The sequence below is a fragment of the Streptomyces sp. NPDC004051 genome, from assembly GCF_053604275.1.
In genome coordinates, this window is record NZ_JBSGHG010000025.1 from 1 (window position 1) to 56154 (window position 56154).

At 71.7% G+C, this 56154-nt stretch carries 50 protein-coding genes and 3 tRNA genes (1 of these 53 only partly in view); 21 read left to right on the top strand and 32 right to left on the bottom strand.

All coding sequences use genetic code 11. From position 1 onward, the window contains the following. Positions 1 to 470: 470 nt before the first annotated feature. On the bottom strand, positions 471 to 1490 hold the full coding sequence (locus ACWEQO_RS23505; RefSeq protein WP_452985098.1) for an SEC-C domain-containing protein: 1020 nt from the start codon (positions 1488 to 1490) through the stop codon (positions 471 to 473). A 359-nt stretch (positions 1491 to 1849) separates the two neighbouring features. Between ACWEQO_RS23505 and ACWEQO_RS23510 the strand changes: the two genes are divergently transcribed. The 4 genes from ACWEQO_RS23510 to ACWEQO_RS23525 all read left to right on the top strand — a co-directional run bounded on the left by ACWEQO_RS23510 (position 1850) and on the right by ACWEQO_RS23525 (position 7296). Continuing rightward, entirely contained in the window at positions 1850 to 5065 is a 3216-nt protein-coding gene (locus ACWEQO_RS23510; protein WP_452985099.1) for an alpha-L-rhamnosidase, read from the top strand. Between the two features lie 123 nt (positions 5066 to 5188). Next, positions 5189 to 5539: a DUF6412 domain-containing protein gene (locus tag ACWEQO_RS23515; RefSeq protein ID WP_361449199.1), complete on the top strand. Its 351-nt coding sequence runs from the start codon at positions 5189 to 5191 to the stop codon at positions 5537 to 5539. Between the two features lie 119 nt (positions 5540 to 5658). Next, entirely contained in the window at positions 5659 to 6396 is a 738-nt protein-coding gene (locus ACWEQO_RS23520) for a YidC/Oxa1 family membrane protein insertase (RefSeq protein ID WP_452985100.1), read from the top strand. A gap of 345 nt (positions 6397 to 6741) precedes the next feature. Next, positions 6742 to 7296 (top strand): DUF2231 domain-containing protein, encoded by a 555-nt coding sequence (locus tag ACWEQO_RS23525; RefSeq protein ID WP_452985101.1) that lies wholly within the window; start codon positions 6742 to 6744, stop codon positions 7294 to 7296. 101 nt (positions 7297 to 7397) lie between these two features. Here the strand turns inward: ACWEQO_RS23525 and ACWEQO_RS23530 are convergent, their stop codons facing one another. From ACWEQO_RS23530 to ACWEQO_RS23540, 3 genes are all read right to left on the bottom strand, one after another. After that, positions 7398 to 8369, bottom strand: a complete 972-nt coding sequence (locus ACWEQO_RS23530; protein ID WP_452985102.1) for a rubrerythrin family protein — start codon at positions 8367 to 8369, stop codon at positions 7398 to 7400. Between the two features lie 413 nt (positions 8370 to 8782). Further along, on the bottom strand, positions 8783 to 9277 hold the full coding sequence (locus ACWEQO_RS23535; protein ID WP_452985161.1) for a heme-degrading domain-containing protein: 495 nt from the start codon (positions 9275 to 9277) through the stop codon (positions 8783 to 8785). Positions 9278 to 9315: 38 nt separating this feature from the next. After that, complete coding sequence (locus ACWEQO_RS23540) at positions 9316 to 10395, bottom strand: Gfo/Idh/MocA family oxidoreductase (RefSeq protein ID WP_452985103.1); 1080 nt, start codon at positions 10393 to 10395, stop codon at positions 9316 to 9318. Between the two features lie 88 nt (positions 10396 to 10483). On the opposite strand from ACWEQO_RS23540, the gene ACWEQO_RS23545 reads away from it, so the two are divergent. The 5 genes from ACWEQO_RS23545 (at position 10484) to ACWEQO_RS23565 (ending at position 14738) form a co-directional block, all read left to right on the top strand. Then, positions 10484 to 11656: an ROK family protein gene (locus ACWEQO_RS23545; protein WP_452985162.1), complete on the top strand. Its 1173-nt coding sequence runs from the start codon at positions 10484 to 10486 to the stop codon at positions 11654 to 11656. Between the two features lie 118 nt (positions 11657 to 11774). Further along, positions 11775 to 12485, top strand: a complete 711-nt coding sequence (locus ACWEQO_RS23550; RefSeq protein ID WP_452985104.1) for a hypothetical protein — start codon at positions 11775 to 11777, stop codon at positions 12483 to 12485. A gap of 108 nt (positions 12486 to 12593) precedes the next feature. Beyond that, entirely contained in the window at positions 12594 to 13373 is a 780-nt protein-coding gene (locus tag ACWEQO_RS23555; RefSeq protein WP_361449216.1) for an HAD-IIA family hydrolase, read from the top strand. 115 nt (positions 13374 to 13488) lie between these two features. Next, entirely contained in the window at positions 13489 to 14001 is a 513-nt protein-coding gene (locus ACWEQO_RS23560) for a hypothetical protein (RefSeq protein WP_452985105.1), read from the top strand. A gap of 8 nt (positions 14002 to 14009) precedes the next feature. After that, complete coding sequence (locus ACWEQO_RS23565; protein WP_452985106.1) at positions 14010 to 14738, top strand: class F sortase; 729 nt, start codon at positions 14010 to 14012, stop codon at positions 14736 to 14738. An 83-nt stretch (positions 14739 to 14821) separates the two neighbouring features. On the opposite strand, the gene ACWEQO_RS23570 is transcribed toward ACWEQO_RS23565, so the two are convergent. Continuing rightward, positions 14822 to 15232, bottom strand: coding sequence for an SRPBCC family protein (locus ACWEQO_RS23570; RefSeq protein WP_361449225.1), 411 nt, complete (start codon positions 15230 to 15232; stop codon positions 14822 to 14824). Between the two features lie 37 nt (positions 15233 to 15269). Next, entirely contained in the window at positions 15270 to 16280 is a 1011-nt protein-coding gene (locus ACWEQO_RS23575; RefSeq protein WP_452985107.1) for an aldo/keto reductase, read from the bottom strand. A gap of 147 nt (positions 16281 to 16427) precedes the next feature. On the opposite strand from ACWEQO_RS23575, the gene ACWEQO_RS23580 reads away from it, so the two are divergent. After that, positions 16428 to 17354: a LysR substrate-binding domain-containing protein gene (locus ACWEQO_RS23580; protein ID WP_452985108.1), complete on the top strand. Its 927-nt coding sequence runs from the start codon at positions 16428 to 16430 to the stop codon at positions 17352 to 17354. 156 nt (positions 17355 to 17510) lie between these two features. Continuing rightward, on the top strand, positions 17511 to 18551 hold the full coding sequence (locus ACWEQO_RS23585; protein ID WP_452985109.1) for a glycoside hydrolase family 6 protein: 1041 nt from the start codon (positions 17511 to 17513) through the stop codon (positions 18549 to 18551). 85 nt (positions 18552 to 18636) lie between these two features. Here ACWEQO_RS23585 and ACWEQO_RS23590 read toward each other — a convergent pair whose 3' ends face one another. The 3 genes from ACWEQO_RS23590 to ACWEQO_RS23600 all read right to left on the bottom strand — a co-directional run bounded on the left by ACWEQO_RS23590 (position 18637) and on the right by ACWEQO_RS23600 (position 23204). Then, positions 18637 to 20577, bottom strand: coding sequence for a galactose oxidase-like domain-containing protein (locus ACWEQO_RS23590; protein ID WP_452985110.1), 1941 nt, complete (start codon positions 20575 to 20577; stop codon positions 18637 to 18639). Then, positions 20574 to 22625 (bottom strand): glycosyltransferase family 2 protein, encoded by a 2052-nt coding sequence (locus tag ACWEQO_RS23595; RefSeq protein WP_452985111.1) that lies wholly within the window; start codon positions 22623 to 22625, stop codon positions 20574 to 20576. Before ACWEQO_RS23595 ends, ACWEQO_RS23590 begins: the two co-directional genes overlap by 4 nt. Before the next feature lie 505 nt (positions 22626 to 23130). Then, a tRNA-Lys gene (locus ACWEQO_RS23600) sits at positions 23131 to 23204 on the bottom strand. A 244-nt stretch (positions 23205 to 23448) separates the two neighbouring features. Between ACWEQO_RS23600 and ACWEQO_RS23605 the strand changes: the two genes are divergently transcribed. The 3 genes from ACWEQO_RS23605 (at position 23449) to ACWEQO_RS23615 (ending at position 26866) form a co-directional block, all read left to right on the top strand. Then, entirely contained in the window at positions 23449 to 24759 is a 1311-nt protein-coding gene (locus ACWEQO_RS23605) for a peptidoglycan-binding protein (protein WP_452985112.1), read from the top strand. Between the two features lie 97 nt (positions 24760 to 24856). Further along, complete coding sequence (locus ACWEQO_RS23610; protein ID WP_452985113.1) at positions 24857 to 26095, top strand: SPFH domain-containing protein; 1239 nt, start codon at positions 24857 to 24859, stop codon at positions 26093 to 26095. Positions 26096 to 26260: 165 nt separating this feature from the next. Next, positions 26261 to 26866 (top strand): lytic polysaccharide monooxygenase auxiliary activity family 9 protein, encoded by a 606-nt coding sequence (locus ACWEQO_RS23615; protein ID WP_361449250.1) that lies wholly within the window; start codon positions 26261 to 26263, stop codon positions 26864 to 26866. Positions 26867 to 26932: 66 nt separating this feature from the next. Here the strand turns inward: ACWEQO_RS23615 and ACWEQO_RS23620 are convergent. The 6 genes from ACWEQO_RS23620 to ehuB form a co-directional block, all read right to left on the bottom strand. Next, positions 26933 to 27006, bottom strand: a tRNA-Lys gene (locus ACWEQO_RS23620). Between the two features lie 88 nt (positions 27007 to 27094). Next, positions 27095 to 27859 (bottom strand): IclR family transcriptional regulator, encoded by a 765-nt coding sequence (locus ACWEQO_RS23625; RefSeq protein WP_452985114.1) that lies wholly within the window; start codon positions 27857 to 27859, stop codon positions 27095 to 27097. A 206-nt stretch (positions 27860 to 28065) separates the two neighbouring features. After that, complete coding sequence (ehuA, locus tag ACWEQO_RS23630; RefSeq protein ID WP_452985115.1) at positions 28066 to 28851, bottom strand: ectoine/hydroxyectoine ABC transporter ATP-binding protein EhuA; 786 nt, start codon at positions 28849 to 28851, stop codon at positions 28066 to 28068. After that, a complete protein-coding gene (ehuD, locus tag ACWEQO_RS23635) occupies positions 28841 to 29491 on the bottom strand; it encodes an ectoine/hydroxyectoine ABC transporter permease subunit EhuD (protein ID WP_452985116.1) in 651 nt (216 codons plus the stop codon). The genes ehuA and ehuD overlap by 11 nt, the downstream gene beginning before the upstream one ends. Beyond that, positions 29491 to 30204, bottom strand: a complete 714-nt coding sequence (gene ehuC, locus ACWEQO_RS23640) for an ectoine/hydroxyectoine ABC transporter permease subunit EhuC (RefSeq protein ID WP_452985117.1) — start codon at positions 30202 to 30204, stop codon at positions 29491 to 29493. Before ehuC ends, ehuD begins: the two co-directional genes overlap by 1 nt. Next, positions 30201 to 31127, bottom strand: coding sequence for an ectoine/hydroxyectoine ABC transporter substrate-binding protein EhuB (ehuB, locus tag ACWEQO_RS23645; RefSeq protein WP_452985118.1), 927 nt, complete (start codon positions 31125 to 31127; stop codon positions 30201 to 30203). The genes ehuC and ehuB overlap by 4 nt, the downstream gene beginning before the upstream one ends. A gap of 97 nt (positions 31128 to 31224) precedes the next feature. On the opposite strand from ehuB, the gene ACWEQO_RS23650 reads away from it, so the two are divergent. Beyond that, positions 31225 to 31719, top strand: a complete 495-nt coding sequence (locus ACWEQO_RS23650) for a DUF3830 family protein (protein ID WP_452985119.1) — start codon at positions 31225 to 31227, stop codon at positions 31717 to 31719. On the opposite strand, the gene ACWEQO_RS23655 is transcribed toward ACWEQO_RS23650, so the two are convergent. Further along, complete coding sequence (locus ACWEQO_RS23655) at positions 31700 to 33172, bottom strand: amidase (protein WP_452985120.1); 1473 nt, start codon at positions 33170 to 33172, stop codon at positions 31700 to 31702. The genes ACWEQO_RS23650 and ACWEQO_RS23655 overlap by 20 nt on opposite strands. Before the next feature lie 16 nt (positions 33173 to 33188). After that, on the bottom strand, positions 33189 to 34196 hold the full coding sequence (locus ACWEQO_RS23660) for a D-2-hydroxyacid dehydrogenase (RefSeq protein ID WP_452985121.1): 1008 nt from the start codon (positions 34194 to 34196) through the stop codon (positions 33189 to 33191). Positions 34197 to 34334: 138 nt separating this feature from the next. Here ACWEQO_RS23660 and ACWEQO_RS23665 point away from each other — a divergent pair, with 138 nt between their 5' ends. The 3 genes from ACWEQO_RS23665 (at position 34335) to ACWEQO_RS23675 (ending at position 37273) form a co-directional block, all read left to right on the top strand. Next, entirely contained in the window at positions 34335 to 35303 is a 969-nt protein-coding gene (locus ACWEQO_RS23665; protein WP_452985122.1) for a maleate cis-trans isomerase family protein, read from the top strand. Continuing rightward, a complete protein-coding gene (locus ACWEQO_RS23670; protein ID WP_452985123.1) occupies positions 35300 to 36031 on the top strand; it encodes a maleate cis-trans isomerase family protein in 732 nt (243 codons plus the stop codon). The genes ACWEQO_RS23665 and ACWEQO_RS23670 overlap by 4 nt, the downstream gene beginning before the upstream one ends. 132 nt (positions 36032 to 36163) lie before the next feature. Next, the gene (locus ACWEQO_RS23675; RefSeq protein WP_361449283.1) at positions 36164 to 37273 is read left to right on the top strand and encodes an LLM class flavin-dependent oxidoreductase; all 1110 of its coding nucleotides are present in this window, start codon (positions 36164 to 36166) and stop codon (positions 37271 to 37273) included. Here the strand turns inward: ACWEQO_RS23675 and ACWEQO_RS23680 are convergent. After that, the gene (locus tag ACWEQO_RS23680) at positions 37246 to 39150 is read right to left on the bottom strand and encodes a putative bifunctional diguanylate cyclase/phosphodiesterase (RefSeq protein WP_452985124.1); all 1905 of its coding nucleotides are present in this window, start codon (positions 39148 to 39150) and stop codon (positions 37246 to 37248) included. The genes ACWEQO_RS23675 and ACWEQO_RS23680 overlap by 28 nt on opposite strands. A 336-nt stretch (positions 39151 to 39486) precedes the next feature. On the opposite strand from ACWEQO_RS23680, the gene ACWEQO_RS23685 reads away from it, so the two are divergent. Then, the gene (locus ACWEQO_RS23685; protein WP_452985163.1) at positions 39487 to 40836 is read left to right on the top strand and encodes a M6 family metalloprotease domain-containing protein; all 1350 of its coding nucleotides are present in this window, start codon (positions 39487 to 39489) and stop codon (positions 40834 to 40836) included. Between the two features lie 38 nt (positions 40837 to 40874). On the opposite strand, the gene ACWEQO_RS23690 is transcribed toward ACWEQO_RS23685, so the two are convergent. From ACWEQO_RS23690 to ACWEQO_RS23710, 5 genes are all read right to left on the bottom strand, one after another. Then, positions 40875 to 40948, bottom strand: a tRNA-Lys gene (locus tag ACWEQO_RS23690). Continuing rightward, the gene (locus ACWEQO_RS23695; RefSeq protein ID WP_361449291.1) at positions 40939 to 41556 is read right to left on the bottom strand and encodes a bifunctional DNA primase/polymerase; all 618 of its coding nucleotides are present in this window, start codon (positions 41554 to 41556) and stop codon (positions 40939 to 40941) included. The genes ACWEQO_RS23690 and ACWEQO_RS23695 overlap by 10 nt, the downstream gene beginning before the upstream one ends. A 174-nt stretch (positions 41557 to 41730) precedes the next feature. Beyond that, positions 41731 to 42096 carry a hypothetical protein gene (locus tag ACWEQO_RS23700; RefSeq protein ID WP_279335834.1) on the bottom strand — a complete coding sequence of 122 codons (366 nt, stop codon included), beginning with the start codon at positions 42094 to 42096 and terminating at the stop codon, positions 41731 to 41733. A 436-nt stretch (positions 42097 to 42532) separates the two neighbouring features. Further along, on the bottom strand, positions 42533 to 42736 hold the full coding sequence (locus tag ACWEQO_RS23705; RefSeq protein WP_452985125.1) for a DUF397 domain-containing protein: 204 nt from the start codon (positions 42734 to 42736) through the stop codon (positions 42533 to 42535). An 8-nt stretch (positions 42737 to 42744) separates the two neighbouring features. Beyond that, positions 42745 to 43596, bottom strand: a complete 852-nt coding sequence (locus ACWEQO_RS23710; RefSeq protein ID WP_452985126.1) for a helix-turn-helix domain-containing protein — start codon at positions 43594 to 43596, stop codon at positions 42745 to 42747. A 221-nt stretch (positions 43597 to 43817) separates the two neighbouring features. Between ACWEQO_RS23710 and ACWEQO_RS23715 the strand changes: the two genes are divergently transcribed. Next, positions 43818 to 44252, top strand: a complete 435-nt coding sequence (locus ACWEQO_RS23715; RefSeq protein WP_452985127.1) for an ATP-binding protein — start codon at positions 43818 to 43820, stop codon at positions 44250 to 44252. 67 nt (positions 44253 to 44319) lie between these two features. Here ACWEQO_RS23715 and ACWEQO_RS23720 read toward each other — a convergent pair whose 3' ends face one another. The 6 genes from ACWEQO_RS23720 to ACWEQO_RS23745 all read right to left on the bottom strand — a co-directional run bounded on the left by ACWEQO_RS23720 (position 44320) and on the right by ACWEQO_RS23745 (position 50116). Beyond that, positions 44320 to 45507: a serine hydrolase domain-containing protein gene (locus ACWEQO_RS23720; protein WP_452985128.1), complete on the bottom strand. Its 1188-nt coding sequence runs from the start codon at positions 45505 to 45507 to the stop codon at positions 44320 to 44322. A gap of 239 nt (positions 45508 to 45746) precedes the next feature. After that, positions 45747 to 46316, bottom strand: coding sequence for a 2OG-Fe(II) oxygenase (locus ACWEQO_RS23725; RefSeq protein ID WP_361449309.1), 570 nt, complete (start codon positions 46314 to 46316; stop codon positions 45747 to 45749). After that, entirely contained in the window at positions 46313 to 47692 is a 1380-nt protein-coding gene (gene cysS / locus ACWEQO_RS23730) for a cysteine--tRNA ligase (protein WP_452985129.1), read from the bottom strand. The genes ACWEQO_RS23725 and cysS overlap by 4 nt, the downstream gene beginning before the upstream one ends. 51 nt (positions 47693 to 47743) lie before the next feature. Further along, on the bottom strand, positions 47744 to 48673 hold the full coding sequence (locus tag ACWEQO_RS23735; RefSeq protein WP_452985130.1) for a hypothetical protein: 930 nt from the start codon (positions 48671 to 48673) through the stop codon (positions 47744 to 47746). 14 nt (positions 48674 to 48687) lie between these two features. Beyond that, positions 48688 to 49809 (bottom strand): sugar-transfer associated ATP-grasp domain-containing protein, encoded by a 1122-nt coding sequence (locus ACWEQO_RS23740; protein WP_452985131.1) that lies wholly within the window; start codon positions 49807 to 49809, stop codon positions 48688 to 48690. Between the two features lie 103 nt (positions 49810 to 49912). Continuing rightward, positions 49913 to 50116: a hypothetical protein gene (locus tag ACWEQO_RS23745; protein WP_452985132.1), complete on the bottom strand. Its 204-nt coding sequence runs from the start codon at positions 50114 to 50116 to the stop codon at positions 49913 to 49915. 415 nt (positions 50117 to 50531) lie between these two features. Between ACWEQO_RS23745 and ACWEQO_RS23750 the strand changes: the two genes are divergently transcribed. Next, positions 50532 to 51869: a transcriptional regulator gene (locus tag ACWEQO_RS23750; RefSeq protein WP_452985133.1), complete on the top strand. Its 1338-nt coding sequence runs from the start codon at positions 50532 to 50534 to the stop codon at positions 51867 to 51869. Positions 51870 to 52090: 221 nt separating this feature from the next. On the opposite strand, the gene ACWEQO_RS23755 is transcribed toward ACWEQO_RS23750, so the two are convergent. The 3 genes in view from ACWEQO_RS23755 to ACWEQO_RS23765 are tightly spaced (at most 41 nt apart) and all read right to left on the bottom strand, a layout consistent with a single transcriptional unit that may run on beyond the window. Further along, on the bottom strand, positions 52091 to 53449 hold the full coding sequence (locus ACWEQO_RS23755; protein WP_452985164.1) for an AAA domain-containing protein: 1359 nt from the start codon (positions 53447 to 53449) through the stop codon (positions 52091 to 52093). A gap of 41 nt (positions 53450 to 53490) precedes the next feature. Then, entirely contained in the window at positions 53491 to 55125 is a 1635-nt protein-coding gene (locus ACWEQO_RS23760; protein WP_452985134.1) for a hypothetical protein, read from the bottom strand. Further along, on the bottom strand, positions 55116 to 56154 hold the 3' portion of the coding sequence (locus ACWEQO_RS23765) for a hypothetical protein (protein WP_452985165.1). It continues 107 nt past the right edge of the window; 1039 of the gene's 1146 nt are visible here — the last part of the coding sequence; the start codon falls outside the window, past its right edge; the stop codon is at positions 55116 to 55118. The genes ACWEQO_RS23760 and ACWEQO_RS23765 overlap by 10 nt, the downstream gene beginning before the upstream one ends.

Genomic DNA, 56154 nt, shown 5'->3' on the forward strand with positions numbered 1-56154 from the left:
CTGACCACTGCTCGTCTGAAAGATCCCCTCGCCCCACACCGAGATCATCACGACGCAGAACAAGGGGATCCAGGCACTTTCAAAACACGCCCTAGGACTTCCGACCCACCACTCGCCACTGCGGCAAGAGGCTGGGGCCTCCCCGAGCGCGTCTGTCAGGGACACGGACCGGCAGGGCCCGGGAGCCGCAGGCCACCGGCCCCAGGCCGCATCTCCGCACCGACACTCCCGCATCCAAACCGGGTCGGCCGAAGTCGCCCGACAGGAGCGGCTTCTGTTTCCGCTGCCGATCACAGTGTCGTGTCGTTGTCCGTTCCCTCAGGGATTGGCCCGACGTGGCTCTCGGAACCGTCGTCTCACCGGCTCTCATGCATCCCGCCGAAAGCACCCGGCCCGAGCGGTCCTTCTCGTGACGGTCGTCGGGTTCTCCGTGGGGTGGGGGCAGGGGTGTCATCCCGGGGGTTCGTCGGTCAGGTGCCGTGGCACTGCCCGTACGGGCGGTCCGAGCCGCACCAGCAGGGCGCCGACCGCTGTGGCGGCCAGGGCACGGCCCGGCCGCGGGCGGCCAGGGTGGTGGCGTACTGGGGGAGGAGGTCGGTGTCGTCGGGGGTGGTGGCCTCGGAGGCGGCGAAGGCCTCGTAGGAGGGGACGGTGCCGGTGACGACGCCCAGGTTGAGGGTGCCGGAGGCGGCGAGTTCGCGCAGGGCCGTCTCCGTCGTGGCCAAGTGCTCCTGGTGGGACGGGTACTCGGCGGCGAGGGAGGGGTACGCCTGAAGGAGCTCGGCCAGTTCCGGGGCCGGCCAGTGCAGGATCGCCACCGGGAAGGGGCGGGACAGGGCGGTGCGGTAGGCGCCCAGTTCCGCGCGGAGGCGGGAGATCTCCGCCTCCAGCTCCGCCGGGTTCTCCGAGCCGAGCGACCAGACGCGCTTCGGGTCGTGGAGTTCGTCCAGGGTGACGGGCAGGTTGTGGACGGTGTCGGCGAGGGCGTCCCACGCGTCGTGCGGGACGCCCAGCATGCGGCGGACCCGGTGGCGGCCGAAGAGGAGCGGGTGGGTGGGGGCCGGGGGTTCCGGGACGTCGGTCAGCAGGAGGCGGACCGCCTCCGTCAACGTCTCGTGCGCCGCCTCGAGTTCGTCGTGCGTCTCCAGGGACTCCGCGACGACCACCCAGGGGGCGGGGTCGCGCGGGGCCGCGGTGCGGATGCCGTCGATGATCGCGCGGGCCTCCGCCTCGTGGCCGTACTCCCACAGGTTCGAGGCCTTCAGGGCGCGGACCAGGTGCGGGTTCTCCAGCTCCGTCCGCCCGGTGCCGGAGGCCAGCAGGCGGTCGTAGAGAGCGGCCGCGGCAAAGCGGTCGCCGGAGAGTTCGAGGTGGGCGGCGGCCCGCAGCAGCAGGGCCTCGGCGTCCTCGGGATACAGGCCGGCGGTCCGCTCCAGGCGGGCCGCTTCGGCGGTGTGGTCGACGTTTTCGGCGGGCGTGTCGGGGCGCATGGGTGACACCGTACTGCCGACGGGTGACGGAGAAGAGACCGCCGCAGGTCGGCGCTCTGCCCCGGGGGTGGACCGGGGCTCCCGTTCGCATGGCTCGGTGTGGAGGAGTGCGGGGCCGGTGTTCGTTCCGTTCCGGGAGGTCACGCCGTCATTTTTTTGATCATCTTGAAAGGGTTCAATTCTCCTCTCCCTGGCCGGACGGAGCCTCCTTTGCCGCTTCCATCGTTTACTCGACGGGTATCGGGAAAGGCCGTGCAAGCTTATTGACGGGTGTCTCGCGTCTCCTCTACGTTCGCGTGAATCGATTCATCATCGATTGATCCTCTACGACTCACCCTCTCTCCCTCTATGGAGCCGCTGTGATCAGTAGAAGGAACATCCTCGCGGGCGCCGCAGCTACGGCGGGCGCCGTGGCCGCGGGAGCGGTGCCGGCGGTGGCCGCGCCCTCCGCTCCGGGCAAGGGGAGAAGCGTGTTACGCGTGGCGTCCCCGACCGTCGAGTACGTGCGCCGGCCCCTGGGGCTGGACGTGGCCCGGCCGCGCCTGAGCTGGCCGTTGACCGCGGCCGCCCCGGGGCAGCGGCAGAGCGCCTACCAGGTGCGCGTCGCGTCGAGCGCCGCCCGCCTGTCCCGCCCGGACGTGTGGGACAGCGGCAGGGTCGCCTCGGCCGAGTCCGTTCTTGTCCCCTACGACGGACCCCGGCTCGAACCGCGTACGCGCTACCACTGGTCGGTGCGCGTCTGGGACGCCGACGGAGCCGTCTCGCCGTGGAGCGCGCCGGCCTGGTGGGAGACCGGCCTGATGGACGAGGCCGAGTGGTCCGCGCGGTGGATATCCGCTCCGGCCTCCCTCACGGAAGCGCCCTCCCTGGAGGGCAGTTCGTGGATCTGGTTCCCCGAGGGCGAACCGACGCAGAGCGTTCCGGCTCAGACCCGGTGGTTCCGTCTCTCCGTCGACCTCCCGGACGCCGTCACCGCGGCCACGCTGGTGCTCAGCGCGGACGACCTCTACGTCGCCTCCGTCAACGGCACCGAGGTGGCGAGCACCGCCACGGACCAGGACGAGTCGAGATGGCGCCGCCCGGACGTCATCGACGTCCTCGCGCACATACGCCCCGGCACGAACGTCCTGGCCGTCTCCGCGACCAACCGCACGGTCGGTCCCGCCGGCCTCATCGGCGTGCTCGCCCTCACCACGGCCTCCGGCGAGCGCAGGATCCTCACCGACGGCGCGTGGAAGACCACCGACCGGGAACCGGCCGACGGCTGGCGCGGGCAGGACTTCGACGACACCGGGTGGCGGGCCGCCCGGGTGGCCGCCGCCTGGGGCGCCGGACCGTGGGGCGAGGTCGAACCGGTGCTGTTCGCGGCCCACCAGCTCCGCCACGAGTTCCGGCTCCCGCGCAAGAAGGTCGCACGCGCCCGCCTGTACGCCACGGCCCTCGGCGTGTACGAGGCCCACCTCAACGGCAAGCGGGTGGGGCGCGACGAACTGGCCCCCGGCTGGACCGACTACACCAAGCGCGTGCAGTACCAGACCCACGACGTCACCGACGCGCTCCGCCCGGGAGCCAACGCCCTCGGCGTCCACCTCGCCCCCGGCTGGTACGCGGGCAACATCTGCTGGTTCGGACCGCACCAGTACGGGAAACACCCGGCGCTGCTGGCGCAGTTGGAGGTCGAGTACGCCGACGGGACGAGCGAGCGCATCAGCACCGGACCGGACTGGCGTGCCGCCCCGGGACCGATCGTCTCCGCCGACCTGCTGGCGGGCGAGACCTACGACGCCCGCAAGGAGACGGCCGGGTGGACCTCGCCCGGATTCGACGCCGGGACGTGGCTCCCGGTGCGTGACGCCGGGGCCGACGCCGACGTCACCGTCCCGCCGCGGATCGTCGCCCAGGTGGACGGCCCCGTACGCGTCGAGCAGGAACTCCGCACCCGGAAGGTCACCGAACCCGAGCCGGGCGTCTTCGTCTTCGACCTGGGCCAGAACATGGTCGGATCGGTGCGGCTGCGCGTGTCGGGCGAGGCGGGGACCGCGGTGCGGCTGCGGCACGGCGAGGTCCTCAACCCCGACGGCACCCTCTACACCGCCAACCTGCGCTCGGCCGCGGCGACGGACACGTACATCCTCAAGGGGACCGGCACGGAGGTCTACGAGCCGCGCTTCACCTTCCACGGCTTCCGTTACGTCGAGGTGACCGGATTCCCCGGCAGGCCGTCGGCGTCGGCCGTCACCGGGCGGGTCATGCACACCTCCGCGCCCTTCACGCTCACCTTCGAGACCGACGTGCCGATGCTCGACCGGCTGCACCGCAACATCACCTGGGGGCAGCGCGGCAACTTCCTCTCCGTCCCCACCGACACACCGGCCCGTGACGAACGACTGGGCTGGACCGGCGACATCAACGTCTTCGCGCCCACCGCCACCTACACGATGGAGTCCGCCCGCTTCCTCACCAAGTGGCTGGTCGACCTGCGCGACGCGCAGGCGTCCGACGGCGCGTTCACGGACGTGGCCCCGACCGTCGGCGACCTCGGCAAGGGCACCGCGGGCTGGGGGGACGCGGGGGTCACGGTCCCCTGGGCCCTGTACCGGACGTACGGCGACCGACAGGTCCTCGAGGACGCCTGGCCCTCCGTCCGCGCCTGGCTGCGGTACCTGGAGCAGAACAGCACCGGCCTGCTGCGCCCGGCCGCGGGATACGGCGACTGGCTGAACGTGTCCGACGAGACGCCCAAGGACGTCATCGCCACCGCCTACTTCGCGCACAGCGCCGACCTCGCGGCCCGCATCGCGACGGAACTGGGGGAGGACCCCGCCCCCTACGCCGACCTCCACGCACGCGTCCGCACGGCGTTCCGGGCGGCGTACGTGAGCGCCGACGGCCGGGTGAAGGGCGACACCCAGACCGCCTACGTCCTCGCCCTGGCCATGCACCTGGTCCCGGACGCCCTGCGCGAGGCCGCCGCCGACCGGCTCGTCGCCCTCATCGAAGCCAGGGACTGGCACCTGTCGACCGGATTCCTCGGCACCCCGCTCCTGCTGCCCGTCCTCACCGACACCGGCCACACCGAGGTCGCCTACCGGCTGCTGCACCGGCGCACCTACCCGAGCTGGGGATTCCAGATGGACAAGGGCGCCACCACCATGTGGGAGCGCTGGGACTCCCTCCAGCCGAACGGCGAGTTCCAGTCCCCGAGCATGAACTCCTTCAACCACTACGCCTACGGCTCGGTGGGGGAGTGGATGTACGCCAACATCGCCGGCATCGCCCCGGGCCGGGCGGGCTACCGGCAGATCGTCATCCGCCCGCGTCCGGGCGGTGAGGTCACCTCCGCCCGGGCCACCCTCACCTCCCTCTACGGCCCGGTGTCCACCGCCTGGGAGCAGCGGTCCGGCCGCTTCCGGCTGTCGTGCGGCGTGCCGGCCAACACCACCGCCGAGGTGTGGATCCCGACGGACGACCCCGACCCCGACCGCGTCACGCACACCCACGGCGCCTTCGTGCGCGCGGAGAACGGCTTCGCCGTCTTCGAGGTGGGCTCGGGGAACCACCGGTTCACCGTGTGACGGCGGTACCGTGAGGCGGCCCGGTGCGAGGGGGAACCGTCGTACCGGGCCGGACGTTGAGAGGGTGCCGGGACCGGACTGGACCGGACCGGCGCGAGGCGGGGACGAGGGGAGGGGCGGCCAGTGGTCCGTGGAGTGATCCGTGGGCGGGTGAAGGCGCGTGCCGCCTTCGCCGTGTTGCTCCCGCTGCTCCAGGTCGTCCTGCTCGTGCTGCCGGCCGCCGGAGGACCGTCCGGCCTGTCCGGTCTCTCCGGCACCGTCGCGCTCGCCGCGACCACCGTGGCCGCCGCCGCGCTCACCGTGTGCGCCGTCGTCCTCGCGCGCTGCGCGCCGCCCGTGCCGCCCACCCGGGTGCGTACGGCCCTGCGCGACCGGGACCGGCGTACCGCCTTCCTGCCGCAACGCGACCCCGACGCCCGGGGGCGCACCCGGCCCAGAGCGCCCGGACACGCCCTCCCGGCGACCGCCGCGTAGGGCACCGGTACCCGTGGGTCCGGTTCAGGTTCCTCATCACGCGTGACCCCGCGCGGGTCGTCATGCCGCCGTTCAGCACTTCCGTCCCGGCACGACGAGACCCCCCGGAGGGCTCACCCATGTCCGTCTTCGCCAGCCTGGTCGAGCAACTGGCCGACCTGCTCCAGCCGTTGTTCGGCCTCTCCGCGGCCGCCGCCGCGATCGTCCTGTTCACCGCGTTCATACGGCTCCTCGTCCACCCGCTGTCCCGGGCCGCAGCGCGCGGCCAGCGGGCCAGAGCCGAACTCCAGCCGAAGATCGCCGAGTTGCGGCGCCGGCACGGCCGGAATCCGGAGAAACTGCAGAAGGCCGTACTGGACCTGCACGCGCGGGAACGGGTCTCGCCGCTGTCCGGATGCCTGCCGAGCCTGCTGCAGCTGCCCGCGTTCTTCCTGCTGTACCACCTGTTCTCGAGCGACACGATCGGCGGGCGGCCCAACGGACTGCTCGGGCATGAGCTGTTCACCGCGCCGCTGGGCGGACGCTGGGCCGACGCGCTGGGCGACGGGGGCCCGTCGGGAGGGCCGGGGCTCGTGTACGCGGGGCTGTTCGGCGTCGTCGTGGTCGTCGCCTTCTTCGGCTACCGGCTCACCAAGCGGTCGATGGCGGCGAACGCGGCGCTGTCCGGCGGCTCCGGTGCGTCGGGGACGGGTGGCGCGGTGGAGCAGCTGCCGGGGATGGGCGCGGTGACCAGGGCGATGCCGTTCATGTCGTTCCTCACCCTGGTCACCGTGGCCGTGGTGCCGCTGGCCGCCGCGCTGTACATCGTCACCAGCACGGCGTGGAGCGTGGTGGAACGGGCCGTCCTGTACCGGTGACGCTCCCCGACCCTGGTCAGGGCCGGGGCGCCGGGATGAGGAGCGGGTGGGTGGCGGGCGGGAGGCTCCGGGACGTCGGTCGGGAGGAGCAGGAGGAGGCGGACCGCCTCCGTGAACGTCTCGGACGGCCCGCACCGGTGCGGGTGCGGACGGTCGTCCCCGGCCGACGGGTGTGCGGGCCGTGGCCCTGCCCGTCGGCCGGTCGGCTGCCCATGAGGGCCTGCCGGGTGGCCGGGCGCTGCTCCATATGCGCGCCCCCCTCGCGCGCGGACGCATCTGTCACAGAATGGCTGGAATGACGGGCTTTCGTGTGAATGTTCCTTGTTGTTCGTGGGAGGTGACCTCGTGGATGTAGGGCTGATCAACGGCCTCCCCAGCCACCCCCTCCTCGTTCACGGCGCAGTGGTGCTGGTCCCGCTGACGGCGTTGGCGCTCGTGGTCTGTGCGCTGTGGTTCTCGGCGGCGCGCAGGCTCAGCTGGGTGCTGCCGGTCATGGGGCTGGTCACTCTTGCCCTGGTGGTGCTGACCACCGAATCCGGCGAGTGGCTGGAGGAACGGGTGCGGGAGAGCGCGCTGGTGGAAGAGCACGCCGAGATGGGGTCCGGTCTCACTCCGTGGGCGATCGCCCTGTTCGTGCTGACGGTCGCCGTCTGGCTGCTCGGCCGTGCCGGCCTCCGCCGGGAACGAGACCGCGGCGGGGAGGCCGACAGTCCCGCCGGGGGCGGGGCGTCCGCCGTGGCCCGGACGGCTTCTTCGGTTTCGGTGCGCGTCGCGGCGCTGGTGATCGCCCTGGTCGTGGCCGTCGGCGCGGTCATCCAGGTGTACCGGATCGGTGACTCGGGTGCGAAGGCGGCCTGGCAGGGCCGTTTCTCGACGAACCAGCTCGACACCGGGCGGTGACGCGGCGACAGCAACGCCGGAGGCGGTCCGGCCGACCCGGGTGAGGCGTCGGCCGGACCGCCGCGCGTGACGCGTGCGGCCTCCGGGGGTGACCAGGGCGGTCAGCGCAGCTGGTCGAGCGCCTTCTGGAAGGCGGCGGCGTGCCGGGTCTCGTCCGCGGCGGTGTCGCGGAAGAAGCGGGCGGCGGCGGTGTCACCGACGGCGGTGGCCCGCTCGGCGAACCCCGGGTACACCTTGGTCGCCTCGTGGCGCTCCCCGGTGACGGCCATGCGCAGGTTCTCCCTCGTCGCGCGGACCAGGCCGGCCAGCACCGCCTCGCCGGCCAGGTGCTCGTGCAGTTCGACCTTGGCCGTGCCCTCCCACAGGCGGGCCAGCGCGGCGTTGCCGGTCTGCTGGGCGTGGGCGGCGAAGAGCATGTACTTGGCGTGGGCGAGCGCCTCGCCGTGCAGGGCGGTGTCCAGGTTGGCCTTGGTGCGGGCGGCCTTCACCTTCGGCGGCCCGGCGGGCACCGACACCACGTCGGCCTTCGGCGGCGCCGGGACGGTGCCGTGGCCGGTGGTCACGACCGTCAGTGCCGTGCGGAAGGCGTCGCGATGGCGGCCCTCGTCCGCGGCGAGCTCGCGGAAGAGCTCCGCGGCCTTCAGGTCCCCGTCCTGCCGGGCCTGGTCGGCGAAGCGGCGGTACATGACCTCGTGCTCGTAGGTCTCGCCCTCGATGGCCTGGCGCAGGTTGGCGGCGTTGCCGCCGACCAGGCCGAGGAGGGTGGCCGCCTCGTGCAGGTGTTCGTTCAGCTCGGTCTGCGCCGTGGTGCGGAAGAGGCGGGCGACGGCCGGGAGGCCCTGGCGGTCGGCCTCGGCGGCGAAGAGGCTGTAGGCGGCGTGGGCGTAGGCCTCGCCCTGCAGGGTGGTGGTCAGGTCGGCGATGGTCCGTGCCTGCAGGGCCCGGCCGGCGGTGTGCGGTGTCGGTTGCCCTCCGGTCGGGGCGGCCAGCGCCAGGGCCGGCGCCGCCGGCACGGCGGTGGCGGCCAGCGCGGACAGACCCACTACGAGCGTACGTATCGAGCAATGGGACACGAGATGCTCCTTCCGGGACGCATCCTTCTGGCTGCGAACGCTCCTCATGTCACCCGCACAGGCACACCACCGCCCCTTCACGTAACCCACCCGGGTGAATACACACAGTCACCACGCGCCTTTTCGTCGACCTGCTCCGGTGTCGGGGTGCGCAGGTCCTTCGCGGGCAGCTCGGATGCGTCTCCGGGCACCGAGGATCCTCGGGCGGACGGAGATCGACGGGACGCCGAGGGAACACCAGGGCCTGTCCGGCGGATCACGTCGGAGGAAAGGGACGGCGCCCTCATCAGCGCCGGTGAGCGGGGGCGATGGGAGCGCCCCCGCTCGAGCGAAGCCGGGCGTGGGGGAGAGTGACGACAACGCGGCAGACGTGCGTGCCGGACCCCGCGTCCGCGGCATGATCCGCCGGACAGCTAGTCGGCCAGGAAGTGTTCCAGCGCTTCCACCACGAGCTGGTGGTCCTGGAGTTGGGGGAGGCCCGAGACGGTCACCGCGCCGATCACGCCGACGCCCTCGACGGTGATCGGGAACGAACCGCCGTGGGCCGCGTAGGTGTCGGGGTCCAGGCGCGAGGACTCCTCGAACGTCGTGCCCTTGGCCCGGTGCCGGGCGCCCACCAGGTACGACGCGGAGCCGTACCGCTCGACGACCCGGCGCTTGCGGGCGATCCAGGCGTCGTTGTCGGGGGTGGAGCCGGGGAGGGCGGCGTGGAAGAGCTGCTGGCCCGTGCGGTGGATGTCGATGGCGACGGGGGCGTCGCGTACCCGGGCCAGGTCGACGAGGAACGAGCCCAGGTCCCAGGCGTCCTCGTGGCTGAACCGCTGGAAGACCAGGCGGCGTTCCTGCGCCTCCAGTTCCTCCAGGCTGGGCTCTTCCAGGCTCGGCTCTTCGGTGCTCGGTGCTTCCACGGTCGGCTCCTCCTCGCCGGGGGTGGGTTCGGGCCGGGTCACAGGGTCACCGTCACCTTCTCGTCGGCCGAGCGCCGGGCCGCCTCCAGGACGTCCAGGGCGGCGGCGGCCTCGCGCGCGGTCACCGGGTTGGGGCCGCCTTCCCGGAGGGCCTTCGCCACGGCTGTGTAGTAGGCGGGGTAGTCGCCGGGCAGGGTCGGCTCGGGGCTCCCGCCGCCGGTCACCGGGGACTCCCCGGAACCGACGCGGCCCCACAGCTCCTCCGGCTCGGCGCCCCAGCCGGCGCCGGCACCGGCGCCGGGGCGCAGGCCGTCGCGCAGGGCGGCCTCCTGGGGGTCGAGGCCGTGCTTGACGTAGCCCGCCTTCGAGCCCAGGACGCGGAAGCGCGGGCCGAGCTGGGCCGTGGTCGCGGAGACGTAGAGGTGGGAACGGACGCCGTTCGCGTGGGTGAGGGCGATGAAGGTGTCGTCGTCGGTGCGCGCGCCCTCACGGCGGGTGTCCACCTCGGCGTACACGGAGGTCACCGGGCCGAAGAGGACCAGCGCCTGGTCGACGACGTGGCTGCCGAGGTCGTAGAGCAGTCCGCCGATCTCCGCGGGGTCGCCGGACTCGCGCCAGCCGCCCTTGAGCTGCGGCCGCCAACGCTCGAAGCGGGACTCGAACCGGTACACATCGCCGAGTGTGCCCTCCGACACCAGCTTGCGCAGGGTGAGGAAGTCGTTGTCCCAGCGGCGGTTCTGGAAGACGGACAGGAGCAGGCCGCTCTCCTCGGCGAGCGCCGCCAGCTCGCGGGCCTCGGCGGCCGTGCCGGCGACGGGCTTGTCGACGACGACCGGCAGACCGGCCTTCAGAGCGGTGGTGGCGAGCGGGACGTGCGTCCTGTTCGGCGACGCGACGACGATCAGGTCCAGCTCGGCGGCGCGCTCGAAGAGCTCGTCCGGTGTCGCCGCGACGCGGACGTCCGGGAACTCGGCGCGGGCCTGCTGCTGCCGCTCGGGGTTCGAGGTGACCACCGTGTCGAGCGCGAGGCCCTCGGTCGCGGCGATCAGCGGGGCGTGGAACACGGAGCCTGCGAGGCCGTAGCCGACGAGGCCGACGCGGAGGGGAGTGCCAGTCATGCCCCTACTTTCGCAACGCTGTTGCCAAAGTGCAAGCGCGGGGGAGAATGAACGGGTGAACAGAACGTACGGCGGTATGCGGGACGGTATGCGGGACGGGACGGGCGGGGTCAATCTGCTCGCCCTGCGCAGCCACAACACCGCGCTCGTGCTCGACCTGCTGCGGACCGCCGGGGCGGAGGGCATCAGCCGGCTGGAACTCGCCGAGCGGACCGGGCTCACCCCGCAGGCGGTCAGCAAGATCACCGCCCGGCTGCGGGCGGAGGGGCTCGCGGCGGACGCGGGACGCCGGGCGTCCACCGGGGGCAAGCCCCGCACGGTGCTGCGGCTGGTGCCGGAGGCGGGGCACGCGGTGGGCGTGCACCTGGACCGGGACCGACTGCGGGCCGTCCTGGTCGACCTCGACGGGACGGTCGTGGGGGAGCGGAGCGCCCCCCTGGACCTGGGCGCGGGGGCGGAGGCGGTACTGGCCGGAGTGGCCGGAGTCGTCACGGGGCTGTGGACCGCCGGGGAGGGAGCCACCGGGCCCGTCCCCGCCGGGGATGAGCCCGTAGGGGACGGGCCCATAGGGGACGGGCCCGGTGCGCGCGTGCCGCCCCGGCCCGCCCTGCTGGGTGTCGGGATCGCCCTGCCGGGGCCGCTCGACCACGCCCGGGGCGTGCTGCACCGGGTGACCGGCTTCCCCGAGTGGGACGGGTACCCCCTGCGGGACGCGCTGTCGCAGCGGCTCGGCGTGCCGGTCGTCGTCGACAAGGACACCAACGCGGCGGCGCTGGGCCTGGCCGTCGACGGCGAGGGCGGCTCCTTCGCCTACCTGCACCTCGGTACGGGGCTCGGGGCCGGGCTGGTGATCGGCGGCAGCGTGCACCGGGGGCCGCGGACCGGGGCGGGGGAGTTCGGCCACCAGGTCGTCCAACTGGACGGGCCGCGCTGCGGCTGCGGCGACCGCGGCTGCATCGAGGCGCTGTGCCTGGCCGCCGTGGCGCGGGGCGACACGGACGAGGCGGCGCGGGTGCTGGGCGTCGGCGCGGCGAACCTGGTGGGCCTGCTCGACATCGACCGAGTCCTGCTCGGCGGCCGCACGGTCGAGGCCGCCCCGGAGGCGTTCGCGCGGGGCGTGCGCGCGGTGCTGGACACCCGGGCCCGGCGTACGGGCGACACGGCCGTGCCGGTACGGGTCGCCTCCGAGGGAAGCGGCGGGGTCGCCGAGGGGGCGGCCCAGTCGGTGCTGGCGCCGGTGTTCGGGCGGGGCGACGGCTGACCGGAAAGCGGCGGGCGGGGCGGTGCGCTGCTCCGGGCGGGGGGAACCATGGGGCCGTGCGGGGGTGTTCGGGCGTGTCACCGTGCCGTCCGCCCGCCGACCGGCAAGGTCATACGGTATGCGACTCCGCACTCCCGCGTCCCTCTTCCTGGCGGTGCTGGCCGCCGTTCTCCCCACCACGGCCCAGGCCCGGACGGAAGCACCGCCGCCCGCCTGCGCCACCGAGGAGGACGTCGACTTCCCCCTCACCGCCCGCATCCACGGCGGCCCGGACACCTACCGGGCCGGCGGCGGCCACGGCACCTGGTACCTCCGGCTGACCAACACCACCGACCGTGCCTGCGGCGGCATCCACCCGGTCGTCGTACTCGTCGACGACAAGCGGGAGTTGCGGGCCTCGCAGTCGGTGCTGGAGTTCTATACGCCGGACCGGGAGCAGCCGCACCCCGTCCGCTTCGAGACCACCGACGAGGACGAACTCGTCGGCGCCTTCGTCGACGAGCAGGCGGGCTTCGAGGGGTACACCGTCGAGCCCGGCCGGACCCTCACCGTGAAGGTGCGGCTCGCGTTCACGTCCGACGCCGCGGCGGGCGAGGTCGTCGCCAAGGCCGCCGTCGTCCAGCGGCGCGGGGACGACGGCGACTGGGTCGGACAGTCGGACGACTACCGGTTCCGGATCGAGAGGGGGCCCGGCGAGGAAGCCGGTGGCGCCGGCCCCGACGAGCTCGCCCGCACCGGTGTCGGCGCCGCCGGGAAGCTCCTGACCGTCGCCGCGGTGGCACTGCTCACCGGGGGACTGGCGGCGACACCGGCCCGCCGGCGCCGCTGAGAGCTCCCGGTGTCCTCGTGCCGTGCCACACCGGGCGTTCCCGCAAGATCCGGGCATGTCTAGGCTGGGGCAGGCAGGAAGGACCGCGTACGGCAGGAGAGCTCGCACATGGCAGACCGCAAGCCGATCGAATCGTGGCTCACCGACATGGACGGGGTGCTCATCCACGAGGGTGTGCCGATCCCGGGGGCCGACGCCTTCATCAAGAAGCTGCGTGAGTCCGGGAAACCCTTCCTGGTGCTCACCAACAACTCGATCTACACCCCGCGCGACCTGCACGCCCGGCTCCGCCGCATGGGCCTGGACGTCCCGATCGAGAACATCTGGACCTCGGCGCTCGCCACCGCCCAGTTCCTGGACGACCAGCGTCCGAACGGCTCGGCGTACGTCCTCGGCGAGGCCGGTCTGACCACCGCGCTGCACGACATCGGCTACATCCTCACCGACCACGAACCCGACTACGTGGTCCTCGGGGAGACCCGGACCTACTCCTTCGAGGCCATGACGAAGGCGGTACGGCTGATCAACGACGGCGCCCGTTTCATCTGCACGAACCCCGACGAGACCGGCCCCTCCGCCGAGGGCCCGCTCCCGGCGACCGGCGCGGTGGCGGCGCTGATCACCAAGGCGACGGGCCGGCAGCCGTACTTCGCGGGCAAGCCGAACCCGCTGATGATGCGCACCGGACTGAACACCCTCGGCGCCCACTCCGAGACCAGCGCGATGATCGGCGACCGCATGGACACCGACGTACTGGCCGGCATGGAGGCCGGGATGAGGACGTTCCTGGTGCTCACCGGTCTGACCCGGCCCGAGCAGGTCGAGAACTTCCCGTACCGGCCGTCCCAGGTCCTGGACTCCATCGCGGACCTCGTCGACCTCGTCTGACCGCCACACGTAAAACCCCGCAGACCCCGATGTCACCCGTACGGCGCAGCACCGCATCCCTGCGGATGCGGTGACCTGCCCGGCGCGGCACGCTCCCGGTGTCTGGAGGTGCACGATGGGTTCTGTGCGACGCGCTCTCTGTACCGGCGTCCTGGCGGCCACCGCGCTCACCCCGGCGGCGCACGCCGCGGACGGTGCGGACGGGGTGCCGGTGACACCGGCGACCCCGGCCCCCGGCACCGATGCCACCCTCGAGGTGGCCGAGCGGACCGCGGTCGCGGTCTCCTCGGCGTTCGTCTCCGAGGTCCGGCTCACCGTCGCCGACGGCGTACTCACCGGCGAGAGCCGGGTCCGCTCCACGCTCACCGCGGCCACGTACCCCGTACGGGTCGACTGCGGGAAGAGCGCCCGCCAGGGCGCGATCACCGTCGCCCCCGCCGCTGCCCCCGCCGCCTCGCCCGTGGCCCCCGTGGACGCGGGGGGCGGGGGAGCCGCCCGGACCGTAGCCGCCGACGAGTCCGGGGAGGGGCCGGGCACGGCGCAGACGGCGACCGGACTGTTCCTCGCCGCTGCCGCGACAGCGGCCGTCATACGCAGCCGCGTCCGGCGGGACCGCGGAACACACTGAGGCCGGCGATGACCGATCATCACCAGAGCCAGAGCCAGAGCCAGAGCCAGAGCCAGAGCCAGAACCAGAACCACAGTCACAACCACAGCCCGTCCGGTGTCGGGCGGCTGCTCACCGGGACGGCCTGGGTGGTCCTGCTGCTCGGGCTCTGGCTGTGGGGCCGTGAGGGAACCGATCTGCGCCCCGGCGTGTCCGGACCCGCCACGGGCGACATGGCGGCGGCCGGCCGACCGCCCCGGATGGAGCTCCCGCCCGCCCACCGGCCGCTGGACGAGGCGCCGCCACGGCGCCTGGACATACCCGGTCTGGACGTCCGGGCACCGGTGGTGGCCCGCGGCCTGGACGAGCGGGGCGCGCTCGACCCGCCGCCGTTCGACCGGCCGGGCACGGTCGGCTGGTATGCGGACGGGGCGGCGCCCGGGGCGTCCGGCACCGCGCTGGTGGTGGGGCACGTCGACACCGAGACCCGGCCCGCCGTGTTCTACGAGGTCAGCACGTTGCAGCCCGGCCAGAAGATCCGGGTGGTCCGCGCGGACGCCGAGGTCGCCGAGTTCACCGTCGAGGACGTCCAGGTCCTCCCCCGGGACGGTTTCGACGCCCGGCAGGCCTACGGACCCCGCCGCTCCGGCCGGGCCGAACTGCGCCTGGTCACCTGCGGCGGCGCCTACGACCGGGCGCGCCACCACTACACGGCCAACGTGATCGTCTCGGCCTACCTGACGGACACCGCCACCTGACGCCGGCCACCTGTTCCGGTCGGCGACTCGCCCCCTCGCGGCCGCCGACCGGACTGCTCCCGGACCGCGCGGGAGGCCGCGTCTCACATCTCGTGTTCCTTCAGTGCGGCCAGTCCCTCGGAGTAGATGCCGTGGAACAGGGCGATCGCCTCCTCCTCGCTCGTCCCCACCGGTGTGAAGGTGCCGGACCACTCCACGCGGCTCCGTCCGCCGGGCACCTCGTGCACGGTGAGGGTGGAGCGGTAGCCGGTGACGGGGAACGGCGCCCGCAGGATGGAGTAGCTGTAGGTGCGCGCCCGGTCGTCGAACGCCTCGAGGCGTTCGACGATGACGTCGCCCTCCTCGTTCGAGAGGCTGCGGACGCGGCCGCCCTCGCTGAGCCTGCTCTCGGGAATGTAGGGCAGCCAGTCGGGCAGGGAGTCGAAGCCGCCGATGAGCTGCCAGACGCGCGCGGCGGGCACGGGGAGGTCGAGGGTCGCGGTGGTGGTTGCCACGGTTGTTGTCTCCTGAAGGGGTGGGGTGAGGAAGGGGTCATGCGCCGGGTACGGGGGCGTCCTGAGCGATCAGCCCCTCCGCGCGCAGGGCCGTCCAGAAGGCCGGCGGGACCTTTTCGCCGAGTGCGGCGACGTCCTCCGCGAGGCGGCTCGGCCGGGAAGCACCGGGAACGGCCGCGGCGACCGCGGGGTGGGCGAGGGAGAACTGCAGCGCTGCGGCCTTGACGCCGACGCCGTGCTGCCCCGCGAGTGCCTTGATGCGGTCCACCTTGGCGACGACCGGTTCGGGGGCCTTCCGGTACTCGAAGTGCTGCCCGCCGGCCAGGACTCCGGAGCTGTACGGTCCGCCGACGACGATGTCGACGCGCTGAGCGCTCGCGGCCGGCAACAGGCGCTGCAGGGCGCGCTCGTGGTCGAGCAGTGTGTAGCGGCCGGCGAGCAGGAACGCGTCCGGCTTCGGCTCGTCGAGGTCCAGCGTCAGCTCCAGGGGCTCGACCCGGTTGACGCCGAGACCCCAGGCCTTGATGACGCCTTCGTCACGCAGTCGCTGCAGTGCCCGGAACGCTCCGGTGCGGGCGGTCTCGTATGCGGCGAGCCACTCGTCGCCGTAGAAGTCCTGAGCGACGTCGTGCACCCACACGATGTCGAGGCGGTCCGTCCTCAGCCGCTCGAGGCTGTCCTCGACGGAACGCAACGTGGCGTCGGCCGAGTAGTCGTTGACGATCTTGTTGGGGCGTCCGTGTGCGAAGAGTCCGCCCTTCTCGCCCAGGTCGCGGGCGGAGGGGTCCTCGGCCTCGTCGAGGATGACGCGGCCGACCTTCGTGCTCAGGACGAACTCGTCACGGGGGCGGCCGGCCAGTGCTTCACCCAGCCGGATCTCGGACAGACCCGCGCCGTAGAAGGGCGCGGTGTCGAAGTAGCGGATGCCGTTGCTCCAGGCGGCGTCCACGGTGGCGGCGGCCTCCTCGTCGGGGATGGCCCGGAACATGTTGCCCAGCGGTGCGGTGCCGAAGCCCAGGCGGCCGGGCAGGAGAGACGTGACGGACACGGTGGGGATCCTTGCTGTGAGAGCTGCGACGGACGGGGTGCGTGCGCCCCGGGCGCGGTCCGTCGGTCTGATGTGTCCGAGGCTAGGAACTAGAGTTGAGACTGTCCAAGACTTACTTGGACTGACTTGAGTCCTTCGAGGTCTTACATGCTTGACCTGCGGCAACTCCGCTACTTCGTCACCGTCGCCGAGACCGAACACGTCGGTCGGGCCGCCGAGCGGCTGCACATCTCCCAGTCGCCGCTCAGCCGGCAGATCGCGCAGCTCGAACAGAACCTGGGCCTCACCCTGTTCGAACGCGGCCAGCAGAGAATCCGGCTCACCCGGGACGGCCATGTCTTCCTGGCCGAAGCCCGCGCGCTGCTGCGGCATGCGGACCGTCTGGAGAACCTGGGCCGCCGACTGGGCCGTGGAGAGGAGGGCGGCCTGTGCATCGGCTATGTCGCGGACGCCATGCACACCGGCACCCTGCCCAGCGCGCTGCGCACTCTGCACGGCGAACGCCCCGGCGTCCACATCGCGTTGCACAACCTTCCGCCCGCCGAGCAGTTCGAAGGCCTGCGGCAGCGCAGCCTGGACATCGCGCTCGTCCATGAACCTCCGGGCGCGGACGACCCCGACCTCCTGGCCGCGCCCCTGCTCGAGGACCCGTTGCTGCTCGTCCTGCCCGCGGGGCACCCCCTCGCCGACCAGGGGGAGGTGACCCCGGGTGACCTCGACGGACAGCCGTGGATCGCCGTCGAGAACGCCCAGGACCCCACCTGGCGGGACACCTTCGTCGCCACCTGCACGGCAGCCGGCTTCAGGCCCGACATCCGCCTCGACGCCGCCGAGCCGCTGACCGCGCTCGGTCTGGTCGCCTCCGGGCTCGGACTGGCCCTCGTGCAGAAGAGCATGGTCCGCGCCACCACCGAGGAGGTCGCGGTGCGCGAGCTTCCCTGGCACGAGGCGTGTGTCCAGCTGTGGGCCGCATGGCACCGGGTCGACCTGCGCCCTCTGGTGGCTTCGTTCCGCGCGACCGTCCTGGGCACCGGCGGCACCGGCGGCACCGGCGGCACCGGCGGCACCGCCTGAGGCGGACGCCCCCGGTCCTCCCGGCCGGGGACATCCGCCGTACTCCGGGCTGTAACAGGTCGCGGACAAGACGGGCCAGGCCCCATGGGTGACGCGGGGTGTATGTCAGGATTGGGGCTCGGAAGGCTTGGAACAAGTGCACCCAAGGGGGGTTGGATGTACGGCAGCAGGGGGGTCGGGGCGTTCGCCGGGAGGCGGGCGTCGGCAGCGGTACTGGGGGCCGCGCTGCTGATCACGGGCTGTTCCTCCGGTGACGGCGAGGGGGACGACTCCGGCAAGGGCGCCGACGCGGGGATCACGCAGCAGCCGAAGGGCGCCAGCCCCTTCTGGGTCAACCCGGAGGGCAACGCCGCACAGCAGATGGCCGACCTGGAACAGGACGGCAAGAAGGCGGAGGCCGAGCAGATCCGCAAGATCGCGGAGCAGCCCACCGCCGAATGGATCAGCCCGGAGAACCCGGAGGAGCAGACCCGCGGCTTCACCGAGGCCGCCGACAGGGCGGGCCGGACCGCGCTGCTGGTCCTCTACAACATCCCGCACCGGGACTGCGGCCAGTACTCGCAGGGCGGCGCCGCCGACGGCGACGCCTACCGCTCCTTCGTCGACGGTGTGGCCAAGGGCATCGGGGACCGCGCGGCGACCGTGATCCTGGAACCCGACGCGGTGCTCCACCTGGTCGACGGCTGCACGCCGGAGCAGTACCACGAGGAGCGCTACGACGTCCTCAACGACGCCGTCGACACGCTCAAGGGCCTGAAGAACACCACGGTGTACCTGGACGCGGGCAACGCCGGCTGGGGCAGCCCCGACCAGATCCACGAGCCGCTGAAGCGGGCGGGCATCGACAGGGCCGACGGCTTCTCGGTGAACGTCTCCAACTTCTACTCCACCGAGGACTCCATCGCCTACGGCAAGAAGCTCTCCGCCAAGGTAGGCGACAAGCCCTTCGTGATCGACACCAGTCGCAACGGCAACGGCCCCTACACGCAGGGCGACGCGGCCGAGCGCTGGTGCAACCCGCCCGGCCGCGCCCTCGGCGAGACCCCGACGACCGAGACCGCGGACCCGCTGGTGGACGCGTACCTGTGGGTGAAGCGGCCCGGGGAGTCGGACGGCGAGTGCAAGGGCGGTCCGAAGGCCGGCGAGTGGTGGGAGGACTACGCGGTGAAGCTCGCCGAGGCCGGCGCCGGCGACTGACCACTGCGGCGCCGTACGCAGGAGCACGCAGAGGAAGGGGGCGCCCCCACCGTGGGGGGCGCCCCCTTCCTCTGCGTGCCCGGCGTCAGGGCACCTGCACCCACTGGGCCTTGCTGGGGGTGCCGTCCGCGTCGGTGGCGAACAGCATGTACCAGCCGGCCTGGACCAGGTTCCGGCTCCCCGGGACCGTCACCTTCAGCTTGTCGCCGTCGGCCTCGAAGTCCAGGGCGATGGAACGCTGGTCGATGTCGGTGACGTGGGTCGAGGCGCTCGGCCGGATCAGCCGGACGTTCTTGATCGACCCGGCGTCCTTCGAGGTGAACGTGGCGGAGCCGCCGCGCTCGACGGTCTTCGGACCGCCGGTCAGCTCGGGCTGCTCGGTCTCGCCGTACAGGTACGGCGGCGTGTAGATCTCGATGCGCTGTTCGAACTTGCCGGGCTTGGTGTTGGCCTTGTCGCCGTAGAGCGAGTCCGAGCCGAAGAACATCACGCGGCCGTCGGGCAGCAGGATCGAGCCGGCGTGGTAGTTGCGGCCCACCAGCGGGTCGGCGACGCGCTTGAACTCGTTCTGGGCCGTGTCGTAGATCCGCGCCTCGAGGATGTTGGAGTCGCTGCGGCCCCGGTAGTCCTCCGAGCCGCCCGAGACCAGGATGTTGTCGTCGGGCAGGATCGAGTACTGCGGGTAGCGGGTTCCCTTGTCCAGCGAGGGTCCGTCCACGAAGCGCGGTGCGTCGGCCTTGAGGTCGACGATCCGGGTCTTCTCGCTGGCCTTCCTGGACTCGCCGACGCCGCCGCCGCCGATCACCATGTACTTCTCGTCCTGCGCCGGCGGCAGCAGCACCGTGCCGGACGTCTCCATCATGTCGGGGTCGCTCAGCCCGGGTATCTTGTCGAACTTGTTGGTCTCCACGTCCCAGACGCCCGGGTCGCGGCCCTCGTCGGCCGGTCCGTACCCCGCGTTCGAACCCGAATAGAAGACCTTGCCGTTCTGCATCAGGAACAGCGCCGGGTAGGTCGGGAACTGGCGGACCTTGTCCGTGTAGGTCCACTTCTTGGTCTCGGGGTCGTAGATCTCGTTCTTGCCCGGGACCAGCTGGCCGATGTCGTCGAGGCCGGAGACGCTGAGGATCTTGCCGTCGCTCAGGGTGGTGAGCGTCGGGTACCAGCGGGCCTCCTTCATCGGGTCGACCTTGATGTACTTCTCCGCCACCGGGTCGAACTCGAAGGCGTCGTCGATGCCCTGGAAGTCCTTCTTGTCCAGGGCGAGCTTCTCGGCGATGCCGTACGTGTTCCGCGCGTCCTCGCCGGTCAGGCCCTGCACGGTGTAGTTGTCCTGGGTGCCGGTCTCGTACTTGGCGCCCTCCTTCTGCGCCTCGACGTAGGTGCGGCCGTAGCCCGGGGTGTTGCCCAGGAACTCGCCGGTCTGCTTGTCGAAGTTCTTCTTGGCGCGCGGGACGAGCACCGGGTCCTTCGAGACGAAGGTCTTGCCGTTCTCCTTGCCGACGAACCTGGTGCCCGCCGGCAGGGTGATCGGCTTGTCCGGGTTCTCGTTGTGGACGACCATCAGGCCGCCCGCCTTCGTCACGTCGCCCTTGAGCTTCTCGTACCGCTTGGTGCCGCCGGCGATCAGCAGGTTGCCGTTGGCGAGCTGGGTGTGGCCGGTGCAGAACAGGTCGCTCGGCGTCGGCACCTTCTTGATGGTCTTCTTGACCGGGTCCCAGATCCGCGTGTCGTACTTCTTGGCGTCGAAGTTGTCCTTGTTGTTGCCGGAACCCGCGACGAGCAGCACCTTGCCGGTGTGCAGCAGCGCCGCGTGGATGGTGTTCTGGCGGTACTCCTCCGGGAACTCGACGATCTCCCAGCGGCCGTTCTCCGCCTTGTACTCCGGCTTGTTGATCTTGTACTGGTGGTATTTCTCGGTCCCGAAGCGGTACAGCCACGGCCCGTTCATTCCGGCCAGCGCGAGCACCACCGTCGTGCCTATCGCGATCCGACGGGCGCGACGGCGGCCTGCACGGTCGTTCATTCCTTACGTCCCCCAAGTCCACCCAGAGCGATCTGCATCGTCTGGTCGTCACCGGGGTGATGGCCCCCGGTACCTCCTGGCCCGCCGGGAGTCCCCGGCCCTCCCGGTCCGCCGTGGGCGCCGGCCCAGCCGGGCCGGTCCTGCGGGGCGTGGGGCGCGTGGTGCCCGTGCTGCTGCGGCGTCTGCGGCAGCTGCTGGGTCCGGGGCTCCGGTGCGGAGTCCTGTGTCCGGCCCGCGGAGTGCGCGCCGGGCTTCTTCCTGTCCTGGCGCATGCCGTGGCGCCAGGCGAACATGGGCGCGGCCGTGATGAGCAGGGCGAACGTCGCCCAGATGACCATGGCCGGGTGCGAGTGTCCGTAGACGAATCCGGCGGCGATGGAGCCACCGAAGATCAGGATGAAGTACCAGTGGTACCGGAAGGTTCCGAACCAGGTGTCCGGGCTGGCCGAGTCGCCCTTCGGGGTGACCACGAACTTGCTCTTCCTGCGCAGCACGGAGTCGATCAGCGCCTTCGCGTAGAGCGGCGCCGACAGCGCGGACATCACCATGCCGGCCACACCGCCGGAGCCCTCCGGCTCGTGCGGGGAGACGTTGTGGCGGCGGTTCCAGACGTAGAGGCCGATCTGCAGCGCGGAGGCGTTGCCGTAGAGCATCAGCCAGACCGCGGGGTCGATGTTCACACCCGAGGCGCCCAGGCCCAGGAACAGCGCACAGCTCAGCGCCGCCAGGATCCAGTTCAGGGCCGACATCGGATAGAAGATGATCATCATGGTGTAGTTGAAGAGCTTGCTCGGCGGCAGCGAGTAGAAGCCCTTCCAGTACTGTCCGATGATCGTCTCGTACGTACCGCGCGACCAGCGCATCTGCTGGGTGAAGAAGTCCGTCCAGGCGTTGGGGCCCTCACCGACCGCGAGCACGTCCGGGGTGTAGACCGAGCGCCACTTCCTGCCCGTCGCCGGGTTCTTGGCCCGGTGCATCTCGAAGCCGGTCGCCATGTCCTCGGTGATCGAGTCGTACAGGCCGCCGATCTGCTTGAGCGCCTTGATGCGCACGGCGTTCGAGGTGCCCACGAACATCGGTGAGCCGTAGCGGTTGCCGGCCCGCTGGATCAGCGCGTGGAAGAGGAACTGCTGCGACTCGGCGGCCTTGGTGACGAAGTTGTCGTAGTTGCCGTAGACCTGCGGGCCGATGACGAAGCCGACGTCCGGGTCGCGGAAGAAGCCGAGCATCCGCTCCAGGTAGTTCGGCAGCGGTACGTGGTCGGTGTCGACGGAGGCGAAGAAGTCGTAGTCGTCACCGTGCGCGTCCAGCCAGGCGTTGTAGTTGCCGTGCTTGGTCTTGGCGCGGTGCGGGCCCTTCTTCTGGTTCCACTCCGCGACGCCTTTGCGGGAGAAGTGGTGCACGCCCAGACGCGCGCACACCTCTTTGACCTCGGGGTCGTCGCCCTCGTCGAGCAGCCAGACGTGCATGGTGCCCCGGTGGCGGATCTTCACCGCCGCCTCCAGGGTCTTCGTCACCATCTCCAGCGGCTCCTTGCCGGGCACGAAGGAGGTGAGGAAGGCGACCCGGGTGCCGGTCTCCGGCACCACCGGGACCGGGTCGCGGGCGACCAGCGTGGCGTGCGCGTTCGACAGCACGTTCATGCAGCGGAAGAACTCGATCAGCCCGATCGAGACGAGCATCACCATGTCGAGGGCGGGCAGCCAGTCGAACGCCGGGTAGTCCCGCTCCGTCCAGTGCGCGGGCTGCAGCAGCCACACCAGCAGCACCAGCGACAGCAGCGGGGCCGCGGCCAGCATCAGCGCGATGCGGATGCGGTGCGGCTCCTGCGAGATCAGCGAGCGGTACTGCACTCTGTAGGGCTTGTTCGGATCGGGCTGGGTGAGGGGGCCCGAGAGCCGGCTGTAATGCTCGTAGTCGTATTTCGGCAGCGTCTTCTTGATCCGTCGGAACGCGCCCGTGTTTCCGGTCCGGTGCGCAGGCACCCTGAGCTGGGTGGTCCGGGACGGATCGTTGTCCCCCTGGGCGCCCGTCGGCGTCGACGTCATGAATCATCCCCCCACACACGGCTCGCCGTGTGTTTTCGTCGCTTGCTGCCACCCGTGCCCGGCCCCCCTCGGCCGTCCCAGGTGTGTCGGTGGTGTCAGGGGTGTCCCTCTGTCACCACGGCCCCACACCATATAGACACGATATGGCGTTCTTTCGGTTGCATGATGCCCCCGCCGGCGGTGCTCCGGAAAACGGGACCTCTCCCCCCGTACCGTCCGCAACCGGTCTCCCGCCCCCAACAGCCGCGAATACGCGGCATGATGAAGAACCCAGGTTGTACCGTGTTCATCATGATCGCAAGGTGTGAAAACAGGTGCACGCCGGTTATATGCGCCCATGGTGGCCTCTGAGGGGATCTGCCGGGGGGTCTGTTCCCCGTGTGACTCCAGTGGCCCCATACGTGTGGTGAGGGCGTTCCGTTCAGGACACGGCCCTCGGTGGGTGCTGGAGGGTATCCGGCCAAAAGCGACGGGCCCCTCGATCGCGAGGGGCCCGTCGTGTCGGTGCGCCGCCAGGGACTCGAACCCCGGACCCGCTGATTAAGAGTCAGCTGCTCTAACCAACTGAGCTAGCGGCGCTCACTGACGGGACAACTCTACCGGACCGGACGGGGTGCTCCCGACCTCCGTCTCCTTCCCGGCGTGGTCCGGCGCCGGGCCCGGATCGGCGGGGTCCGCCACCTGGGCCCATGGCGCGTCCGTCGTTCGGGCCGTCGGAGTGCGCGCTCCGGGCGCGGTTGAGAAGCTGACCTCCGTGCACAGACGTGAGGTATTTCACCGGACGTGTGGCCGGATGTGTGACGGGACGTGTGAGGGGAATCGCATGGAACCCCCGGTGTTCGAGGAGTTCGAGCCCGCGGGCGACTGCGGCTGCCCCGGCTGTGCGCACCGACGGCGCCTCCTCGCCCGCGCGCCGGCCGGCGGTCCTGCCGCCCACCCGGTGGCGTTCCGTCCCCTGGTGGTGGCCGCCGCGGCCTCGGCGGTGGTCGCCGCGCAGGCCGCCCCCGCCCTGGCCGCCCCGCACACCGCCGAGCGGCCCGGCGTTCCGGGCGTCCCCGCGGGTGACGAGCCCGCCACCCCGCAGGGCCGGAGGGCTCCGTTGTACGGTCCCGCCGGCCGGCCCACCGATCCCGCTGACCCCTCGGTCCCGGCGACCTCGCGCGCGATCACCCGCGCGGACATCATGGAGCGGGCCAGGAGGTGGGTCGACCAGAAAGTCCCGTACAGCGTGACCGCGTTCTGGTCCGACGGATACCGGCAGGACTGTTCGGGCTATGTCTCGATGGCCTGGAACCTGCCCGGAAACGAGTGGACCGGCAGCCTCGGCCAGTACGCGCAGAGGATCGGCAAGGACGAACTCCAGCCGGGGGACATGCTGCTCTTCCACAACGCGTCCGATCCCTACGGCGGCTCCCACGTGGTCCTCTTCGGCGGCTGGGTGGACGACGCGCGCACCCTGTACGCGGCCTACGAGCAGACCCCGCCGAACACCCTGCGGCGGACCACCCCGTACGCCTACTGGAGCAACTCCGCGGGCTACGTCCCGTACCGGTACAAGGGCGTGACCGGCGGCGCGGCGGGGGCCGAGGGCGTGGGCGCGCAGGCCCGGGCGCCGTTTCCCGGAGCGGCCCACTTCGGCCCCGGCGCGAACAACCCGCACGTCACCGAGGTCGGCCGTCTGCTCGTCGAGCGCGGCGGCGCCCGTTTCTACGCCACCGGCCCCGGACCTCGCTGGACGGACGCGGACCGCACGGCGATCCGGGCGTTCCAGCAGGCCCAGGGCTGGCAGGGGGACGCGGCGGACGGCCTGCCGGGAGCGCTGACCTGGGAACTGCTGCTGACCGGCGGGGGCAGGGACATCCCGGCCGCCGAGGGCTCGCAGGACCCGCACGGGGTGCCGGGCTACCCGGGCCGGGCGGCGTTCCGGCCGGGCGCGGTCAACGGCCACGTCACCCGGCTGGGACAGCAGCTGGTGGGGAGGGGGTTCGGCCGTCACTACGTGGCGGGGCCGGGCCCGCGCTGGGGCGAGGCGGACCGGCGCAACGTCGAGGAGTTCCAGCGCGCCCAGGGCTGGCGCGGCGGCGCCGCGGACGGCCTGCCGGGGCCGGAGACCTGGCGGCGGCTCTTCTCGTAGCCCGAGGGTCGCTCGCCGCGACCCACCCCTGCGGGCTCCGTCACGGCCCGGAGGGTTCCCCGAGGTGACGCATCTGGCGCGGAGGCTGGAGGCACGCATGACCACGATCACCCCTGAAACTCCTGAATCACCCGTCCCCGAACCACCCGTCTGCGAGGCGCGCGCCCCCGGGGCGCCGACCCGCGAACTGCCCGTCGTCGAACCGTTCGTCCCCGGAGCGTCCGTCCCCGAAGAGACGTGCTCCGAAGCCGGGGGTCCGGCGAAGGGGCGGACCGGCCGGGTCATCCGGAACGAGGCCACCACCGAGATCCCCGTCCATCTGCTCTTCCGCGACGGGCCCGACCCGGTGCCGTTGCGGCTGCGTCCCGTGGTGGTGGGGAGCCGGCAGGGACCGGGGGAGCAGCCGCGGCTCCGCCGTCCGGTCGCCGAACGGCCCCTGCCCCTGCCGCCGGTCGATCCCGACCTGGTGGAGCGGCCCGCCCGGGTGCTGCCCGGCGGTGCGGGGGTGCTCGCCGGGCTGTGCGGGGCGGCCGGGTGCGTGGCCACGTCCTGGTGGGCGGGCGTACTGCCACCCCTGGTGGCCGGCGCCCTCGGACTTCCGGGACCCCCGGGAGCCACCGGACTCGGGCCCGCGCAGTGGGCGGGGTACGCGGCTGCCGGGACCCTCGGCCTGTTCGGGTTCGGCGGGCTGGCGCGCGGCCGGACCGGGCGGGCCTGGGTGCTCGGCATGTTCGGCCGCTACCGGGGGAGCGTCCGGCGGACCGGTCTGCTGTGGGTGAACCCGCTGCTGCTGCGCCGCCGGGTCGACGTGCGGCTGCGGCACTGGCGCAGCGAGCCGATGCAGGCGGCCGACCACAGCGGGGTGGCGCTGCGGGTGGTGGTCCTGGTGGTGTGGCGGGTGCGGGACACCGCGCGGGTGACGCTGGGCGTCGAGGACCACGAGACGTATGTGCGCGAGTGCGTCGAGGCGGCGCTGCTCCGGGTCCCGATGGAGGCGCCGGGCGCGGTGCGGGGCGCGCCGGACACGGTGCAGGACGCGCTGACCCGGCTGGTGGCGGCGGACGCCGCGCCCGTGGGGATCGAGGTGTTCTCGGTGCGGCCGGTCCGGGTGGAGTACGCCCCCGAGGTGGCCGCCGTCATGCACCGGCGCCGGATCGCCGTGCTGGACGCCCAGCACCGGGCGAGCGTGCTCACCTCGGTCGTGGACTCGGTGGAGGACACGGTGACCCGGCTGACCACGCGGGGGCTGGTGGAGCTGGACGACTACGAGCGCAAGATGCTGGTGAAGGACCTGACGGTGGCGTTCTGCGCGGGGCGGGGGGAGACGGGGCCGTAGAGCGGGGGACAGGGGCGGGGGATGGGAAGCAGAGCCAACAGCGGAACCGGAACCGGTTCCGCTATTGGTATGGACATGCTCAATCGGCGGCCATAATCTGAGACTTGGTCTAGACCTACCTGCACGGCTCAGTGAAACTCCCCCACGTTCCCCAGGAGCGGCAGCATGCGCACACGGACCAAGCTGTACGCAGCCGCGGTGGGACTGGCCACGACCGGAGCGCTCGTGCTCTCCTCCGGCGGTGCCAGCGGCCACGGCTACACCGATCTGCCCATCAGCAGGCAGAAGCTCTGCCAGAACGGCACTGTGACCAACTGCGGCGACATCCAGTGGGAGCCGCAGAGCGTCGAGGGCCCCAAGGGATTCCCCGCCTCCGGCGCCGCCGACGGCCGGCTCTGTTCGGCCAACAACACGCGGTTCGCCCAGCTCGACAGCCCGAAGACGCCCTCGGGCGGCGCCTGGCCGACGACCAGGGTGACGGGCGGCCAGAACTACACCTTCCGGTGGCAGTTCACGGCCATGCACGCCACCAGCGACTTCTCGTACTACATCACCAAGCCGGGCTGGAACCAGAACCACAACCTGGCCCGGTCCGACCTCAACCTCACCCCGTTCCTGAAGGTGCCCTACAACGGGCAGCGCCCGCCGCAGACCCTCTCGCACAGCGGCACCCTGCCGTCCGGGCTGAGCGGGCGCCACGTCATCCTCGCGGTGTGGTCGGTCGCCGACACGGGCAACGCGTTCTACGCCTGCTCGGACGTCACCTTCTGACCGTCCCCGGGGTCCGGCGCCGGACACGTCGAAGGGCCTCCCGCTGCTGCGAGAGGCCCTTCACCGTGCGCCGCCAGGGACTCGAACCCCGGACCCGCTGATTAAGAGTCAGCTGCTCTAACCAACTGAGCTAGCGGCGCATGACTCCCACCGTCCGCTTCCCGCGGCCGGCGACTAGAAAATAATACCCGGTTCCGGGACGTGCTCCGGACCAGCGGACCGGAGGCCTCAGATCGCCATCGACAGCAGCACCGGCGCCGCGTTGCGGTTGAGGGTGTCGGCGGCGTGGCGCAGGCGGTGGGCGTGTTCGACGGGCAGGGACAGGGCCAGGCAGCCCACCGAGGAGCCGGCGGTGATCGGGACGGCCGCGCAGACCGTGCCGATCGCGTACTCCTGGAGGTCCAGGACCGGCACCGTGGGCGGGTGCGCCGCCAGCTGGGAGAGCAGCAGCCTGTCGCTGGTGACGGTGCGCGAGGTGAGCCGGACCGTCCGGTGCCGGGCGAGGTGCTCGCGCCGGCCGGCGTGGTCGAGCTGGGACAGCAGGCTCTTGCCGAGCGCGGTGGCGTGCGCCGCGTCACGGAAGTCGACCCACTCGTTGACCTTCGGGGTGGCCGGCCCGTCGGCGTACTGGGTGACCTCGACCTCGCCGTCCACGTACCGGCTCATGTAGACCGCGGCTCCGACGGAGTCGCGGAGCCGGTCCAGGGTGCGCTGGAGTGTGTCGTGCAGTGCCTCCTCGTGTTCCTGTTCCTGGGCCGAGCAGAGGCGGGCGAACGCCTCCCCGGCGACGTATGCGCCGTCGGCGCCCTGTTCGACGTAGGCCTCGCGGCACAGCATGGGCAGGAGCGTGGTCAGTCGCTCCCGGCCCAGGCCGCTCTCGCGGGCGAGTTGGTTGCCGGTGATCCCGGTGGTGTGCCGCGACACCGTGTCCAGGACGCGCAGCGCGTCCTGGACCGAGTGGTACGGAGCGGTCGGCTTGTGCTTCAGCGCCACGGTGTTCCCCCTGCGCTCGCTTATGGGGCCGCAATCCGGTCAGCGAATCCCCTCCACGATAGCCGTCAAGCGGCTTTCCAGGAGGGAGGGTTGACGAGATTGCGGCCTTCCCGACTGCGGAGCCGGCCCTCGGGCATATGCCAGAGGAATGCTCTGGTGCGTCCACCTCGGACGTTCCGGAGCCCTCCTCCGAACACGCCCCGTCATCACAGGACCGCGCTGAGGAACTCCCGGGTGCGGTCGTGCTCCGGCTCGCTGAAGATCTTCTCCGGGGCGCCGGCCTCGATGATCCGGCCCGAGTCGAACATCAGGACGCGGTCGGAGATGTCCCGGGCGAAGTTCATCTCGTGGGTGACGCAGAGCATGGTGATGTCGGTGGAGCGGGCGATGTCCCGCAGCACGTCCAGGACACCCGCGACCAGCTCCGGGTCCAGCGCCGAGGTCACCTCGTCCAGCAGCAGCACCTGCGGCCGCATGGCCAGCGCCCGCGCGATCGCCACCCGCTGCTGCTGGCCGCCGGACAGCTGCGCGGGGTGCTTGTCGACGTGCTCGGTCAGCCCGACCATCTCCAGCAGCTCCCGCGCCCGCTCCTCGGCCGCGTCCTTCGACATGCCGAGCACGGTGACCGGGGCCTCGGTGATGTTCCGCAGCACCGTCATGTTCGGGAACAGGTTGAACTGCTGGAACACCATCCCGATCTTCTTGCGGATCTCGCGGACCTGCTTCTCGGACGCGGGGTACAGCTGGTCCCCGTCGACGGTGACCGTGCCCTCGTCGGGCTTCAGCAGGGTCATCAGCAGGCGCAGGATCGTGGTCTTGCCCGACCCGGACGGCCCGATCAGGGTGACGTGCTTGCCGGCGTCCACGGAGAAGTCCAGGTTGTCGAGGACCGTGTGGTGCCCGAACCGCTTGGTGACCCGCTCCAGCCGGATCAGCTCGCCGCCGCCGGACCGGCCGGAGACGTCGGAGGTGGGGATGTGCTCAGTGGACAAGGCGTCGCTCCAGGGCTCGCAGGGCAAGGGAGGCCAGGTAGGAGATGACGATGAAGGCGATGCCGATCACCGTCAGGGGCTCGGTGAACTGGAAGTGCTGCTGGGCGAAGAGGCGCGCCTCACCGAGCATCTCCAGCACGGTGATCGCCATCAGCAGGGGCGTGTCCTTCAGCATCGAGATGACGTAGTTGCCGAGCGCGGGCACGACCCTGCGCACGGCCTGCGGCAGGATCACCGCGGTCCACGTCCGGCGCAGCGGCAGGTTCAGCGCCGTCGCCGCCTCCCACTGGCCCACCGGCACGGCCTCGATGCCCGCGCGGTAGACCTGCATCGTGTACGTCGAGTAGTGCAGACCGATGGCGAAGACACCCGTGGTCAGCGCCGAGAAGGTCACTCCCCACTCGGGCAGCACGTAGAACAGGAAGAACAACTGCACCAGCAGCGGGGTGTTGCGGACGAACTCCGTCACCGCGCCGACCGGCCAGGTCACCCAGCGGGTCGGCACCCGCATCAGCAGGGCCCACACCAGGCCGAGGACGAACGAGATCAGGGAGCCGAGCACCAGGATCTGCAGGGTGACCAGCAGGCCGTCCCAGAAGTACGGCATGAACTCGGAGACCGCGTTCCAGTCCCACTTCATCAGAGACCACCTCCCACGTTGGTGGTCCGAGCCCGGTTCAGCTCCACGGCCGGGTCGTGCTTCGGCGTCCTGCCGACCCCGGCCTTCAGCTTCTTCTCCAGACCGCGCATGACCCGGGTGAGCAGGAAGGCGATCACGAAGTAGATCACCAGGACGTACATGTAGATCTCGGCGCTCTCCTGCAGCGCTAGGCGCACCAGGTTGCCGCTGAACGCCAGGTCGCCCATCCCCATGATCGACACCAGGGCGGTGCCCTTGAGCAGCTCGATCAGCAGGTTGGAGAACGGCGGGATCATCTCCGGCACGGCCTGCGGCAGCAGGATCAGCCGCAGCCGCTGGGTGGGCGTGAAGCTGAGCGCGATGCCGCCCTCGAGCTGGGCGGGATCGACGGCGGCCAGCGCGCCGCGCACGATCTCCGAACCGTAGGCGCCGTAGGTCAGGCCCAGGGCCAGCGTGCCCGCCCACAGCGGCACCAGCTGCCAGCCGAAGGCCGGGGGCAGCACGAAGAAGACCCAGAAGATCATCACCAGTGCCGAGGTGCCGCGGAACACCTCGGTGTAGAAGCCCGCGAGGAAGCGGACGGACTTCAGCCGGTGGGTGCGCGCGATGCCCACCACGAAGGAGACCGCCGTCGCCAGCAGCGCGCTGAGGACCAGCAGCTGGATCGTGACCCAGACACCCCCGAGCACGAGTTCCCAGAGTCCTGAGGTCATCCGCCGCACAGCTCCTTCGCGGTCAGATCCGTCATCTCGTCCTCGGTGAAACCGAACGGCCTGAGGATGCGCAGCAGCTCGCCGCTCTCCTTCAGCTTGTGCAGTTCGACGTTGAACGCGTCCCGCAGATTCGTCTCGGTCGGCCGGAAGGCGAACGCGCCGCCGTCGACGTGCGGCTTGCCGTCGACGATCGGCTCGAAGGGCTCCGTGACCTCCGCCCTGGCCGACTTCTTCACCACCTCGCGGGTGGTGAGCGCCGTACCGGCGAAGACGTCGACCCGTCCGGCCTCCACCGCGTTCAGCCCGGCGACCTGGTCGGGGACGATCAGGATGTCGCTCTCCGGGTACCCGGCCTCGACCGCGTACGCGATCTCCGCGTACCCGGTGCCGGTGGCGAACTTCGCCTTCTTCTCGACGACGTCCCGGTAACTGGTCAGCCCCTTCGGGTTGCCCTTGCGCACGATGAACGAATCGAGCATCTGGTAGTCGGGGTCGGAGAATATGACCTGCTCGCAGCGGGCGGGGTTGACGTACATCCCGGCGGCCACGACGTCGAACTGCTGCGAGTTCAGCCCCGGGATCAGCGAGCCGAACTCGGTGGGCACGGGCTGGACCCGGTCCACCCCGAGCCGTTTGAAGATGACCTTGGCCAGTTCCGGCGCCTCGCCGGTCAGCTTGCCGTCCTTGTCGATGTAGCCGAAGGGGATCTCGCCGGCGATGCCCAGCCGGACCACGCCCGCCGCCTTCAGCCGGGACAGCAGATCACCGCCGTTCGCGCTCGCCTCGGTGGGCACGCGCGAGCAGCCCGCGGCGCCGAGTGCGCCGAGCGCCGCGACCCCCGCGAGCAGCGATCGGCGTGAGGGGCCGGCAGGGCCGGAAGTGTCTGTGCGTCGTCTCAGCGGTCTTCCCAGTGGTGGAGCCATGGCGGCGCGGCTACCCGAGAAGACACCGGTTATGCCCGTCGGTTTCGGCCCCGTTCGGCGGTCGGGCGGTCTTGACCGGTGCGGGACGATGGGTCGCATGATGGACCGATATGTCGAGGTCTCGCTGGTCAAACGCGGAATCACCTGTACGGCCCGGTTGCTCGACGAGCGTGCGCCGATCACCTGCGCGGCCGTCTGGGACGCCCTGCCGCTGTCCGGCGACGTCTACCACGCCAAATACGCGCGCAACGAGATCTACGCCCTGTTCCCGCCCTTCGCGGAGACGGAGCCGCCGCTGGAGAACCCGACCGTCACCCCCGTCCCGGGAGACCTCTGCTACTTCTCCTTCGCGGGCGCGGAGCTGGGCACCAGGGCCTACGGCTACGACCGCGAGGTCGGCCCGGGCGCCACGGTCGTCGACCTGGCCCTGTTCTACGAGCGGAACAACCTGCTCCTGAACGGCGACGTGGGCTGGGTGCCCGGCATCGTCTGGGGCCAGGTCGTGGAGGGCCTGGCGGAGATGGCCGACGGGTGCAACGACCTGTGGCGCGGCGGCGCGCAGGGGGAGACGCTCAGCTTCCGGCGGGCGTGATCCCGGGCGGACGGACCGCCCCGGCCGCCCCGCTCGCGTAGAGCGCGTGGGCCGCCCGCAGCACCAGGGCGTCGGCGTGGCGGGCGCCCACGAGCTGGACCCCGATCGGCAGCCCGGCCGCGTCGGTGCCCACGGGGACGCTCGCCGCGGGCTGCTGGGTCAGGTTGAACGGATAGGTGAACGGGGTCCAGCCCGTCCAGCGCCGGTGGCCGGCGCCTTTCGGCACCTCCACGCCCGCCTCGAACGCCGTCCGCGGCACGGCCGGGGTGACGAGGAGGTCGTGGGTGTCGTGGAAGAGGCCCATGCGCCGGCCCAGGTCCATCCGGACGTCCACCGCCGCCAGGTAGTCCAGCGCCGACCGGCGGGCGCCTTCGCCGCAGATCTCCCGCAGCCCGGGGTCCAGCAGTTCCCGCCGCTCCCGCGGGAGGTGCTGCACCACCCGGGCGGCCCCGGCGAACCACAGGGTGTGGAAGGCGTCCACCGGGTCCGTGAAGTCCGGGTCGGTCTCCTCCACGTACGCGCCGAGCGCAGCCAGCCGCTCCACCGTCCGCCGTACCGCCGCCGCCACCTCGGGCTCCACCGCCACCTGGCCGCCCAACGACGGCGAGTACGCCACCCGCAGCCCCCGCACCCCGCCGTCCAGCCCCTCCCTGAAGGAACGGGGGGCCGGCCCGAGCGCCGACCAGTCGCGGGAGTCCGGCCCGCAGATCACGTCCATCAGCAGCGCCGCGTCCGCCGCGTCCCGCGTCATCGGGCCGACGTGCGCCAGCGTGCCGTACGCGCTCGCCGGGTACAGCGGCACCCTCCCGTACGTCGGCTTCAGCGCGAAGATCCCGCAGAACGCCGCCGGGATGCGGACGCTGCCGCCGCCGTCCGTCCCCAGGGCCAGCGGTCCCGCGCCCAGCGCCACCGCCGCCGCCGCGCCCCCGCTGGAACCGCCCGTGGTCCGCGAGGGGTCGTGCGGGTTGCGGGTGACACCGCTGAGCGGGGAGTCCGTCACCCCCTTCCAGCCGAACTCGGGGGTCGTCGTCTTGCCGAGGAAGACGGCGCCGTGCTCCCGCAGCCGCGCCACCGAGGGCGCGTCCTCGTCCCAGCGGCCCGCCGGGTCGACGGCGCGCGAGCCGCGCAGGGTCGGGGCGCCGCGCAGCAGCAGGATGTCCTTCACCGTGACCGGCACCCCGTCCAGCAGCCCGCGCGGCTCGCCGCGCCGCCACCGCTCCTCGGAGGCGGCGGCCCGCTCCAGCGCCTCCTCGGCGAACAGCCGGACGAACGCGTTCACCTCCGGCCGGCCCGCCTCGGCCCGCTCCAGCGCCGCGCGGGTCACCGCCACGGGACCGAACTCACCCCGGCGGTAGCCGTCGAGGAGCCGTACGGCGGTCAGGTCGGTGAGTTCGGTGGACCCGGTGAATCCGGTGGACCCGGTGGACCCGGTGGACCCGGTGGAGTCGGACATCGGCTCTCCTGCCGCATCAGTGCCCGGGCACGTACCCGCGCTGCTTGTCGACCACGTTCACCAGCGGCTCGCCCGCCTCCCACAGCTCGTACAACTCCACGAACTGCACGGCGAGTTCGTCCCGCCAGCCGATGGTGTCCCCGCTCATGTGCGGGGACACGACCAGTCCGGGGGCCCGCCACAGCGGGTTGTCGGGGGCGAGCGGCTCGGTCTCGAAGACGTCCAGGGCGGCGCCCGCGATCCGGCGCTGCCCGAGCGCCTCGGCGAGCGCGTCCTCGACGACCAGCGGCCCGCGCCCGACGTTGACGAAGTGGGCGGACGGCTGCATCAGCCCGAAGCGGCGGGCGTCGAACATGCCCCGGGTCTGCTCGGTCAGCGGCGCGGCGGCGATCACCCAGTCCGCGCGGGCGAGCAGCCGGTCCAGGTCCTCGGAGCCGTGCACCCCCGGGCGCGGGGCGCGGCCGACCAGTGCGGTGGTGACGCCGAGCGCCTCCAGCGTGCCGGCGATCGCCCGGCCGATCGGCCCCGACCCGACGACGCAGGCGCGGGTCCCGGCGACCTTGCGCGACTCGCGGTGCAGCCAGGTCCGCTCCCGCTGGAGCTCCAGCGTCCGCGGCAGGTCCTTCGCCAACGCCAGCACGAGAGCGGCGACGTACTCGGCGATCGGCCGGTCGAAGACGCCCCGCGCGTTGGTGACCACCGTGTCGGAGGCGACGAGTTCCGGACAGAGAAGGTGATCCACTCCGGCGCTCGCGGTGTGCACCCAGCGCGGCCGCGGCCCCCCGCCCGGCCAGGCGGAACGCACCGCGTGCGAGGTGAAGTCCCAGACCAGCAGCGCGTCGGCGTGCGGGAGGCGCTCGGCGAGCGTCGAGGCGTCCGCGTGCTCGATCCGGACCCTGCCGGTCAGCCGGCCCAGCCGGGGCGGCGGGTCGGCGTCCAGGACGAGCAGCGTGGGCAGGGCCCCCGGCGTGGGCGAAGAGGCGGTCGAGGCGGTGGCCGCGGGGGTGGGCGAGGGGGTGGACATGGGCCGCCGTTTCCCCGGATGACCGGAAGTCTGAGATGTGCGGATTGACCACGCTGGCACCCCGAACCTACCGTCGTCAACACGGGCGTTTCGGCGAACCGTTGCGTGCTCGTCTCTCACCGTGAGGCCGGTGCTGACATGGACGTCTCCCTCATCGGCGGTCCCGGCCCGCAGCGCGGCGTCGGCGTGGTCGCCCCCTTCGACTTCGCGCTGGACCGCGAGCTCTGGCGCTGGACGCCGGACGACGTGTCCCTGCACCTCACCCGAACGCCGTACGTACCGGTCGAGGTCAGCCTGGACCTGGCCCGGCTGATCAGTGAGCACGAGACCCTCGGCAACGCGGTGAGCACGCTCACCGCGGTCGGCCCCGAGGTCGTCGCCTACGCCTGCACGTCCGGCAGCTTCGTCGGCGGGGTCCTGGGGGAGCGCGCCATGTGCGAGGCGATGAGCAGGACCGGCGCGGTCCCGGCGGTCACCACCTCCGGCGCGCTGCTGGAGGCGCTGGTGGAGCTGGACGTACGGCGGGTGGCGCTGGTGACGCCGTACACCGTCTCGGTGACCCGGTCGCTGGAGCAGTACGTGGCGCAGGCCGGGGTCACGGTCACCGGCTGCGCGTACATGGGCCTGACCCGGCAGATCTGGCGGGTCGCCTACCGCGAGGTGGTGGACATGGCCCGGCGGGCGACGGCGCGCGGCCGGCTCGGTGCGGCGGACGCGCTGTTCCTCTCCTGCACCAACCTGCCGACGTACGACGTGATCCCGCAGCTGGAGGCGGAACTGCGCATACCGGTCATCTCGGCCAACCAGGTGACCATGTGGGCGGCGTTGCGCCGATTGGGTACCCGGGCGGTGGGACCGTATCAGGCGCTGATCGACACGTCGGCGCGTGTCACGGCCGGGCCGGGGAACGAGACCGGGACCGGCGCCGAGGTCGTACTGCCGGACCGGACGTCCGGCGCGGTGCTGCCGCGGAGCCCGGTGCTCCCGCCCGCTTCGGTACTGCCGGACGGACCGGAGGCGCCGGGCGTGCAGGGTGTTCAGGGTGTTCCGGGCGCGCGGGGCGTGCCCGGGGCGCCGGACGAGAAGCAGCAGGAAGGCTGGACATGACCGCACTGGGATTCCTCTATCCGGGACACGCCGCCGAGGACGACTATCCGCGCGCCGAGCAGCTGCTGGGCAGTGACATCCGGGTGGACCTGGTGCACACCGACATCGGTGAGGACGCGCACCGGGTCGACGCGCTGCTCGCGATGGGCGACGCCGACCGGCTCGCGGCCGGCGTCGGGGAGCTGCGGCGCGCGGGCGTCGACGCGGTGGTGTGGGCCTGCACCAGCGGCAGTTTCGTACGCGGCTGGGAGGGCGCGCAGGAGCAGGTGCGCACCCTCGCCCGCACGGCGGGCACCCCGGCCTCCTCCACCTCGTTCGCCTTCGTGCACGCGGCCCGGGAGATCGGGGTGCGGCGGGTCGCCGTCGGCGCGACCTACCCGGACGACGTGGCCGCGCTCTTCGCCGACTTCCTGGCCGCCGGCTCGGTGACGGTGACCGGGGTGACCAGTTCCGGGGTCATCACGGCGGCGGAGGTCGGCACCTGGGGCGAGGCCGAGCTGTTCGCCCTGGCCCGCGCGGCCGACCACCCGGACGCCCAGGCGGTGCTCCTGCCCGACACGGCCCTGCACACGCTCGCCCACCTCCCGGCCCTGGAGAAGGAGCTCGGCAAACCGGTCCTCACCGCCAACCAGGTCACCGTCTGGGAGGCCCTGCGCCTGGCCGACCGCAGGGTGAACGCCCCCTCCCTGGGCGCCCTGTTCACCCGGGAGCCGATCGTGCAGGTGTGAGCGTCCGGGCGGGCGTGCGCGGCGGGCGCGGTGAGGGCGGCGAGGACAGTGGGGCGGGGCGGGGGAACAAACGGGGACACCTCGCTGTTGGTGGACCGGTGAGACGTCACCCGAAGCAGGAGGCACCCCACCGTGGCCGCAGACGACACCGCAGCCGACGAGATCCGAGGCACGGCACAGGGCACCGCCCCCGTCCCCCTGTCCGTCCTCGACCTGGTCACCGTGGGAGCAGGCCACACCGCCACCGAGGCGCTGCGCACGAGTGTCGACCTCGCCCGGCTCGCCGAGGCGCGCGGCTTCCACCGGTTCTGGGTCGCCGAGCACCACTCCATGCCGGGTGTGGCGTCCTCCTCCCCGGCGGTGATCCTGGCCCACCTCGCCGCGCACACCGACCGCATCCGGCTCGGCTCGGGCGGGGTGATGCTGCCCAACCACGCCCCGCTCGTCATCGCCGAGCAGTTCGGCACGCTCGAGGCCATGGCTCCCGGCCGGATCGACCTCGGCCTCGGCCGCGCCCCCGGCACCGACGGCGCCACCGCCGCCGCCCTGCGCCGCACCGAGAGGCTGCACGAGGGCGCCGACGACTTCCCCCAGCAGCTCGCCGAGCTGACCCGCTTCCTGGACGACGACTTCCCCGATGGCCACCGCTACCGCCGCATCCACGCCGTCCCCGGCCCGGTCCAGGCGACCTCGCCCGGCGGGGTGCAGTCGACGCACCGGCCGCCGGTCTGGCTGCTCGGCTCCTCCGGTTTCAGCGCCCGGCTGGCCGGACTGCTCGGCCTGCCGTTCGCCTTCGCCCACCACTTCTCCGCGCAGAACACCGTGCCCGCGCTGGACCTCTACCGCGAGTCGTTCACCCCGAGCGACGTCCTCGACGAGCCCTACGCCCTGATCGGGGTCTCCGCGCTCGCCACCGACGACGAGAAGGAGGCCCGGCGCCAGGTCCTGGCCGCCGCGCTCAACATGGTCCGGCTGCGCAGCGGCCGCCCCGGTCTGGTGCCCACCCCGGAGGAGGCGGAGGCGTACCCGTTCTCGCCGATGGAGCAGGACTTCGTCGACTCCTGGAACGCCAACGTCGTGTACGGCACCCCGGACGAGGTCCGGGCGGGCCTGGACGAGCTGCACAAGCGCACCGGCGCCGACGAGCTGATGATCACGGCCAACGCGCACAGCGGTGACATACGCCTGCGTTCCTACGAACTCATCGCCGACGCCTACGGGTTGCCGACGACGTCCGCCTGAACCCCGGGCGTGCCCAGCAGTTCGGAGATGCGGTCCGGCGACACCGGACGGGAGTACAGCCAGCCCTGGCCGGTGTCGCACCCGATCCGGCGCAGCCGGGTGGCCTGCGCCGGGGTCTCCACGCACTCCGCGGTGACCGTCAGCCCCAGCCGGTGGGCGAGCTGCACCATCGCCTCGACGATGGCCTCGTCCGCCGGGCTGGGCGTCTGGTCCCGGTCCTCGTAGGGGAAGCCCCGGACGAAGGCGCCGTCCAGTTTCAGCACCGACACCGGCAGCCGGCTGAGGTAGGCCAGGTTCGAGTAGCCGGTGCCGAAGTCGTCGATGGCGATGCGTACGCCCATGTCGCTGAGCGCCTTCAGCGCCTGGAGGGGGCGGCCCGAGGAGCCCATCACCGCCGACTCGGTCAGTTCCAGCTGGAGCAGCTGGGGGGTGAGGCCCGTCTCCCTCAGGGTCTCGGCGACGTCCGCGACCAGGTCGGAGTCCCAGACCTGCCGGACCGCCACGTTGACGCTGACGAAGATCGGCGGCTCGGTGGGGTGCTCGACCTGCCAGCGGCGGGCCTGCCGGCAGGCGGTGCGCAGCACCCAGCGCCCGAGCTGGACGATCGAGCCGTCCTCCTCGGCGATGGAGATGAACCGGTTCGGTGTCAGGGTGCCGAACTGCGGGTGGTTCCAGCGGACCAGGGCCTCCACCCCGTGCACCCGGTCGTCCTCCATGCCGACCAGCGGCTGGTACTCCAGCGTGAACTCGCCCCGGTCGACGGCGGGGCGCAGCGTGGAGGCGAGGGCCTGACGGGTCATGCGGTGCGCGTTGCGTTCCGGGTCGAACAGCGTCCAGCGGGACTTGCCGTCGGCCTTCGCCCAGTAGAGCGTCGTGTCGGCGGCCTGCATCAGCGCGGTGGGCGTGGTCCCGGCCGCGTGCCGTTCGACCACCCCGATGGAGGCCGAGACCGACAGCCGCCGGCCGTCCACGTCGAAGGGGTCCTGGATCGCCCCGAGCACCGACTCGGCGAGGTCGGCGAGCTGTTCGGTGCCCGTGGAGTCCTCGACCAGCAGCGCGAACTCGTCCCCGCCGAGCCGGGCCACCAGCGGGGTGCCGGTCCTGGACCGGCCCGCCTCCTCGGCGCACAGCGTCAGCCGTTCGGCGACGGCGGCCAGCAGCCGGTCGCCGACGCGGTGGCCCAGGGCGTCGTTGATGGCCTTGAACCCGTCGAGGTCCAGGGAGCAGAGCCCGATCCGGCCGGTACCGCTCTGCTCGTAGGACTCCGCTTCCAGGGCGGCCGTCAGCCGTTCGAAGAACAGGGTGCGGTTGGGCAGCCGGGTCACCGGGTCGTGCATCTGCAAGTAGTGGAGCCGGGACTGGAGTTCGCGGCGGGCGCTGACGTCGGCGACGGACAGCAGGACGCCGGGGCCCTCCGAGGCGTCCCCCGCCTCGGAGGGGAGCGGCGCCACCGACACCTGCACCCACAGCGAGTGCCCCTCGGGGTGCTTGAGCCGGCGGGTGCAGCGCAGCCTCGCCTGCCGGCCGCACAGCACCTCGCGGTAGGAGTGCCAGGCGCGCGCGTCGGAGGAGAGGTCCACCAGATCGGCGGCGACGGCCCCGGCCAGGGTGTCCGGTGCGCGGCCCAGCAGGGTGGCGAGGGTGCTGTTGGCGCTGACCACCCTGCCCTCGCGGTCGACCACCGCCATGGCGAGCGGAGCGGCCGTGAAGACGGAGCGGTACGAAGGAAGCGCCGCGGGCGCCGCCTGGGACGAAGCCGCCGGGAGCGGGGCCGGTTCCTCGCGTCCGGCACGGGGTGGGGCAGATTCGCCACCCTCCGTGACGACCGGCCGGTTGAGGTCTGCTGTGGGCGTCGGCCCTTCGGACGTTCCGCTCACCGCTCGCTCCCGCCGTGCACTCGATCGCTGTCCGTGCCGGAAAGCCTCAGGAATGTCTCAGGAAAGTGTGCCGATCATAGAGGCCGACCCGGAGCCCTTCCAGTCACTCTCCAGTGTCCAGCACGGTCCCGCATCTCTGCCAGATCGTTTCCGCTCGGAGGTGGACGGCTTCTTCAAGCCTGGGACCGGTTGTGACGTTCCGTAAGTGGTTTGAGGTGTCGAACGTGAACGGATTCCTCGGCCTCTCACCCGTCCGGTGCAGATAAACAGGGCGTAGTACGACAATCCACCTCATTCTGGGTGCGGTGTCCTGTGAACCGTCTCCCGGAGGTCCTAGTGCCGCGCCAGTTCCCCCTGAGGCGACTCGGTCGTGAGGCTCTCAGGGGATTGGGCCGACAGGGTGGTGCACGCGGCCGCCGCCCCTGGCTGCGCAGCGCGGCGGCCGTGCTCACCACCCTGTCGGCGCTCGCGGCCACGTCCCTGATGACAGGGCCCTCCCGTGCCAGGCCCTTCTCCACGGACCCCTGCGCCCTGACCCGCACCGACGCGCACCACTCGGAGGGCCTGGACACCTGGAACGCCGCCTACCCCCGGCCGACCGGCCGGCTGGACGCCGTCATGGTGTTCCTGTCCTTCCCGGACTCGCACCCCCTGACCACCCCCGACGACATCGCCGCCGACCACTTCCCCGCCACCAGCGACTTCTTCCACCGGGCCTCCTACGGCAGATTCACCCTGCGCCCGCACATCCTGCGTGGCTGGATCCCGATGCCGCGCCCGTCCACCGAGTACGCCATACGGCGCGACTGGACCCTGCGGGACCGGTCCGCCTACCTGGACGACGCGCTCGCCGCCGTCGACCCGCAGGTCGACTTCTCGCGCTACGACGTCGTGTACTTCGTCGCCGACCCGGACGCGCCCGGGGTGGACTCCGACGCCACGAAGGTCGTCAACCTGGAGACCCCGCTGCGGGCGGACGGCACCGACATCCGCCGGATCGTCACCGTGTTCGAGGACCATCCCCCGGACCGGCTGGTCCTCGCCCACGAGACCGGCCATGTCTTCGACCTCCCCGACCTCTACAACCGGCCCGTGGACGGCAAGGGGGACTGGGACACCCACGTCGGCGACTGGGACCTGATGGGCAGCCAGTTCGCCCTCGCCCCCGACCTGTTCGGCTGGCACAAGTGGAAGCTGGGCTGGCTGGCGCCCCGGCAGGTGCGGTGCGTGCAGGAGGCGGGGCCCGTGCGGCTGACGCTGGAACCGCTCGGGGCGGGGCCCGACGTGCCGGTGGCCGGCGCGGCCGGGGCGCCGTCCTTCGGGCTGGGCCGGGGCGCCAAGCTCGCCGTGGTGCGCACCGGCCCGGACAGCGTGCTCGCCCTCGAGGCGCGCGGCCCCGTCGGCGACGACACGGGCGCCTGCCGGTCGGGGGTGCTGATCTACAGGGTGCGCGGCACCACCCGGTCCGGTGAGGGGCCGATCGAGGTCGTCGACGCCCACCCGCACACGGAGGCCTGCTGGGGGGAGTCGGTCTACCCGCCCCTCGCGGACGCCCCGGTCGCCCTCGGCGAGAGCTTCACGGTGCCGGGGGAGGGCGTGCGGGTGGAGGTGCTGGGGCGCACGGAGTCGGGGGCGTGGACGGTGCAGGTCAGCATCGGGGCCGGAGAGGGGACGGAGGACGCGTAAAAGGCCCCTTGCTTTCGCAAGGGGCCTTCCACGTGTCGTGCGCCGCCAGGGACTCGAACCCCGGACCCGCTGATTAAGAGTCAGCTGCTCTAACCAACTGAGCTAGCGGCGCCTGCTGACGTCGTAGACATTAGCACCCTGGTCGGCGGGAGGAAAAATCGATATCCGCACGGCCGCGCGCGCCGCCCGTACGGCCGCCCAGAGCAGCACCTCCGGACCCGGTAACCAGGGGTGACGCGTGTCCGGGGCGACCAGCCAGCGCGAGCCGGAGCGGTCCGCCCGCTCGCCCGGATCCGGCGCCGGAACGGTCACCGCGTCGCCGGCGCCGTGGCAGAGCAGGGGCGGAACGGCGCCCGTACGGCCCGCCACCCCGGCCGTCCTGCCGCGGGCGTCCCACTCCTCCCACTCCAGCAGCGCCGGCAGCCGCTGGGCGGTGCCGGGCGTGGAGAACAGCAGCATCCGGCCGCGGAACTCGGCCACCGGACCGGAGCCCGGCCCCTCCTCCCACATCCGGTCCAGCATCCGGCGCCCGAAGGTCGAGGGGGCGCTCACCACGTCGAAGGCGGAGCCGCAGGGCAGCACGACGGGCGCGTGCGGCCGCTCCTCCCAGAGCGAGAGGGTGCTGCGCGGATACGTTCCTGCGGAGGCGAGCCAGGCGGCGCCGTCCGGGGTGACACCGCTGACGTCGGATGCCTTGCCTGCACTGCGTGTGCTGCTCATGGGATCTGTCTACCCGCGGTGAAGGAGCGGTTTCCCGGAGTTGCGGGAATCGAGGACAGCGGGGCGGGGAGGGAGGTATCTTGCCCGCCTGGCATATGCCATGCCTGTTCGAGGGGTGGCGGCCGGCCGCCGGCCACGCAGGGCACACGACCGTGCCCACACCGCTCACACCGCTCACACCGGGTCGGCGGACCCCCGGCCCTCACCCCCGTGCAGCAGCTCCCGGCCGAACTCGATCATCTTCTTCGCGTAGTCCTCGGTCCACTCGGCCCGCTCGGCGATGGCGGCCGGCGTCAGCCGGTCGAAGCGCCGCGGATCGGCCAGCTGCGCCGCCGCCACCGCCTGGAACTCCACCGCCCGGTCCGTCGCCGCGCGGAACGCGAGCGTCAGCTCCGTCGCCCGCTCCAGCAGCGCGCGCGGATCGTCGATCGACTCCAGGTCGAAGAAGTGCTCCGGATCGGCGGCCGCCTCCGCGGGCTCGAACAGCAGGGGCGCGGGGCGTAGCCGCGGTCGGTCCCGGTGCGGCGTGGGCTCCGCCATGTCGTCTCCCTCTTGCTCGTCCTTCTGGTCGTACACGTCGTACTCGTCATGCAGGCCGTGCGCGTACGCCACCTCGGCCCGCCGGTGAGTGGGCCACCGTCCATTGTCCCGCGCCCTGGCAAGAGGGCCTCGAGCCGGGCACGACCGGGCCCGCGGGGGGCAGGGCCGCCACTCGATCCGGTGCTCGGCGAGGTGGGCCAGGGCCGAGTGGTTCGCCTCCCAGCCGTCGGGGGCTGTGATCCTCGGCCGCCTCCGGCGGCGTGCCGGACTCCGTCCGGCGAAGGGGGCGGCGCGGTGCTGATCGCCTGCCCGAGGGCGTGCCGGAGAAGCCGGGCCACCGTCCATTGCCCCGCGCCTCCAGAGAAGGGGCTGAGGGCTATGCCCTCGGGCGTCAGGTGAATGGCTTCCCAGCCGTCCGGACCGTATGCATGTGCCGCTATTCCCTGCCGGGAGCCTCGAGGGCGCCGAGGTGGGCGGTGAACGCGGTGAAGGTGGCGACGGGAAAGGTGAGCACGGCCCGCTCCGGGGCCTTGGAGTCGCGGACGGCTATGCGGGGGTGGCGGAGAGCGATCTCCACGCAGGCGTTGCCTTCACCGCCGCCCGAGTGGGACGACTTCTTCCAGATGTCCGGGGTCGTCATGGCGGACCTCACAGCTCCTTCGCCAGCGTGTGGATGAAGTCACGCGAACGTTCCGGTCCGAGTGACGCCGTCTTTACCCTATGGAAGAGTGTTCGAAAGTGGCCCAGCTGTGCCGCCGCGTCGATGAAGACCGTGCCGTTCGGGCCATCGCGCACGACGGTGTCCAGCTGAGGGACAGGCCCGCCCGCGTACACCATGGCGCTCCCGGCTCCGCCGAAACCGTCCAGGTCGAAGGGGATGACGCGAACGGTGACTCCGTCGGCTTCGGACATTTCCAGGATGCGGTTCAGCTGAGCCCTCGAAGCGGGACGGCTGCCCACGCGGATACGGAGAGCCGCTTCGTGGATCACTGCCGTGTACGGCACCGGTTCAGGACGCTCGATGACGGCTCTGCGCCGCATGCGGTGTTCCACCCGACGAGCCCTCTCGCTGTCGGGGAAGTCGGGATTCACGTAGGCGAAGAGGGCGTGTGCGTAGTCCGCGGTCTGCAGAAGCCCCGGGACGTGCAGGAAGTCGACATCCCATCGGAAGGAGGCGTAATGCTCCAACTCGGACAGGTCTAGGAACGAGTTGGGCAGTGCGCCTCGGTACTCCTCCCACCAGCCACGCGTACGGCCGGTTGCCATCGCCACGAGCGCCGACAGTAACTCGGCGTCGGCGCAAGCGTAGTGAGCGGCAAGGCATCGCAGCCGTTCCTCGCTCACTCCGGCGATGCCGGATTCCATCTGGCTCATCTGTACGGAGTTCACGCCGAGCAGGCTCGCGGCCTCGGTGGCCTTGAGTCCCGCCGCTTCTCGCAATTTCCGCAACTCCGCACCCAACCGCACCTGACGCGCCGTGGGTTGCCGTCTGGGCGGCATGACTTCCTCCTCGCCTCAACGGCTGTGACCGGGCGACTCGTTCGAGGTCAGATTACGCGATCCGCTTGCTGCGTAATAAATCTATGACCTACTGTCAGTGACGCATCGGGTGCACCGTGCAATGCGTGGAGCCGGAAGTGCACCGCTTCGTCCTGCCGTGACGGACGCGGCAATGACACCGGTTCCGACCTCAACCCCTCTGGCGCTGGAAAGGAATCCGCATGCCTGAAAACGATCCGTGGGAGTACTCCCTCTCCATCCCCAACGACCCGCGTGCCGTCACCATCTGCCGCCGCACGCTCCGTCTGATCCTGACCATGCACGGTCTGATCCGCCTGGTCGACATGGCTGAACTCCTGGCCACGGAACTGGTGTCGAACGCCGTACGTCACACCAAAGGGCCCGCCGCCCTGCGGGTGCGCTGGTCCGGGACCGGCGTACTGAGCATCGGCGCGTGGGACGCGGACCCCTCCCCGCTGGAGTTGCCGCAGCCGCTCGCCCTCGCTGCCGACCGCGAGGGCGGTCGAGGACTGGCACTGGTCCAGGCCTGCGCCGACGTGTGGGGCTGGCAGCCGCTGGCCCGGGAGGGCTACCAGGGCAAGTACATCTGGTGCGAGCTGGGGACGACGCCGGCGCCCGCGAGATGCACGGCGTGAAGGCGCGACTACCAGATCGGACAGGATGCTCTGAACCGTTCCGGATTCGGTAGAGGCGTTGGGCTGCCTACCGAACCCGGAGCGATTCAAGCACCTTCCGGACCGCTTCGGTCAGTGAAGCCGCCCGTACGTCGTCGGGGCCGCTGATGATGTGGTTCATCACGTAGCCGAAGGCGATGCCGTGCTCGGGGTCAGCGAGGGCGAGCGAGCCGCCACGGCCGGTGTGGCCGAAGGCGTTCGGCCCGGTCATGGGGTTGTCGTTCGTAGGCAGCATGTAGCCGCTGCTGAATCGGCTTGGAATCACCATCACTTGGTCTTTCCCGCCTGCCTGTTCCCCGGTCGCCGAGGCCAGTGTCTCCGGGGTGAGCAGGCGCACGCCGTCGACCTCGCCGACCAGCGCGGCGTACATGCGGGCCAGGGCCCGTGCAGTGCCGATGCCGTTCGAGGACGGGAGTTCGGCGGCCTGCACCTCCGGGGAGTCGAAGTCGATCGCGGCCGGGTCGGTGACCGCGAACGCACGGTTGCTGAAGGAGTTCGGATCGCGCCAGGCGGCGACCTGTTCGCGGAGTTCCTCGGGGACGGACTCGACAGGGACGGTGGTGAGGTCGACGGCCGGGCGCCGGTACACCATGCGGCTGACCCGGCTCCGTTCACTCGGCGGCAAGCCGATGAAGAAGTCCAACCCCAGGGGTTCCGAGATCTCCTGGGCGACGAAGCGGCCCGGCGAGCGGCCGGAAACCCGGCGGATCACCTCACCGACCAGCCACCCCCAGGTTCGGCCGTGGTACCCGTGTGCGGTGCCCGGAGTCCACAGGGGGCGCTGGTTCGCCAGCGCTGCTGCCATGGGATCCCAGGCCAACGCCTTTGTCAGCGGCAGCGGTCGATCAAGCGCGACCAGGCCGGCCCGGTGGGACAAGAGCCAGCGTACGGGGACGTCTGCCTTGCCGTTCGCCGCGAACTCCGGCCAGTACTTCACCACCGGTGCGTCGAGGTCCAGCAAGCCGCGCTCGACGAGCAGGTGCGCTGCGGTCGCGGTGACTCCCTTGGTTGCCGAGTAGACCAGTTGCAGGGTGTCCCGTGTCCACGGTCGGCCGGTCTCGGGGTCGGCGACGCCGCCCCAGAGGTCCACCACTGGCCGACCGTGCTGGTAGACGCACACGGCCGCGCCGATGTCCCCGTGCTGGGCGAAGCTCTTCACGAACGCTTCGCGGACCGGCTCGAATCCGGGTGCCACCTCGCCGTCGATCGTCGTCATGCGCTCATCCTGGCAGCTTGGCCACCTTCCTTGGTGGAGTAGCCGATGCCGCCCTCACGGACCTGCCCGCCGTCGCCTGCGGAACCCGGAGCCGACCCGATGGCCCGATCTCCTTCTCCGCCCGGGTCCGGCCGGAGTGCGCGTGCAAGCACTGCGCAGAACAGCTTCTGTCCATGCTCTCCGGGGCCGGGCTGCTGAACAGAACCACCGGGTTTCTCCCCGGGAGTCAGTTGCTGGGGTCAGAGTCGCTCGGCCTCGGTGCGTACGACAAGGGTCACGCGTTCGCCCCTCGTGATCGGCCGTACGCCGTGGATGTGGTCGCGGGTGGCGGGGAAGGCGACCAGGGTGCCGCAGGGGGGCTTGATCTCTTGAGCGGGGTTCTCGAAGAACAGCTCGCCCCCACCGTAGGAGTCCGGCGTGTTGAGCCAGACCACGAGGGTGAGGTCGCCGCCGACGACGGGCTGTCCGTTGGTACGGGCCCGCTCGCGTTCGATGTCGGTGACCTCGTCGTGGTGGGCGACGAAGCCGACGCCGGCGCCATAGCGGTAGACGACCGCCGGCTGGGCGGGTATGCGCTTGGGGATGATCTCGAAGTGATCGCGGACGTGGGTGGTGCAGTGGGAGATGACCGCCTCCTCCAGGTGCGCCGGGACCTCGACGTACTCGCTCTTGCGGAGCGATTCGTCGATGACGCCTTGGTAGGTGCGTGGGCGAGCGGCCTGGTTCTTCACGTGACTCATCAGCGCTCCGCAGAGGCTGAGTGGGACGGCGCTCTCCACGACGAGCGGTAAGCGGCTCTTCCAGGTCATGAGGTGGTCTCCTTCCACCAACGGGTGCCTTCGGGCGAGTCCTCGAGGGTCACGCCCTGCTGGGTGAGCTGGTCGCGGATCGCGTCGGCCTCGGCGAACTTTCTTGCCGCACGGAGCCGGTCGCGCTCCTTCACGAGTTCGTCGACAGCGGCATCGCTCTGGGCGGAGCCGGGGATGTCGAAGGTCCCGAAGAGGTTGTTCACGTCCTCGACCAGCCGCAGGGCGGCCGGCCCGGCCGGTTCCTCCACGCGGTTCTGCTCGCGGATGTACTGAAACAGGACGGCCAGGGCACCGGGGGTGTCGAAGTCGTCGTCCAGGCGCTCGCGCATCTCCTGCCAGGCGTCGGCGACGCGCGCGGCGTTCGCCGGGCTGTCGGTGTGCGCGAGATCGATGGTCCGGGCGAAGTTCTCGATCCGGCGGCGTGCCCCTCGGGCCTGCTCCAGCGTGGAGTCGCTCAGCTCCATGGAGGAGCGGTAGTGCTGGGAGAGGAAGGCGTGCCGCAGGGTGCGGAAGTCCGTCCGGGCGAGGGCTTCGCGGATGGTGAGGAAGTTCCCGGTGCTCTTCGACATCTTCTCGCCGTCGACGCGCAGCAGACCGGTGTGCATCCAGTAGCGGGCCAGCGGCTCGATGCCGGAGGCGGCTTCCATCTGGGCGACCTCGGCTTCGTGGTGCGGGAAGATGAGGTCGACGGCCCCGCCGTGCAGGTCGTACGAGGGCCCGAAGAACGTCTCCGTGATCGCGGTGTCCTCGATGTGCCAGCCCGGCCGGCCCGGCCCCAGCTCCGTCTCCCAGAACGGCTCGCCGTCCTTGCGGCCCTTCCACAGGGCGAAGTTGCCGGTGTTGCGCTTCTTCGAGTTGTCGTCGATGCGCGACACCGAGTCCTCGGGACGCAGGTCGGTGCGGCCGGAGAGCTTGCCGTACGTGGGGAACGAGGCCAGGTCGAAGTACCAGCCGTCGTCGAGCCGGTAGGCGTGACCGCGCTCGATGAGCCGCTTGATCTGGTCCACGATCGCGTCGATGTGGTCGTGGGCTCGCGCGTGGACGTCGACGCGGGTGTTGCCCAGCGCGGTCATGTCCTCCAGGTACTGCTTTTCGAAGAGGGCCGCGATCTCCTCCGGCGGGACACCCTCGTCGGCCGACCGCCGGATGATCTTGTCGTCGACGTCGGTGATGTTCTGGAGGTACGTGACCTTGTACCCGCTCGCTTCCAGATACCGGGCGATGAAGTCGAACTGCGTGTACGTCTTCGCGTGCCCGACGTGGCTGGGACCGTACACGGTGGGTCCGCACACGAACATCCGCACCTCGGCCTCCCGCTCGGGGCGGAACTCCTCCGTCTGGCCGGTCAGCGTGTTGTGGACCTTGATCGACATCATGCCTCCTGTGTGAGCGGATCACGCAGCGTACTGACACCCGGACATAAGCGCCTAACCGGAACTGCTGCGCTCGCCGAAGGGAATGAATCGCGGGGACGGCTGGTCGGCGTAGACCGACGCCTCTTCCCCGAGAAGGTGGTGGTTGGCCCGCTGGTACGCCTTCCGCACCGCCGCGATCGCCTTGGGACTGAAGTCCATTCCGACCGCGCGGCAGAACGTGCTCAGGGCCTCGCACCGCCGTTCCAGGTCGACCATCGACAGCGGGGCGCACTGCTGGGCCTCGATCAGCAGGTTCTCCTGCTCGACGTTGATCAGGCCGAGCGCGCTCAGGGAGTACAGCTTCCACTTCATGTTCGGCAGCAACCGGCCCGAGCTGGCGTACATCCAGTCCACAACCTCGTCCAGCGCCCCGGAGAGGACGAAGTGGCCTGTGGGCACTCCGACCCGCCGTGCCATGCGCAGCGGGATCTCACGCACGTCCCAGGTGATCCGGTTGTGCAGCCGGTAGGCCTCGCCTTCCAGTCGCTGGAGCTGCTCGCGCGTCTTGTGGGAGATCAGCGCTCCGAAGGCTTTCTTGCGGTTGAACAGCGGCTCGCCCTTGTTTCCGTAGGCGTCGCACTTGTCGCTGTTCCACGTCGTGCGCGGGTCGGCCTCGTACTGGAAGAGGAGCTGGTGGACGTTGACCTCCATGCGCCCCCAGGGGGCCGGCAGGTGGAAGCTGAACTCCGGGAGCCAGGCGGGGAGACGGTCACGGACCAGGGCGTAGGTGTCCGCCGGCCGTGGCCTCCACTCGTCCTCCTTGAGCGGGACGTCGAGGACGACGGCCAGGTCGAAGTCGGAGTCGGTGCTGAACCGCGTGACGTTGCGGGGTGCGACCGCCGAGGAGGACAGGACGTAGAGCGCCTGGACCTCGGGCATCGTCTTGAGCGTGTCGAGCAGACCTCCGGCCGCGGCGCGGGCCTGCATTTTCAGGTTTTCCACGGGAACTCCTGGGGTCAGATGATCGGGCGGTCCATCACGGAGCGGAGCGCGGGAACGAGCTCCGGCGCGACGCCGCCGTGAGTGCGCTGGATGTGGGCGAGGGAAGGGCTGCTGTTGCCCTCGATGACCACGGGTCCGCCGGGCGTGAGGGCGATGTCCCAGCCGATGAAGGGCACTTGTGGGAACAGGCGGGCACAGCGCGCGGCCAGCTCTCGGACCTCTCTCATACGGGTGATCCGGTGGCCGGCGAACGGCACCGAGCTGACCTGGTGGCGCGTATGGGCGTTGAGGTACCGGTCGTAGCCGTGGTGGTCGAGTTCGCCGTCCGGGTGCACGCGGATCTGCATGCCGCCCGCCGCCGAGTTGTCCGTGCCGCTCTCGGCACCGCCGAGCTTCAACATCACGTACAGGATCTCGGCAGTGCCATCTCGCAGCAGGGTGATCACGCGGAAGGTGTTGAGGGCGTACGGGTTCAGCACAGCCAGGTCGGGGTGCTGGGGTACGTACTCCTCCACCAGCCACGTGCCCCACTGCTGCGCATAGGCCGCGAGGTCGAACCCGTCCTCGCCGGGCCGCACGATCACGATGCCGGACCTGCCGCTGGAGTAGCGGGAGGGCTTGACCACCACGCGCCCGAAACCGAAAGCGCGACCGAGGACTCCAGTCAGCGGCACCGTCTCACCAGCGGACGTCACACCTGCACGGCGGTCACCACTCGCGATCAGAGCGGGCTGCGGAATGCCTGCCGAGGCGAGGATCCTCTTGCAGGACGTCTTGTCGTCCAAGCCGATCGCGTCCCGGTTCACGCGAGGAAGGAGCCGGTGGAACAGCGCGGTCTCCGGCAGGTACGAGCAGACCCCTACGATGGACACCTCGCGCCGGTATCCGCCGTAACGGAAGTAGTGGAACGGCAGGCAGTGCCACCGCGCGGAGACCTTCACCAGGTCCCCGGCGATGCGGACCAGGCTTTTCCTGTCCTCGTCGCGCAGCATCGCGGGGAGATGCTCGTTCCGCAGCTGCCGCACCTGATAGGGGAGGAACCGCACGCCGGACACATGGGGAAGAACCCGGGTGCGGAACCACTCCTCGGTCATGGCCTGGCGGTGGTTGAAGCCGCGGTTGTCGGTGCGTCTCAAGGTGCTCCTCCCGTTTCTCAGTGGTCCGGGGCTCCGGTGACGGCCAATGTGACGACGAGCGTGGTGATGGCGATCACGTAGGCCACGACAGCGGGGCGCTGCCTCATTGAGCGAGCCCGATGTTGTCGGCCGCGGTCGACCAAGCGATGCCGTTCACGGGCTGGATGTGGGCGATGCGAATGAGCCGGTCGCCGTGCCTCTCGTGGACGACGGCCGTCAGTTCTCCCTCACCCCGGCTCGCGATGTCGCGGACCAGGCGGTGAAGGAGAGGGTGCCCTTCCCGGCCTTCGGCGTCGACCGGATTCACCGCTCAGACTCCTCGCGGTGGCCCGCTCCACGACGGAGGAATCTCGTCCATCCGGACTCGGCGCGGGCGCGGAGGGCCGGGCTCGGGCCGGCCGGCGGCTCGGGAATGGTGCGCAGTCGTCTGCTGGCGCCGGGCATGCGAACGGGCAGAGGTTGGCTCATCACGACCTCCTGAGGGGTGGTACAGCCCGTCACCCACGTGAGGGACGCCGATGCCGGGCTGCGGTCCGGGAGCCGTCCGGAGCAGGGGCGGGGAGCCGATTGACCCGGGTGCTCAGCTCCGAACGGAGTGAGGCCAGTGAACGGCTGCGGACCCTGGGCCCGGAACGTTTCCAGGGGGTTCCTCCGGCGAGAGAAACCCCCGTTTCGCGCACGGGGAGTAGCCTCCTGACTACCAACCCGAGGGGAGGGGTGAGATGGCTGACCCGATGGCGCTGCACCCGCTGACCTACGTGCGAGAAGGCAGGGGCTGGGGCAAGGCCGAGTTAGCCCGGCGCATGTGTGAACGCGGGGTCGAACTGGGCGTACCGCTGGCCACCAACCGGACGACGATCTGGAAGTGGGAGCAGGGACAGACGCCCGACGCGGACGCGCAAGGGGTGCTCGCCGATCTGCTGGGTGTTCCCGAGGACCACGTACGTTCGGCGGCTTGGCCCCGATGGCTACCGGCCTGGGAGTCCACAGCCCTCGCGGCCCCATGGACTCCGGCCGGCACCGTGAAGGTCTTCGCTGATCTGGTCAGGAGCGGCCACATGGATCGCCGGGGATTCCTGTCCATCACCGGCGTCGCACTGACGGGAGTGGCCGCCAACTGGGCAGCCGCACCAGAGGCGTTCGCCTCGGCACTCGATGGCGACCGCGTCACTGACGCGATGGTGACCACCATCGAAGCGCGCGTGGACACCCTCCGCACACTCGACGACCAGATGGGCGGAGCCCGCCTCCTGGACCAGGCCACCAGCGACCTCGCACTGGTCACCGGCCTCCTCGACCATGGGCGCTACACCGACGCGGTCGAACACCGCCTGTACGCCACGGCAGCCCGGGTGTCGTACCTTGCCGGATGGATGGCCTACGACAAGGGCCTCCGCTCCCTCGGCCAGCGCTACTACGTCGGCGCCCTCCGGAGCGCCCACAGCGCGAAGGACGACGGCTTCGGCGCCTTCATCCTCGCCGAGATGGGCGTCCACATCTCCGACTCGGGCGACACGGCCGCACGCGTGAAGCTCATCGACACCGCCATCAGCAACGCCCCGTCGGCCCTCCCGCCGGCAGCAGCCTCGTACCTCTACCTCCACCAGGCCGAGGCCCTGTCCCGAGACGCCCAGCACGAGACGGCCGGCAAATCCCTCAACCGGGCTTACGACCTGTGGGGCGCCCACCGCGATGGCGACCGACCCGACTGGCTCGGCTGGTACGGCGAGGCCCAGCTCAAGTCCACCGAGGGAAAGATCATGCTGCGCTCCGGCTTCCCCGAGCGAGCCACCAGCGCCCTCGCCGTGGCAGTAGACCAAGCAGTCCCGCGCGACCGGGCCGTACGCTCCGGCCGCCTCGCCACGGCACGACTGGCCGCCCGGGACCTCGACGGAGCCCTGGATGCCGCCAACGTCGGCCTGGAACTGCTGGAGAATCGAGTCCGATCCGACCGGGCCCACGTCCGTCTGACGAAGTTCAGCCGCTACCTCGAACCACATACCGCAGTGCCGGCCGTACGAGAGTTCCGCGAGCGTCTCCGGGCCCTCCCCGCTGGCTGACACAGGGCGAGTTACGTTGGGTACGAACGTTCCACCGGGCCGGATGTCTGACACTCGTATCCCGCAATCCTGTTATTGCTGGGTGTGCTCTGTGGATGGACGTCAGGCTCCAGAACGATTCGGCTGTCCTGGCCGTAGCCGGTCGCATCACCTCCCTCCAAGGACTGGGTATGCCCAAGACTTGGCTTGACCCTGGCGGGGATCTGCGGACCCTTCACTGATCAGGGCCGCCACTCGATCCGGTGTTCCGCGAGGTGGGCCAGGACCGAGTGGTTCGCCTCCCAGCCGTCGGGGAACTTCACGAGGGTGCCCAGTTGGACCGGTTCCGTCGAGGGGTAGGCGTCCAGGAGGTCGCTCACGCCCGCTCGGCACACCACGATGCAGGCGTGCCGGTGGCGGGAGGCCAGCACGCACAGTCTGCCGGTCTCCAGGTGGAAGGCGGTGGCGTCGGGGCGGCCGGAGAGGGGGTGGAGTACGACGGTGACGTCGAACTCCCTGCCCTGGAGCCGGTTCGCCGTGTCGACGGTGACGTCCGCCACGCCCAGCTCGGCCAGCGCCGCCCGGACCGCCGCCGCCTGGTCCCGGTGGGCGGTGCCGACGGCGATCCGGTCGGCGGTGAGCGGGACGGGGGCGGGGGCGGGGCGCTCGGAGGTCGTGGCGCCCTCCCGGTCCAGCAGCCGGCGGACCACCAGGGCCACCGCCCGGACCGCCTCCGGGTCGGTGCGCGGGGTGTGCCGGGCGGGCAGCTCCAGCAGGCCCCAGCCGGACTCGGCCGCCTCGTCGATCACCCGGTCCGGACCCGAACCGTCCGAGGGCACGGTGAGGGTGAGCCGCCGGTCGCCGGGGCCGGTGCCGCTGCGGAACGGCGTGTACGGGTAGAACGCGTCCGACACCAGGGGCGCCGCCGAGGCGGGCAGCCGCCACGACACCGGCAGCCGGTGCTGCGGCAGTTCGGGGTTGTGGGCGAGCAGGGTCGTCACGGCGGACGCGGACGGGTCGTAGGAGAGGCCCGCCCACTGCTCGCCGCCCACGATCGAGAACGGGTCCAACTGCCCCGGGTCGCCCACGAACAGCGCCCGCTCGAACAGTCCCGCAACGGCGAGCAGCGCGTCCGAGCGCATCTGGTACGCCTCGTCGACGATCGCGTGCGCCCACGGTTCGACGCCCTTGACGTGCGCCCACTTGGCGGCCGTGGAGACGACCACGTCGAGCCCGGCGAGATCGGCCGCCTTCGCCGACTTGCGGACGTTCTCCAGCTCGTCCAGCGCCTTGTCGTACGGGTCGGTGTCGCTGCTGTGCAGCCGGCCGACCGGCAGGTCCGGGTTCTTCTCGGCGAGCCGCAGGACCAGGTCGTCGACCTGCGCGTTGGTCTGCGCCACCACCATCAACGGGCGCCCCACCTCGGCGAGTTCCAGTGCCGCGCGGACCACCAGCGTGGACTTGCCGGCACCGGGCGGGGAGTCGACGACCACACCGCGCGCGGTGCCGTGCAGGGTGTCGCGCAGGATCGCGTCGGTGGCACGGGCGGCCGCCGTGCCGGGGTCGAAGCCCGCCTCGGCGGTTGCAGCCCCGGTGGTCACAGCCCCGGGGGCCACGGTCTCGGTGGTCACGGTCTCGGTGGTCACAGGAGGTCCTCCTCGGTCACCGGGTCGGCGGCCTCCGGGGTGGCGGCCGCGGTACCGGGCGGGCCGCCGTGGGTCCACGGGGTCTCCTCCGGGTCGGGGAGCTTCGCCCCGCCGCGCGGCTCGTGTTCGAACAGGGTGAAGCAGAGCCGGTCGCCCTTCTCCGGCACCGAACCCGCCTCGGGCTCCTTGCCGCGGCCCATCTTGTCCAGGATCCGCAGGACGAGCAGGGTCCCGCCCGCTCCTTCAGCTTCCCCGGCCTCCGAGGTTTCCGCGGACTCCACGGCGACGAACTCGGCCGTCTGCGGTTTGCCGCCCAGGGAGCGGTACACCCTGGTGCGCTCGCCCAGGTACGGGCGGTCGTCCGTCCGGACGGTGATCAGGGGGCGGGGGCTCGGCCGCTTGCTCTCGTTGTACGCCATGACGACCTCGACGACCTCGCCCGCGAACGCCTCCCCGGACAGCCGCCGGCCCGCCATCACCAGCGGGTCGTCCAGGGCCTCCTGGGCCTCCAGCCGGGCCTGCTCCCGCTCGCGCGTGGCGAGCTTGTTGGCCGCCGTCACCGCGTCGTCGCGGCGCGGCTGCGGAGGCTCACCGGCCAGCACCCGGTCCCGGTGGCCGGTGAACGACCAGCGGTCGCGCGTCCACCGTTCCTCGACGCGCGCGCCCTCCGGCAGCGCGCGCAGCAGGTCCAGGCCCCGCCACACCGCGTCCCAGGTGGGCCGGGTACGGCTCTCCACCAGCGCGCGGACCTCCCGCTCGGCGGCGGTCAGCGCGCCGAGCCGGTCGTCGGCCTGCAGACCGTCCTCGGCGGCGGCGAGCGCGCTGCGGGCGCGGTCGTACCGCTCGACGGCCGGGGCGAGCAGCTTGTTGTCGAAGGCGGGGTCGGTCGCCGGGCCCGCGGGCGGACACAGCAACTGCCCGTCGGCGTCCCGCGCCAGCTCCGCCTCCCGCGCCGCCTCGGCCCCGGAGCGTCCCTCGGGCGGGTCGATCCAGGCGAGCAGCGCCCCCAGGTGCTGGTCCTCCAGCGTGGACTGGCCGGTCGCCCAGTGCCGGCCCAGCAGATCCGTCATGGCGGCCAGGAGCGACGAGCCGGGCACCCGGGCCCGCTCCCCGAAGTGGGTCAGCCACCGCCCCAGCAACGGCACCCGGGGCGGCGCCGGGAAGGGCGCCTCCGGGTCCTGCTCCGCCGTGCGCCGGAACCGGGTGGAACGGCCGAGGAGCCGTACGAGGTCGACACCGGCCCGGCTCGGCACGATCAGCTGCGGCGCGTCCGCGCACAGTTCGACCTCGACCTTGACCCGCTTCCCGGTCTCCGGGTCGGTCTCGCTGCGTTCCGCGGCCTCCACCGCCTCGGCGCAGCCCTCCACGTACGGCAGGACCACGTCGGCCAGTTCGGCCAGGAACGCGAACCTGAGGTCCCGGTCGCGCGGCTGCGGTACGGCCAGCAGCCGCGGCGCGTCCCGGTCGGTGCCCACCAGCGCGCCGAGCGGGGCGCCCGCCTCACCGGCGGTGATCAGCGGCACGAACACCAGGGGCCGCTCGGACAGATGCCGGTGCCGGACGGTGGCGGCGGGCTGGGCACGGCCGGTGCTGACGGCCTCGAGGCGGGCCAGGGTGGCGATCAGCGACAAGGGGCCACCTCCGGGCGGCCGGTGGGGGCCAGTACATCGGGGGAGGCCTGCGCGCCGGCGGGGACCCGTGCGTCGGCGAGGGCCTCCGCCCGCAGCGCCGCCGCCCGGCGCAGGGCGGCCACCGTCGGGTCGTCGGGGTCGCCGGCCTCGCCGCGGGCCGCCGCCAGCACGTCCTCGACCGTCGTCAGGGAGCCCAGTTCGGCGCGGACCGGGCGGCCCAGGGAGGTCACCGCGCCCTGCGCGCGGGAGCGGTCCCGGCAGTGGAAGGCCAGCTCGCACGCGGACAGGCACTCCGGCGCGTAGCTCGCCGGGACCGACTCCACGGCCGCCGTGAGCCGCTCGCGGGGCAGTCCGGGTGCGAAACAGGTGCCCTCGGGGAGCGCGCCGGCGATGTCCTCGATCCGGGTGAGCCGGGCCAGTTGGCGGGCGGTCACCGCGCGCTGCTTGCGCACGTCCACGGCGGACGCGGTCGGCAGGTTGGAGAAGTCCTTCGGGCACACCAGCAGGATCCTGTGCCGCACGCGGGGGGCCGGGACGGCGGTGAGCCGGGCGGCGACCTCCTCCAGCGCCAGCACGTACACCGCCGCCTGCCGGGCCGCCGCGCCGACCTTCGCCGGGTCCGCCGCCCCGTCCAGCAGGGGGAAGGACTTGATCTCCACGACCGTCCAGCTGCCGTCCGGGTGCACCACCACCGCGTCCGGTTCCAGGAAGGCGGGTGAGCCCGCGACGTCCAGCGCGAGCAGGGGATGGTCGAGCAGCGTCCACCCGTCCCGCGCCCGGGCGGCCTCCTCCAGCGCCAACTCGGTGCGCGCGGCGCGCCCCCGGGGGCCGGACGCGGTCAGGTCCGGCACCCGCGCGCCGGCGGGCGGTTCCGCGGAGCGGTCCAGCTTCTCGTGGACGAGCCGCAGCAGCTCCGTGCCGCCGTCCGCCTTGACCCGGGCCTCGAACGCGTTGCCCCGGACGAACGCGAACTGGGACTGGCCGAAGACCGAGGGCGAGCCCAGCGCGCCCGCCAGTCCCGCCTTGTCC

Coding starts and splice junctions, on each gene's coding strand:
- ACWEQO_RS23565 (WP_452985106.1), top strand. CDS start 14,010: ATGACCGATCATCACCAGAGCCAGAGCCAGAGCCAGAGCCAGAGCCAG.
- ACWEQO_RS23670 (WP_452985123.1), top strand. CDS start 35,300: ATGACCGCACTGGGATTCCTCTATCCGGGACACGCCGCCGAGGACGAC.
- ACWEQO_RS23585 (WP_452985109.1), top strand. CDS start 17,511: ATGTACGGCAGCAGGGGGGTCGGGGCGTTCGCCGGGAGGCGGGCGTCG.
- ACWEQO_RS23655 (WP_452985120.1), bottom strand. CDS start 33,172: ATGTCCGACTCCACCGGGTCCACCGGGTCCACCGGGTCCACCGGATTC.
- cysS (WP_452985129.1), bottom strand. CDS start 47,692: ATGATGTCGATCAAGGTCCACAACACGCTGACCGGCCAGACGGAGGAG.
- ACWEQO_RS23595 (WP_452985111.1), bottom strand. CDS start 22,625: ATGACGTCGACGCCGACGGGCGCCCAGGGGGACAACGATCCGTCCCGG.
- ACWEQO_RS23650 (WP_452985119.1), top strand. CDS start 31,225: ATGATGGACCGATATGTCGAGGTCTCGCTGGTCAAACGCGGAATCACC.
- ehuB (WP_452985118.1), bottom strand. CDS start 31,127: ATGGCTCCACCACTGGGAAGACCGCTGAGACGACGCACAGACACTTCC.
- ACWEQO_RS23695 (WP_361449291.1), bottom strand. CDS start 41,556: ATGAGCAGCACACGCAGTGCAGGCAAGGCATCCGACGTCAGCGGTGTC.
- ACWEQO_RS23660 (WP_452985121.1), bottom strand. CDS start 34,196: ATGTCCACCCCCTCGCCCACCCCCGCGGCCACCGCCTCGACCGCCTCT.
- ACWEQO_RS23725 (WP_361449309.1), bottom strand. CDS start 46,316: ATGACCTGGAAGAGCCGCTTACCGCTCGTCGTGGAGAGCGCCGTCCCA.
- ACWEQO_RS23545 (WP_452985162.1), top strand. CDS start 10,484: ATGCGGGACGGGACGGGCGGGGTCAATCTGCTCGCCCTGCGCAGCCAC.
- ACWEQO_RS23520 (WP_452985100.1), top strand. CDS start 5,659: ATGTCCGTCTTCGCCAGCCTGGTCGAGCAACTGGCCGACCTGCTCCAG.
- ehuD (WP_452985116.1), bottom strand. CDS start 29,491: ATGAAGTGGGACTGGAACGCGGTCTCCGAGTTCATGCCGTACTTCTGG.
- ACWEQO_RS23580 (WP_452985108.1), top strand. CDS start 16,428: ATGCTTGACCTGCGGCAACTCCGCTACTTCGTCACCGTCGCCGAGACC.
- ACWEQO_RS23590 (WP_452985110.1), bottom strand. CDS start 20,577: ATGAACGACCGTGCAGGCCGCCGTCGCGCCCGTCGGATCGCGATAGGC.
- ACWEQO_RS23665 (WP_452985122.1), top strand. CDS start 34,335: ATGGACGTCTCCCTCATCGGCGGTCCCGGCCCGCAGCGCGGCGTCGGC.
- ACWEQO_RS23710 (WP_452985126.1), bottom strand. CDS start 43,596: ATGCCGCCCAGACGGCAACCCACGGCGCGTCAGGTGCGGTTGGGTGCG.
- ACWEQO_RS23610 (WP_452985113.1), top strand. CDS start 24,857: ATGACCACGATCACCCCTGAAACTCCTGAATCACCCGTCCCCGAACCA.
- ACWEQO_RS23555 (WP_361449216.1), top strand. CDS start 12,594: ATGGCAGACCGCAAGCCGATCGAATCGTGGCTCACCGACATGGACGGG.
- ACWEQO_RS23550 (WP_452985104.1), top strand. CDS start 11,775: ATGCGACTCCGCACTCCCGCGTCCCTCTTCCTGGCGGTGCTGGCCGCC.
- ACWEQO_RS23705 (WP_452985125.1), bottom strand. CDS start 42,736: ATGACGACCCCGGACATCTGGAAGAAGTCGTCCCACTCGGGCGGCGGT.
- ACWEQO_RS23560 (WP_452985105.1), top strand. CDS start 13,489: ATGGGTTCTGTGCGACGCGCTCTCTGTACCGGCGTCCTGGCGGCCACC.
- ehuC (WP_452985117.1), bottom strand. CDS start 30,204: ATGACCTCAGGACTCTGGGAACTCGTGCTCGGGGGTGTCTGGGTCACG.
- ACWEQO_RS23700 (WP_279335834.1), bottom strand. CDS start 42,096: ATGGCGGAGCCCACGCCGCACCGGGACCGACCGCGGCTACGCCCCGCG.
- ACWEQO_RS23615 (WP_361449250.1), top strand. CDS start 26,261: ATGCGCACACGGACCAAGCTGTACGCAGCCGCGGTGGGACTGGCCACG.
- ACWEQO_RS23540 (WP_452985103.1), bottom strand. CDS start 10,395: ATGACTGGCACTCCCCTCCGCGTCGGCCTCGTCGGCTACGGCCTCGCA.
- ACWEQO_RS23750 (WP_452985133.1), top strand. CDS start 50,532: ATGGCTGACCCGATGGCGCTGCACCCGCTGACCTACGTGCGAGAAGGC.
- ACWEQO_RS23605 (WP_452985112.1), top strand. CDS start 23,449: ATGGAACCCCCGGTGTTCGAGGAGTTCGAGCCCGCGGGCGACTGCGGC.
- ACWEQO_RS23715 (WP_452985127.1), top strand. CDS start 43,818: ATGCCTGAAAACGATCCGTGGGAGTACTCCCTCTCCATCCCCAACGAC.
- ACWEQO_RS23720 (WP_452985128.1), bottom strand. CDS start 45,507: ATGACGACGATCGACGGCGAGGTGGCACCCGGATTCGAGCCGGTCCGC.
- ACWEQO_RS23505 (WP_452985098.1), bottom strand. CDS start 1,490: ATGCGCCCCGACACGCCCGCCGAAAACGTCGACCACACCGCCGAAGCG.